Raw genomic sequence first — 56606 nt, 5'->3', positions numbered from 1 at the left:
CGACTCGGCGAACCAGCCCTACGACATGCACGAGGTCATCAACCGGGTCATCGACGACGGTGAGTTCCTCGAGGTGCACCCGCTGTTCGCGCCGAACCTGATCGTCGGCTTCGGCCGGGTGGAGGGGCGCAGCGTCGGGGTGGTGGCCAACCAGCCCACCCAGTTCGCGGGCTGCCTGGACATCGACGCCTCGGAGAAGGCGGCGCGGTTCGTGCGGACCTGCGACGCGTTCAACATCCCGGTGCTGACCTTCGTCGACGTGCCCGGCTTCCTGCCCGGCACCGACCAGGAGTTCGACGGCATCATCCGGCGCGGGGCGAAGCTGATCTACGCCTACGCCGAGGCGACCGTCCCGCTGGTCACCGTGATCACCCGCAAGGCCTTCGGCGGCGCCTACGACGTGATGGGCTCCAAGCACCTGGGCGCGGACATCAACCTGGCCTGGCCGTCGGCGCAGATCGCGGTCATGGGCGCCTCCGGGGCGTCGAACATCCTGCACCGGCGCACGCTCAAGGCGGCGATGGACGCCGGTGAGGACGTCGACGCGCTGCGCGCCAAGCTGGACCGCGAGTACGAGGACACCCTGCTCAACCCGTATCAGGCGGCCGAGCGCGGGTACGTCGACGCGGTCATCCCGCCGTCGCACACCCGGGGCAACGTGGCGCGCGCGCTGCGAATCCTGCAGGACAAGCGTGAGAGCATGCCGCCCAAGAAGCACGGCAACATCCCGCTGTAAGGAGACCGCTGTGACCGACGCAGAGAGCACCCCGCCGCAGCCGCTGCTGCACGTGGTCCGGGGCGCCCCGGACGACGTCGAGCTGGCGGCGCTGACCGCGGTGGTCGCCGCCGCGGCCGCCGCGGGCGGCGAACCGGAGCCCGAGCCGACGCCGAGCGCGTGGGCGGACAAGGCGGCTCTGGTCCGCGCCCCGCTGCGGCACGGCGCGGGTGCCTGGCGCGCTTCCGCGAAGCCCCGCTGACCGACCCACCCCGCTGCCCCCGACCCGCCAGGGTCGGGGGCAGCGGTCGTTTTGGCGCTCCGGCCGGTGCCGGGCGTACTTTCTGCGGTACTTCGGGTCGGGTTCCGGCCCGATCAACGCGTGGGCGGTCGCCTCCACCGCCGGGTGCGAGGTCCGGTGAACGCATCGGCGGCACGCGACGTCTCAGGGGGCATGGTGGGGATCGGCAGGGTGGGGATCGGCATGACGGACAGGGGCGCGGCGGGGGTCCGCGGTCCGTGGGTGGCGCTGTTCGCGCTGTGCGCGTGCTTCTTCATGGTCATGCTGGACTCGACCATCGTCACCGTCGCCATCCCGGCCGTGCTGACCGGGCTGGACGCCACCCTCAACGAGGTCATCTGGGTCAACAGCGTCTACCTGCTGGCGAACACGGTGCCGCTGCTGGTCACCGGCCGCCTCGGCGACCGGTACGGGCCCAAGCGGGTGCTGGTCGCCGGGCTGGTGCTGTTCCTCGGCGCCTCGCTGTGGTGCGGGCTGTCGACCTCGGCCGGGTCGCTGATCGCGGCGCGGGCGGTGCAGGGGCTCGGGGCGTCGGTGATGACGCCGCAGACGCTGTCGTTCATCAGCAGGCTGTTCCCGCCGCACCGGCGGGCGGCGCCGATCGCGGTGTGGGGCGGGGTCGCCGGGGTCGCCACGATCACCGGGCCGGTCCTGGGCGGGGTGCTGGTGGAGCACGTCGGCTGGCCGTCGATCTTCCTGCTGAACCTGCCGATCGGCGCGGTCGGGCTGGTGCTGGCGCTGCTCCTGCTGCCGGACTGGCGCCCGAGCACCCGGATGCGGTTCGACACGGCCGGGGCGCTGCTGGCCGCGGCCGGGCTGGGGCTGGTGGTGTTCGGGTTGCAGAACGGGCAGCACTACCGGTGGGGCGCGATCGTCGGCCCGATCGGGGTGCTGCCGGTGCTCGGGGTGGGCGTGCTGCTGCTGGGGGTGTTCGCCCTCCGGCAGCGGGTGCCCCGGCCGGACCCGCTGGTGCCGCCCGCGCTGTTCGCGGACCGCTCGTTCGGCTACGCGAACCTGGTGCACGCGGCGCTCGGCTTCGCCACCACCGGGATGTTCCTGCCGCTGGTGCTCTACGCGCAGTCCGTGCTGGGCCTGGACCCGGTGGAGTCGGCGCTGCTGTGCCTGCCGATGGCGGTGGCCGCGGGGCTGGCCGCGTTGGTCGCCGGGCGGGCCCTGGTCCGGGTCGGCGGCAAGCACCTGATCATCACCGGGCTGGCCGGGCTGGCGGCGGGGACGGCGGTGCTGGCCGTGTTCGCCGCGCCGGACGCCGACCCGGGGGCGCTGGTGCCGGGCCTGGTGGTGGCCGGGATCGGCATCGGGCTGGTGTTCTCGCCGCTGACCGCGACCGCCACCGCCGGGCTGCCGCCGGACCTGGTGGGCGCCGGGTCCGGGGTGTTCAACACGTCCCGGCAGGTCGGCGGGGTGCTGGGCAGCGCGGCGACCGGGCTGCTGCTCCAGGTGGGCTTGGGGGTGGCGATGCCGAACGCGGCCAGGGAGTACGCGCGGGTGCTGCCGCCGCGCTACGCCGACGAGTTCGTCCGCCGGATCACCGAGGCGGCCGACTCCGCCGGTCAGTTCGGCGGTGAGGGCCCGGCCGTCCCCGTTGACTGGTCGCCCAGCGTGGCCGAGAAGGTGCGCGAACTGGCCACCGACGCGTTCGCCCTCGGGTTCACCACCGCGACCCGCGCCACACTGGTGCTGCCGGTCGTGGTGCTGGTGCTGGGCGTGATCGCCGCGGCCGGGCTGCCGACCGGCAACGGGGAAAACCGCGGGCTGCCGCCCGGGCGGGGAACTCCGTAGCGTCGTGGGCATGACGATCCGGACCTCGCTGCTCACCCTGGCCGTGGTCGCCACCACCGGGCTGGTCCCGGCGACGGCGGTGCCCGAGTTCCGGGGCGTCGCGGTGCCGGTCACCGCGAGCGAACCGGTGTACTCGTACCCGGGCGCGGTCCGCGAGACGGTGTGGGTCGACACCGGGCTGACCGCGCCGGACGGGCAGCGGGTGCGGGTCGCCGCGGACGTCATCCGGCCGTCGGACGCCCCGGGCCGGGTGCCGGTGATCATGGACGCCAGCCCGTACTACCTGTCGCTGGGGCGCGGCAACGAGAGCCAGCGCAAGGCCTACGACAGCGCGGGCAGGCCGACGTCGTTCCCGCTGTTCCTGGACAACTACTTCGTGCCGCGCGGGTACGCGGTGGTGCAGGTCGACCTGGCGGGCACCGGCCGCTCGACCGGCTGCGTGGACGTCGGCGGACCCGCGGACATCACCTCGGCCAAGGCCGTCGTGGACTGGCTCAACGGCCGCGCCACCGGCTACTCGGCGGTGACCGGCGGCACGCCCGTTCCCGCGTCGTGGTCCACCGGCGCGGTCGGCATGATCGGCAAGTCCTGGGACGGCACGGTCGCCAACGGCGTCGCCGCGACCGGGGTGGCGGGGTTGAAGACCATCGTGCCCATCGCCGCCATCAGCTCCTGGTACGACTACTACCGGGCCACCGGCGCCACCTTCCCCACCGGCGACCCGGCGGGCCTGGCCCGGGTGGTGGAGAACGCGCAGGGCGCGGCGGGCTGCGCGTCGGTGAAGTCCGCCCTGACCGCGGGCGCCCCCGCCAGCGGCGACCTGACCCCGATGTGGCGGGCCCGCGACTACGTCGCCGGTGCGGCGAACGTCCGCGCGAGCGTGTTCGCGGTGCACGGCCTCAACGACCTCAACGTGAAGGCGCTGAACTTCGGCCAGTGGTGGTCGGCGCTGCCCGCGTCGGTGGAGCGCAAGGTCTGGCTGTCGCAGACCGGCCACGTCGACCCGTTCGACTTCCGCCGCGCCGCCTGGGTCGACGCCCTGCACCGCTGGTTCGACCACTACCTGCTCGGCCTGGACAACGGCGTGCAGGACGAACCCCGGTCCACGGTGGAAACCGCCCCCGACGTCTGGCGCGACGACCCCGCCTGGCCGGTGCCCACCACCCCCACCACGCTGCGCCCCACCCCCGGCACCACCGCGGGCGTCGGCACCCTCGGCACGCCCACCCCCACCCCCGGCACCACGGCGTCCCTCACCGACAACCGCAGCGACGAGTACACCTGGATCACCAACCCCACCACGACGTCCTTGGCGCGCGTCCTCTACCGCACGGCCCCGCTGGCCACCGAGTCCCGCATCTCCGGCACCCCGTCGATCACGATCACCGCCACCCCCTCCACCACGGCGGCCCGCCTCACCGCGGTCCTGGTCGACTACGGCCCCACCACCACCCGAGCCGCCCGAGACCCCGGCGAGGGCATCGCCAACCTCACCACCCGCTCCTGCTGGGGACCGTCGACCCCGTCGGACAGCTCCTGCTACCTCGACACCAGGACCACCACCACGACCAGCCAGCAGACCGTCATCGCCCGCGGCTGGGCCGACCTGGGCCACCACGCGGGCCTGGACTCCCGCCGCACCCTCACCCCAGGCACCCCGTACGCGATCACCTTCCCGCTAGCCACGACCGACCACACGCTCAAGCCCGGCCACCGCCTCGCCCTGGTCATCGGCAGCACGGACAGCCCCTACATCACCCCGGCGGGCACCAACCCCCGGCTGACGGTGGACCTGAGCAAGACCTCCCTGCGACTGCCGCTCCAGGGCGCGGTCTGATCGCACGGTCGGGTGATCTTCGCGCACGGCAATCCGATGAGCGCCCGAGAACAGATAGAGTCGAACGAGTGTTCGATCTGGAGGGAACGGAAAGGACGTCCGCCGTAGGCGAACCGCTCGACGGTGGACTGCCCATGACCGCGCGGCAGGAGCAGTTCAGCCTGGCGTTCGTCAGGATGATCGCCGCCGCATCGGGATGCTCGATCAAGAGCCATGAAACCGACTACGACGGCGTCGACATCACCATCGCATCATCGACCGAGTACAAGACGTGGTACTGCCCGGAGATCGAGATCCAGCTCAAGTGCACGACCCAACGTGACCTGCTCGGTGACGAGCACCTGGCGTGGACGCTCAAGCGCAAACCGTTCACCAAGCTCACCCACCCCCAAGCGGTACATCGAGGCGTTCCTCGGCGTACTGCTGATTCCCCGAGACGACGAACTGCTGCTCGACCTGACCGAGGAGCGCCTCACCACCGACAGCCGGATGTACTGGCAACACGCCCGCCTACTGGGTGATATGGCCGACGGAGCAGCCAGCAAGACAGTGCACCTACCGAGAAGTAACCTCTTCGATGTGGAGGGGTTGAAGGGCATCATGCAGGAAATCGGCGAAGGAGGTGAGTGGTGAGCAGCCCGTCACTCGACAGCTACCGCGAACTCGCCGAGAGCCTCAACCCCACGGCCGTTCAGCAGTACCTCGCCGCCAATGACTGGCAGCTCGAGACCCAGGTTCCGGACATCCGGCAGATCTGGCGCTTGCACGACCGGGCGCGGGTCATGCTGCCACTGGCCACCGACTACATCGACTTCGCCCAACGCTTCCGCGACACCCTGCGATCACTGGCCTCCGTCTACGACTGGGACCCCGTCCACCTGGCCGAGAAGATCGCCGCGACACGCGCCGACCTGTTCTTCGTCCGCATCGACCAGATGATGCTCGACGGCACCATCCCGTTCCGGCAGGCCGAGAAGACCCTCGAGGGCCTGTTCAAGATGGTGAAGGCCGCCGCGACCACCGCCGACGATCCGACGCACTCGCACCGCGGCAGGCGCTCCAGCACCGTGAACGACTTCCTCGACGACGATGTCCGACTCGGCCACACCAAGCGTGGCAGCTTCGTATTCACCGTGGTCACCCGCCTGGGTGATTCACAACCCGATCACGACGACGGCACCCCTGCCGCCGCCTTCCCCCGTCGTGTGATGGAGACCCTGGCCACCGGCCTGCACGCAGCACGCGACCTGTCGCTGAACTGGGATGCAGGCACCGCCGAGAACGCTGCCGAACACGGCCTGAGCGCCAGCCTGGTCGAGGCGCTGGAGGACCTGACCGAGACCGGGACGCTGCGGGAGCTGGACCTGTCGTTCGGGTGGGCAGTCACCGCACCGCCCCCGAACGTGCCGACCTCACGGATCGTGGTGGACCGGGACGCGATGGCAGGCTTGCCACGTGTACGGGAGCGGCTGGTCAGACGGGAGGAACCGCCACGGACCGAAACCCTCATCGGACAGGTCCGCTCGCTCACCAGGGAAGAGCCCGCTGAAGGCGAGCAGGAGGAGTCCACGATCATCTTGGTCGCAGAGGTGCACGGGCGGGACAGGAAGGTCCACATCCCGTTGAGTGGTGACGACTACACGTGGGCGATCTTCGCCCACACGAACAAGTTGCCCTTCACCGTCACCGGCAACCTGGTCTTCGAACGGCGCTCGTGGCGCCTTACCGACCCAATCACAGTCGACGCCAGCTTCCTGATGAACCAGCAGACCCGGTAGGGCTGCCCCTCCACGCGCTCTGGTGGGACCCGGAGCACGAGGTCTGGCCCAGCCGGAGGAAGCACACCTAGATCCCGGGCACCCGGACCGCACCGATTACCCTTCCGCCGTGCGCTTCGTGCTTGCCTCCCAGTCCCCCGCCCGGCTCGGCGTGCTCAGGGCAGCCGGGATCGACCCCGTCGTCCGGGTGTCCGGTGTGGACGAGGACGCCGTGGCGGCCGGGTTGGTGGACCCGGCTCCGGAGGCGCTGGTGGTGGCGCTGGCCGAGGCGAAGGTGCGCGCGGTGCTGGCCGACATCGCCGTCGAGCACCCGGAGGCCGTCGTGGTCGGCTGTGATTCGATGCTGCACTTCGACGGGGAGATGGTCGGCAAGCCCGGCAGCCCCGGGGTGGCCGCCGAGCGGTGGCGGCGGATGGCGGGCCGGTCCGGTGACCTGTTGACCGGGCACACCGTCGTGCGGTTGGCCGGTGGGGAGGTGGTCGGCACCGCGAGCGCCGCCGAGAGCACCACCGTCCACTTCGACTCCCCCACGCCCGCCGAGATCGACGCCTACGTGGCCACCGGGGAACCGCTCCAGGTCGCGGGTGCCTTCACCCTCGACGGCCTGGGCGGGTGGTTCGTGCGGCGGATCGAGGGCGACCCGTCCAGCGTCATCGGGATCAGCCTGCCGCTGACCCGTGCGCTGCTCACCGAGGTCGGCGTCAGCGTCACCGACCTCTGGCGCTGACCGGTCACGGGCAGGCGCGCAGGGCGGAGGCGGTGACCTCCACCGCCGGGTAGCCGGGCAGTTGCTCCGGCCGCGCGTAGGTCCGCGTGCAGTCCTGCTCGTCCCCGGCGAGGGTGAGGACCTGCACGAACACCCGCGGGCACGCCCGGTCGCACTGCACCGCCAGGACCTCCGGGGTGCCGTCGCCGTTGACGTCGCCCAGCGACAGCGACCCCGCCGCGGAGAAGAAGGCCTTGTTCACCGGGCTCCACTTGCCCGAGCGGCCCACGATGACCTGCCCCACCACCCCGCGTTCCCCGCCGCCGCGGACCAGGCAGGCGGAGATGCCCGCGGCCCGGCAGACCAGGGAGTCCGGGCCCAGGGTGACCTGCGACTCGGTCACGGTGACCTCGATGACCTGGCTGGTCGTCGGGCCGCCGATGCGCACCCGGCCGGACACCCCGCCCGGGTCGCCGATCAGGTCCAGGTAGGTGCTGCCGATGGCGGCGCGGCCCAGCACCTGGCACGCCTCGCCGGGGCGGCAGCCGTCCGGCCCGATCGCGTCGGCGGGGGTCGGTTCGACCGGCGGGGACGAGGTGGTGTCCGCGGCCGGGTGGCCCGCGGCGCGGTCGCGCAGCAGCGCGGCACCGCCCAGGGCCGCCGCGACGACCAGCGCGCACAGCACCGCCGTCAGAACCACGCCCCGGGGGACACGCCGACCCGCCAAGTTGTCACCCCCGCAGCAAAATCCGATGTCGGGGACCATTATCCGCGATTGTGGGCGTTCTCTCGGTCCCCGAACGGCCCCGTATCCGTAAACTCCCGGGCAGCCCGCGCGAATCAAGGAGGAACGGCGTGTCCGAGTCGAAGGCGCTGAGCAAGGTTCTCATCGCCAACCGGGGCGAGATCGCCGTCCGGGTCATCCGTGCCTGTCAGGACGCCGGCCTCACCAGCGTCGCCGTCTACGCCGACCCGGACCGCGACGCGCTCTTCGTCCGGCTGGCCGACGAGGCGTTCGCCCTCGGCGGCAACACCCCGGGCGAGAGCTACCTGTCGATCGACAAGGTGCTCGACGCGGCGAAGCGCGCGGGCGCGGACTCGGTCCACCCCGGCTACGGTTTCCTGTCCGAGAACGCCGAGTTCGCCCAGGCCGTCATCGACGCCGGGCTGACCTGGATCGGCCCGGACCCGCAGGCCATCCGCGACCTCGGTGACAAGGTGACCGCGCGGCACATCGCCATGCGCGCGGGCGCCCCGCTGGTGCCCGGCACCAAGGAGCCGGTCGGCGGCGCCGAGGAGATCATCGCCTTCGCCGAGGAGCACGGGCTGCCGGTGGCGATCAAGGCGGCGTTCGGCGGCGGCGGCCGCGGCCTCAAGGTCGCCCGCACCATCGAGGAGATCCCTGAGCTGTTCGACTCCGCGGTGCGCGAGGCGGTCACCGCCTTCGGCCGCGGCGAGTGCTTCGTCGAGCTGTACCTGGACAAGCCCCGGCACGTCGAGGCGCAGGTGGTGGCGGACAAGCACGGCAACGTCGTCGTGGTCGGCACCCGCGACTGCTCGCTGCAGCGCCGCCACCAGAAGCTGGTCGAGGAGGCGCCCGCGCCGTTCCTGACCGACGAGCAGCGCGCCCAGATCCACAGCTCGGCCAAGGCCATCTGCAAGGAGGCGGGCTACTCCGGCGCGGGCACCGTCGAGTACCTCGTCGGCGCCAACGGCGCGATCTCCTTCCTGGAGGTCAACACCCGGCTCCAGGTGGAGCACCCGGTCTCGGAGGAGACCGCGGGCGTCGACCTGGTGCTGGAGCAGTTCCGCATCGCCGCGGGTGAGCCGCTGCGGTTCACCGAGGACCCCACCCCGCGCGGGCACTCGATCGAGTTCCGGATCAACGGCGAGGACGCCGGTCGCGGCTTCCTGCCCGCCCCCGGCACGGTGACCACCTGGGCGGCCCCGGACGGCCCCGGCGTGCGGGTGGACTCCGGGGTGGAGTCCGGCACCGTCATCGGCGGGCAGTTCGACTCGCTGCTGGCCAAGGTCATCGTCACCGGCGCCGACCGCGACCAGGCGCTGGCCCGGTCCCGTCGCGCGCTCGACGAACTGGTCGTGGAGGGCATGGCCACGGTCGTGCCGTTCCACCGGGCGATCGTCCGCGACCCCGCCTTCATCGGCGACGGCGAGGGGTTCACCGTGCACACCCGGTGGATCGAGACCGAGTTCGACAACACCATCGAGCCGTTCACCGGGGGCGCGGAGGCCACCGAGGACGAGCCGAGGCAGAACGTGGTCGTCGAGGTCGGCGGCCGTCGGCTGGAGGTGTCGCTGCCGGGCAACCTGGCGGTGGGCACCGGCGGTGGCGGCGCGGCGGCCAAGGCCAAGCCGCGCAAGCGCGCGGGCGGCAAGGCGGGCGCGGCGGCCTCGGGTGACGCGGTGGCGGCGCCGATGCAGGGCACCATCGTCAAGATCGCCGTCGAGGACGGGCAGGCCGTCGAGGCGGGCGACCTGGTCGTGGTGCTCGAGGCGATGAAGATGGAGAACCCGGTGACCGCGCACAAGTCGGGCACCGTGACCGGCCTCGGCGTCAACCAGGGCGAGACGGTGACCACGGGTTCGGTCATCTGCGAGATCAAGGACTGATCGGCTCGTAAGATCGCCGCCATGACGGGGCAGGGCCGGGACGCGGAGATCCGGATCAGCGCCGCCGAGCGGGACGAGGCGGTGCGGATGCTGGCGACGCACCTGTCGACCGGCAGGTTGGAGTTGGCGGAGTACGAGTTCCGCCGCGTGCGCGCGGGTGCCGCGCGCACGCGGGCGGAGGTCGACTCGCTGTTCGCCGACCTGCCGGACCCGCACCCGGACCTGACCGCCGCGGTCAGCCCGGGGCGGGCGCCGCGCTCCTCGGTGCGGACCACCGCCACCAGCGGGAACGGGCTGGTGGCGACGCCGCTGAGCGAGGCGCTGAGCACGCTGTGCGCGCTGACGCTGCTGCTGGGCATCCCGGGCTCGATCGTGCTCACGGTGTTCACCGGCGCCTGGTGGACGATCGTGGTCGCGGTGCTCGTCACGATCGTCTCCGGCACGCTGGAGGAAGCGGCCAAACGCCGACCCTGAGAACGGACTCAGGTGGTCAGGCCCGCTTTTTGCGTACCATCGACCAGGTGAGCGACTTCGAGCCATCCGGGATGCGCGTCGGCAACGCCGAGCGTGAGGACGCGCTCCGCCTGCTGGGTGAGCACATGAGCGCGGGCAGGCTCGACGTCGACGAGTACGGCGAGCGCACCGCGCGGGTCACCACCGCCAAGACCCGGGGTGAACTGGTCGCCCTGTTCAGCGACCTGCCCGCCCCGAAGCCCTCCTTCCTCACCGCGCCCCCCGCGGCCATGCCGCCACCACCGCCGGTGCGCTGGGAGCGGGTTCGCCGCTCCTCTGGTGCGCTGGTGCCCGTGGTGGTGCTGGGCGTGATCGCCGCGGTCGTGCTGTCCCGGGGGATCGCCCTCCCGGTGGTGATCGTCCTGCTGGTGCTGTTCTTCCACTCGCGGCGGCCGGGTGGCCGCGGGTGGCCGCCGGACCAGCACCACCGCTTCCGGCACGACCACCGCCACCGCGGGCGCGACTGGGACGACCGCCACTGGGACGACCGCCGTGGCCGCGGCGGCCGCTGGCACTGACCGCCCCGCCGGTCGCCCCCGGGCAGTTGTCCACAGCGCGACCCGCCCCCGTACCCGAGTTGTCCACAGGTGGAACCGTTCCGGTCCCGGGTGTCGGCCCGACGCGCTAGCGTTGCCCGTGTGGAACCGGTGGAGATCAACGCGGGCAGGTACTACCTGCGCGCGCTGCGGGCGGACCGGCTGATCGACGACCGGCCCGCGCTGGTCGCGGGTCTGGCCGACCCGGAGTGCGCGCGGTGGCTGACGCACGTCTCCGTCTCGACCCTCGCCGAAGCGGGCGCCTACGTGGCCAAGCGGGCGCGCTCCTGGGCGGAGGAGACCCGGTTCTCCTGGGCGGTGGCCGAGCCGACGACCGGCGCCCTCCTGGGCGAGGTGCTGCTCAAGGACCTCGACCTGGACTCCGGGCTGGCCGAGGCGGGCTGCTGGGCGGTCCCGGAGGCCCGCGGCCGGGGGATGACCACCGAGGCGCTGGGCGCGGTGCTGCGGTTCGGCTTCGGCGCGCTGGGCCTCAGGGAGATCGCCTACAAGCACTCCCCCGGCAACACCGCTTCGCGCCGGGTGGCCGAGAAGCTGGGCTTCACCCCCGTCGCGGGAACGGCCGAGCTGAGTGAGCTGGTCCTGCGCAACCCGCGGGCGGGGTGAGGCGTTGTGCGGAACTGTGGGAAACCCGCGGGTTACGGAACTGGGCCGCGTCGGTGCACGTCTATGACATGACACAGTAATGGTCGAATCCGAGGGTGCGCACTCGCTAGAGTTGTCACCCCACAGGCAGGAAGGGGAGGCGTCGTGGCACCAGGCAACAACGGGCACGGGCAGGGCGGCCAGGGGGACCTGCACGGCAACCCGCTCGACGTGCTGAACGTGGCGCCCGAGGCGGTGCCCGGGCTGCGCGCCGCCTTCACCGCCGCGCTGTCGCGCATCGACGGCGAGCTGGGCCTCGACGACATCGGCCTGCGGGTCGAGCCGTGGGCCAAGGACCCGGTCAGCGCGGAGGCGGCCACCGCGGTCAACGGCCTCACCGCCGACGACCAGGAGCGGGCCGCGCTGCTGGCGCTGCGCACCTTCCGCGCCCAGTTGGACACGGCGGTGCACAACCTGGACAAGATCACCGAGCAGTACCGCCTGCTCGAAGAGGACAACTCCGCGACCGTCACGCAGAAGGGGTCGCAGGGTTAACCACCCGCGGCACTCGGGCGAGGGATCAGGCAGGGCGAGGGGACGGGCATGACCGAGCAGGCCACCACCACGACGGACGAAGCCAAGCGCTGGCGCGGCTTCACCCACGAAGAGCTGTACCGGATGCTGCACGACGGCCCGGGCGCCCCGGCGTCGGCCGACCCGTCGCGGCGCTGGGCGGCCATCGCCGCGGCGCTGACCGAGGTCGGTCAGGACCTGGGCGACACCCTGGGCGCCACCGGCGGCCAGTGGGTCGGTCGCGCGGCCGGTGCCGCCTACGACAAGCTCGCCCCGCTCGCGGCGTGGGCGCAGTCCAGCGCGGTCGAGGCCGGGAACATGCGCCTCGTGGTGGAGAACCAGGGCGACCACATCGCCAAGGCGCGCGCGGAGATGCCCGCCCCCGAGGACGTGCCCAGCCAGCAGCCCGACCCGACCGCCGCCCCGGCGCTGGCGGTCGTCGGCGTGCAGACCGACGCCGAGCCGATCGAGGCCGCGCAGTCCGCGGGCGAGCAGACCGCGTTCGAGGTGATGGCCGCCTACGAGCTGAACACCACCACGAACCTGGCCGCGGTCGTCGGCTTCACCAAGCCCGCCACCCTGCTCGACTCCGGCGCCCTGCACCACAACCGCGGCGAGGGGGTCAACGGCCCCACCCACTCCGCGTCGTTCTCCGGCACCCTGAACACCCCGGGCTCCGACCAGGGCACCACGCACCGCCCCGTCCACACCGGCGGCGGCCCGCACGGCGGCGGCCACGTCCAGGTGGGCGGCCACGGCCCGAGCCAGGGCACCGGCCTGTCCCACGCGGGCGGCTTCCAGCGCACCCCGTTCACCCCCCGCGCCCCGCTGAGCCCCGGCATGCAGGTGGGCACCGTCCCCACGGGTGAGGTCGGCTTCTCCACGCCGGTCACCGGTTCCACCCCCGGTGCGAAGGACCGCGAGCGCAGCCGCTCCACCAACAACGTCGGCGCGTCCACCCCCGGCGGCCCCGCCACCCACCGCGCCCCCGGCATCGGCGGCAGCGGGATGTCCGGCATGCCCGGCTTCGGCGGCGACGATTTCAACACCGCGGGCGCGGCCACCGCGGCGGGCACCGCCGCCCCCGGCGGCATGAACCCCGGCGCGGGCGCGGGCGCCCCCATGGCGGGCGGCGCGGGCGGCGTGGGCACGGGCTCCGACAACCGCACGGCCCCCCGCCGCTTCGGCACCGAGGCCCTGGGCTCCAGCCAGTGGTTCGGCGACGCGGCGGAGTCGGTGGCGAACGGCACGGGCGCCAACCCCAACGACCGCCAGGTCGGCGGCCGCAGGCGCGACCTGAGCCAGACCGAGCAGAACATCGTCGAGTCCCACGACATCGACGGCGAAGACTTCCACCTCCCGCCGGGCGTCATCGGGGGCTGACCCCCGTTGACGGCACCAACCCCCCTCTTCGTCGAGTTCGAGGGCCGACCCCCCATCACCCTGTCGGCCCTCGAATTCGACGTGCTCACCGACCACTTGGGAATCGACCCACTTCCCCTGGTCCTCAAGGTCCCCTCCCCCGGCAAGACCACCCGGGAACGCGCCACCCTGGTCGCCCAAGCCTGGCAATCCCTCTCCCACCGAGGCCTGGGTCGCCCCGTGGACGTCGACCCCCGCACCGAATCCCTCCTGCGGCTCCTGCCTCGCCCGGACCGGGAAGTCGACGCCCGCCTCTGGCACGGCGGCCCCGTCCGCGCCCTGGCAGCCGCCACCGGCGACAAGGCGGTCCTGGCCGTCCTCCGGGACAACCGGCTCACCCTCACCGAAGCCGAACCCACCGGCCTGCCCCGCCACGCCCTCTCCGTCCTCCCACCCCACCCCCCGGGCCCCGGCCACTCCGTGACCCTCCCCGCCCCGGCCCTGGAAGCGGCCGCCAAGGCCCCCCACCCCGAGTTCGCCAAAGCCCTGCGCGCCCAAGGCCTCCGCCCCGCAGACGCCACCACCCTGGCCGAAATGATCACCGAGGTCACCGCCCACGGCCGCCTCGGCACAGCGGTCCGAGACCGCTGGGGCAAGCGCCACCGCACCCCCACGGTCATCAGCTACTTCGACACCCCCCAGGGCCGCTACCTCCAAACCCGCCGCCCCTCCCCCGACGGCACCCCCTGGGCCACGATCTCCCCAGCCACTCCAAGGAACCTCCTCCACCAGGTCACCGAACTCCTGCACCAGAACCAGGAGTGACCAGAGTGGACTTACCCAGCCCCTGAAACCCCGGCCCGGGTGGGTGGAAGTGCTTGCTCAGCCGACCGCCCCGAAAACTGCCGGCCCGGCGAGCCAACTGCCCGGGTGGGTGGATGTGTTTGGCCGGGGGTGGCGATCATGTGACAGCCTGCCTGGGCGGTGGGGCATCTTTTCAGCCCCACCCGGTCACACTGGAGCACATGATCGCCATAGGGGCCCCGGCCAAACACATCCACCCAGCCGGGCACCACAACGACAAACGACCGCGGCTTGAAGAAACGACCGGGCACACCAAGATCCTGGGCTCGAAAACACCGCCACGAGGACCCACCGCCCCGGACCCAAAGCCCAGGCCAGAGCAGACCCGCCGCGATCCCCGCAGCCCGCTAGATCACCGGCTCCAGCAGGTACGGCCGGGACTCGGGCGCGGCAGACCGGGTCGCATCCGCGGCCTCATCCCCCGGCAGCGTCTGCGAATCCCGCTCAGCCTCCACCCGAGCCAGGTAGATCTCCACTTCCCGCTTCCGCTCAGCCTCGTCCCACCCGAGCACCCCGCCCATCAACCCGGCCACCTGCTCCGCGCAGGCAATCCCCCGGTGCGGGTACTCGATGGAGATCCGCGTCCGCCGAGCCAACGCGTCCTCCAGGTGCAGCGCCCCCTCGTGGCTGGCCGCGTAGACGATCTCAGCCCGCAGGTAGTCGGGCGCCTCCTCCACCGGCTTCAGCAGGTCCGGGTCGGACTCGGCGAGCGCCAGCACCTCGTGCACCAGCGACCCGTACCGGTCCAGCAGGTGCCGCACCCGGTACGGGTGCACCCCGTGCCGGGCGGCCAGCAGGTCCGCCTGGTTGACCAGCGCGTGGTACCCGTCGGCGCCCAGCAGCGGAACCTGGTCGGTGATCGAGGGTCGCAGCCGCCCGGGCAGGTCGACCGCTGCGGCGTCGACCGCGTCGGCGGCCATGACCCGGTAGGTCGTGTACTTGCCCCCGGCGATGGCGACCAGGCCGGGGGCTACCCGGGCCACGGCGTGCTCGCGGGAGAGCTTGGAACTCTCCTCGCTCTCCCCGGCCAGCAGCGGCCGCAGGCCCGCGTACACGCCTTCGATGTCGTCGTGCGTCAGTGGCGTGGCCAGCACCGAGTTGACGTGGTCGAGGATGTAGTCGATGTCCTTCTTCGTCGCCGCCGGGTGGGCCAGGTCGAGGTTCCAGTCCGTGTCGGTCGTGCCCACGATCCAGTGGTTGCGCCACGGGATGACGAACAGCACCGACTTCTCCGTGCGCAGGATGAGCCCGGTGTCCTCGGCGACGATCCGGTCCCGGGGCACGACGATGTGCACGCCCTTGCTCGCCCGGACCCGGAACCGCCCGCGCGACCCGGAGGCGCGCTGCAACTCGTCGGTCCACACGCCGGTGCAGTTGATGACCACCCCGGCCCGCACGTCGACCGACTCGCCGCCCTCGGCGTCGCGCACCCGGACCCCGGTGACCCGGTCGGCCTCGTGCAGGAAGTCGACCACCTGGGTGGAGGTGCGGACCACGGCGCCGTAGTGCGCGGCCGTGCGCGCGACCGTCATCGTGTGCCGGGCGTCGTCGGCCTGCGCGTCGTAGTAGCGGATGCCGCCGATCAGGGCGTCCCGCTTGAGCGACGGGATCAGCCGCAGCGCGCCCGCGCGGGTGAGGTGCTTCTGCCCGGGCACCGAGCGGGCGCCGCCCATGGAGTCGTAGAGGAACAGCCCGGCGGCGGTGTACGGGCGCTCCCACACCCGGTGGCGCAGCGGGTACAGGAAGCTCACCGGCTTCACCAGGTGCGGGGCGAGCCGGGTCAGCATCAGCTCCCGCTCCCGCAGCGCCTCGCGGACCAACCCGAACTCCAGTTGCTCCAGGTAGCGCAGTCCGCCGTGGAACAGCTTGCTGGAGCGGCTGGACGTGCCGGAGGCGAGGTCGCGGGCCTCGACCAGGGCCACCCGCAGACCGCGGGTCGCGGCGTCGAGCGCGGCACCGGCGCCGACGACGCCACCGCCGACCACCACCACGTCGAAGGTCTCCGAACCCAGCCTGCGCCACGCCTCGGCGCGGTCGGCGGGGCCGAGGCCACCGGCGTCGGTGTCCGGTGTGGACCGGCTGGTCGGCTCGTCGGCCATGGTCTGGCTCCTGCTCTCCCGCCATCGGAATCGGACATCGCCAACGCTACCCGCGACACGCGCACCCCGCGCGCAATCCTCCTGGCGAAAGCAGTGCAGAGCGCCACACGTGCCATGGACAGCGGCCCGTACTTGGCGGTAACGTCCGGTCTCGCTCAGGGTAGGCACCGCGGCCGGCCCGACCGGTTTGGCATGTGGGCCGCCCCCGTCGAGGGGAGTCCGGTCGGTGGGTTTCGGGGAGATCGTCCTCTGGGAGTTGATGGGCACCGCCGCGCTGACGCTGCTCGGCTGCGGTGTCGTCGCCAACACGGTGCTGCGCAAGTCGCTCGGGTTCCAGGGCGGCTGGCTGCTGGTCAACATGGGCTGGGGCATGGCCGTGTTCATCGGTGCCAGCATCGCCGCGCCCACCGGGGCGCACCTGAACCCGGCGGTCACCGTCGGACTGCTCAGCGCGGGCAAGCTGCCCTGGGGCGACGTCCCGGCGTACCTGATCGGTGAACTGGTGGGCGCCTTCCTCGGCGCCGTGCTGTGCTGGCTGACCTACAAGCTCCAGTTCGACGACCACGACGAGCCGGAGGGCACCCTGGGCATCTTCGCCACCGGGCCCACCGTGCGGAACCTGCCGTGGAACGTGCTCACCGAGGTCATCGGCACCTTCGTGCTGGTCCTGTGGGTCCTGACCTCCCCGGCGGCCAAGGCCGGGGAGGGTGGCGTGCCCGCCTTCGGCAACGGCGCGCTGGGCTACGCGGCGGTGATGTTCGTGGTCATCGGCATCGGCAACTCCCTCGGCGGCCCCACCGGCTACGCCATCAACCCGGCGCGCGACCTCGGCCCGCGCCTGGCCTACGCGGTGCTGCCGATCAAGGGCAAGGGCAGCGCCGACTGGGGGTACTCCTGGGTGCCGGTGGTGGGGCCGCTCGTCGGCGCGGTGCTGGCGGGCCTGCTGTTCCAGGTCTTGCCCCAGGCCGCCTGACCGAGAGACCGTCCTCCTCCTGAGCGACTGAAAGGCTGATCCAGCAGATGACCACGTACGTCGCCGCGATCGACCAGGGCACCACCTCCACCCGCTGCATGATCTTCAGCCACGCGGGCGAGGTGGTCGCGGTCGACCAGCGCGAACACGAGCAGATCTTCCCCAGGGCGGGGTGGGTCGAGCACAACCCGGCCGAGGTGTGGGAGAACACCAGGGCGGTGGCCGCGGGCGCGCTGGCCAAGGCCGACCTGACCGCGGCCGACATCGCCGCGGTGGGCATCACCAACCAGCGCGAGACCGCGGTGGTGTGGGACCGCAAGACCGGCGAGCCGGTCCACAACGCCATCGTCTGGCAGGACACCCGCACCGACCGGATCGCCACCGAACTGGGCAACCTGGGCGGCGGCCAGGAGCGCTACCGGCAGAAGACGGGGCTGCCGCTGGCCACCTACTTCTCCGGCCCCAAGGTCAAGTGGATTCTCGACAACGTCGAGGGCGCCCGGGAGCGGGCCGAGGCGGGCGAGCTGCTGTTCGGCAACATGGACACCTGGGTGCTGTGGAACATGACCGGCGGCGTCGACGGCGGCCTGCACGTCACCGACCCCACCAACGCCTCCCGCACGCTGCTGATGGACCTGTCCACCCTGTCCTGGGACGCCGACATCGCCGCGGAGATGGGCATCCCGCTGTCGATGCTGCCGGAGATCCGCTCCTCCTCGGAGGTCTACGGCAAGGTGCGCGAGCGCGGCGCGCTGGCGGGCGTGCCCATCGCGGGCATCCTGGGCGACCAGCAGGCGGCCACCTTCGGCCAGGCCTGCCTGTCGCCGGGCGAGGCCAAGAACACCTACGGCACCGGCAACTTCGTGCTGCTCAACACCGGAACCGAGCAGGTGATGAGCGAGAACGGCCTGCTCACCACGGTCTGCTACAAGATCGGCGACAACGCCCCGGTGTACGCGCTGGAGGGCTCGATCGCGGTCACCGGCTCCCTGGTGCAGTGGATTCGCGACAACCTGGGCATGATCGGCAGCGCCGCCGAGATCGAGGACCACGCCCGCTCGGTGGACGACAACGGCGGCTGCTACTTCGTCCCCGCCTTCTCCGGGCTGTTCGCCCCCTACTGGCGCTCGGACGCGCGCGGCGCGATCGTCGGCCTCACCCGCTACATCAACAAGGGCCACCTGGCCCGCGCGGTCCTGGAGGCCACGGCCTACCAGAGCCGCGAGGTGATCGAGGCGATGAACGCCGACTCCGGCGTCCCCCTCAAGTCGCTGAAGGTCGACGGCGGGATGGTGGTCAACGAGCTGCTGATGCAGTTCCAGGCCGACATCCTGGGCGTGCCGGTCATCCGCCCGGTGGTTGCGGAGACCACCGCCCTCGGCGCCGCCTACGCCGCGGGCCTCGCGGTCGGCTTCTGGGCGGGCGAGGACGACATCCGCAACAACTGGGCCAAGGACAAGGAGTGGACCCCGTCGCTGGACGAGGCGGAGCGGGAGAAGACCTTCACGAAGTGGAAGAAGGCCGTCACCCGCACCTTCGACTGGGTCGAGGACGACGACTGACCGTCAGCGCAGGACCGCCTCGACGACGCTCAGGGCGATGAGGGCCAGGGTCAGCACGATGCTCACGACGAGGGCCGCGGTGGCCGAGGCCCGGTCGCCCATCGCGCCCTTCCTGGCCTTCACCACACCGATGATCGAAAACACCAGGCCCGCGATCCAGCACAGCGAGCCCAGCGCGGACAAGGTGTCACCGAGGCGGATCACCAGGCCCAGCAGCACCAGGAGCGCGCTCGCACCGGAGAGCCCGAGCGAGGTGAAAGCGTGGGTGTTGCGCGGCAGCGGCACCGGCGGCCCGCCCGGGTACTGGCCGTGGGGCTGCGGCGAGCCACCCGGGTGCCTGCCGTGGAACTGCGGCGGGCCGTACTGCTGCGGCGGGTACCCGGGCGGCGGCTGCTGCTGCGGGTGACCGCCCGGCGGCGGGTGGCCGGGCGGCGGGAATCCGGGCTGCGGCTGACCACCGGGCTGCTGCGGGAAACCCGGCTGCGGGAAGCCACCCGACTGCGGGTACCCAGGCGGCGGGTGGCCACCCTGTTGGGGTGGTCCCTGGGGGTGGCCCGGCTGGGGGAAGATCCCGGCTGGTGGGACACCCGGGTACTGGCCGGGGTGGGGCTGGTTCACAGGTTCGCTCTCCGGTGCCGTGGGGCTTTCACCGGATGATCGCGCACCGTGGTGGGAACGTGAGGGGCGGGACGCGAACCGGACCTAGAGGCGCACGAGAACGTTCACCAGGATCAGGACCAGGATCACCAGCACGGCCAGGATGCTCACGGCGAAGGCGGCGATGGCCAGCGTCTTGTTGCCCATGGCGCCCTTGTTCGCCTTCACCAGGCCGATGCTGGAGAACACCACGCCCACGGGCAGGAGGGCGAGGGTGAAGACCGTCGAGACCGGCAGGAGGAGCAGGAACACCATCCCCAGCCCGGTGCACCCGAGCCCGACGAACGCGTGGACGTTGACCGGGGCGGGCATCGGACCACCCGGGTACCGGCCGTACTGCTGCGGGTGGCCGGGCCCCCACTGCGGCGGGTACTGCGGCCCGCCCTGGGGGAAGTGACCGGGCTGCGGCGGGTACCCGGGCTGCGGCTGGCCACCGGGCTGCTGCGGGAAACCCGGCTGCGGGAAGCCGCCCGACTGCGGGTACCCCGGCGGCGGCGGATACCCCGGCGGTGGGTAGGCGCCCTGCGGGGGCGGCCCCTGCGGGTGGCCCGGCTGGGGGAAGGGGCCCGACTGGGGTGGGACACCCGGGTACTGGCCGGGGTGGGGCTGGTTCACAGGTTCGCTCTCCGGTGCCGTGGGGCTTTCACCGGATGATCGCGCACCGTGGCGGGAACGTGAGGGGTGGGTGTCGGGGCGGCGGGAGGGCCGCCGCCCCGGACGGCGCCCGGGTGGGCCGCCTAGACGGAGGCGAACACCGAGGCGACCGCGATGATCACGATGACGTCGATGGCGAGGCCGATGACGCCGCAGACCAGGCCCGCGACGGCGAGGCCCTTGTTGGTCGCCTGGCCCTTGTTGGCCTTGGAGATGCCGACGCCGGACAGGGAGACGCCGATGATGCACAGGATGAGGCCGACGATGCCGAGCCAACTGAAGAGCAGGCCGAGCAGGCCGGTGACGAAGCCCGCGGTGCCGATGCCGTTCTGCGGCGGCACCATCTGGTGGTAGCCCATCATCGGGGCGGCCATCTGCGGCGGGGCCTGCGGGTAGGCCTGCGCCGGGAAGGGCTCGGAGTAGGCCTGCACGGGGTGGGGCTCCGCGTACGGCTGCGCGGGGAACGGCTCCGAGTGGGCTTGGGCCGGGAACGGCTCCGAGTGGGCTTGGGCCGGGAACGGCTCCGAGTGGGGCTGGGCGGGGGTCGAGTCCGGGTGCGGGTGGCTCATGGTGGGCGCCTCTCTGCTGGTGGTTCGCTACCATCAGTCGCGAGAGTGGCGCCCTGCGTTACGGCGCTGCTCCGGTCGGGTGGCGGTGATCGTCCACTTCATCGGCATCCGGGGCGCAGCGTTTCACGCTCAGACACGCTCTTCGGGACCTGGCCGATCCCCCCACAGCGCGGGCAGAAATCGCGGCGGTTCGGGGCGAGGCCCGATCCCAGGCACTCCGGGCACTCCGACCGAGCAGACATGGTGGCCTCCAGCACGACCTGTGGCGCAACAGGACCACTATGAGTACCGCTTCCATCCGGTGGTGACCAGACTAGTCGATCTCTTTCACCCGATCTTGCTAAAAATGGCAACTCTCGGCGACGGTCAGCCGATCCACAACAACACAGTGTCGCCCCCGGCCGCCGCCGCGGTGAACAGCTCAACCAGTCCCCGGTAGGCGCCGCCGAGGTAGGCGAGGTCCTCTTCCGGGTCCTCCCAGGCCATCGGGTAGACGCCCGCACCGGTGAGTTCCGCCGGGTCGAAGTGGGCGGCGAGCAGGTCGAACGGCGTCGCCGACAGGTGCGCGGCGATGGCCGCGACTCGGGTGGGCGGGAACTGCAGCACCGCTTCCTCCGGTGCGGTCCCGGGCGGTCCCGCCAGTTCCGCGCCGCCGAACACCGGGTCCACCGGCGCACCCGAGCGCTCCAGCAGGAACTGGACGCCGTGCCAGGCCTTGTCCGTGTCGAGGACCCGGTCGGCGTACGCCGGGTCGTGGAACAGGCCGAGCACCCAGCCGCGGTCGGACCGGGCGCGGTCGACGTCCGGCGCGGGCAGGCGGACGTAGTGGCCGATCATCCCCATGGGTCAGTCCAGGTCGTCGTGGCGCATGAGCTGGCGGCCCGCCTCGGTGATCGACCCCGACAGCGACGGGTAGACCGAGAAGGTCAGCGCCAGGTCGTCCACCGTCAACTGGTTCTGCACGGCCAGCGCGATGGGCAGGATCAGCTCGCTCGCCCGCGGCGCCACGATCACCCCGCCGATGACCACCCCGGTGGCCGGGCGGCAGAACAGCTTCACGAAGCCGCGGCGCAGGCCCTCCATCTTGGCCCTGGCGTTGGTGGCCAGCGGCAGCATGACGGTGCGCGCGGGGACCGTGCCCGCGTCGATGGCCTGCTGGTTGATGCCGACGGTGGCGATCTCCGGGTGGGTGAACACGTTCGCCGCGACGGTCTTGAGCTTGATCGGGGCCACCCCCTCGCCGAGCGCGTGCCACATGGCGATGCGGCCCTGCATGGCCGCGACGGACGCCAGCATGAGCACGCCGGTGCAGTCGCCCGCCGCGTAGACGCCGGGGACGCCGGTCCGCGAGACCCGGTCGACCTTGAGGAAGCCGCCGTCGCCCGGGGCGAGGCCGATCTTGTCCAGGCCGATGTCGTCGGTGTTGGGGATGGACCCGACGGTCATCAGCGCGTGGCTGCCCCGCACGACCTCGCCGCCCTTGAGGTGCACGGTGACCCCGGTGCCGTCGCGGTCGATGCGCTCCGCGCGGGCGTGCTTGACCAGGGTGGTGCCGCGCTCGGCGAACACGTCCTCCAGCACCGCGGCGGCGTCGGCGTCCTCGTGCGGCAGCACCCGGTCGCGGCTGGAGATGACGGTGACCTTCACGCCCATCTCGATGAACGCGGAGGCGAACTCGGCGCCGGTGACCCCGGAGCCGACCACCACCAGGTGCTCGGGCAGTTCCTCCAGGTCGTAGATCTGGCGCCAGTCCAGCACCCGCTTGCCGTCCGGCTCCGCGCCGGGGATGACCCGGGGGGTGGCCCCGGTGGCGACCAGCACCACGTCGGCCTCGACCACCTCGGACTCGCCGCGGGACTCGATGCGCACCCGGTGGCTGGCCATGCCGGTGTGCGGGTCGCAGAAGCGGGCCTCCCCGTGCACCACCCGCACGCCCTCGCGCTGCACCCGGTTGCGGACGTCGGCGGACTGCGCCAGCGCCAGGCCGCGGACCCGGCCGCGGACGACCGGCAGGTGCACGGTGGAGTCCACGTCGTCCACGCCGATGCCGAGTTCGTCGGCGCCGCGGAAGGCGACCCGGGCGCTGGCGGAGGCGATGAAGGTCTTCGACGGCACGCAGTCGTAGAGCACGCAGGCGCCGCCGAGGCCCTCGCGCTCGACCACGGTGACCTCTGCCCCGTGCTGCGCGGCGACCAAGGCGGCCTCATAACCGGCCGGACCCCCACCCATGATCACGATCCGGGTCACCAGGTCCTCCTTCGCACGTGCTGACAAAAACGGCGCTGACGTCCGCGAACACCATATGCGGGCGGTCGCGGGGCCGCGGCGGGTGGCCGCGAAATGGTGATCCACCGCGCGGCTGCCTGGCGTTCGGCGCCATCGTCGCTAGGCTGTCGGCGTGCCGCTCTACGCCGCCTACGGGTCGAACATGGACCCGGGCCAGATGATGGAACGTGCCCCGCACTCGCCGATGGCGGGCACCGGCTGGCTGGTGGGCTGGCGGCTGACCTTCGGCGGTGAGGACATCGGCTGGGAGGGCGCGCTGGCCACCATCGTCGAGGACCCGGACTCGCAGGTGTTCGTCGTGCTCTACGACGTCACCGACGACGAGCAGGACCTGGACCGGTGGGAGGGCTCCGAGCTGGGGCTGCACTCCAAGATCCGGTTGCGGGTGCAGACGTTGGAGGGGTCGGTGCTGGCCTGGCTGTACGTGCTGGCCGCCTACGAGGGCGGTCTGCCCTCGGCCCGCTACCTGGGCGTGATGGCCGACGCGGCGGAGGCCGCCGGGGCGCCCGCGGACTACGTGGCCGACCTGCGCATCCGACCGTGCAGCGGGATCGGTCCCGCCACGAGCTGACACAACCCAGGGCGAGGGTCGCACGTCTTGTCGGGTATGAGACGAAACGCCTTCCGCATCGCCCTGGTGGCCGCGACCGCCGCCGCCGCCGCGCTCTTACCCGCCACCACCGCCACCGCGGCGACCCCGTACTGCGGGATCACCTGGGGTTCCGGGCCGAAGGACGCCCCGGCCACCGCGTACGGGCCGCTGACCGGTGTCCGCGCGGGCACCCAGCCGTGCTTCGACCGCCTGGTGCTCGACGTGAGCGCCACCAGCGGCTACCACGTCAGGTACGTGCCGGAGGTCTTCGAGGACCCCACCGGCAACCCGGTCCCCCTGCGCGGTGGCGCCTTCCTCCAGGTCGTCGCGGAGAACCCGGCGTACGACGACGCCGGGAACCCCACCTACCTCCCGGCGAACCGAGCCGAGCTGGTGGACGCGACCGGCCTGCCGACGCTGCGGCAGGTGGCGTGGGCGGGCTCGTTCGAGGGCCAGACCGGCCTCGGCGTGGGTGTCCGCGCGCGGCTGCCGTTCCGGGTGCTGGTGCTCAGCGACCCGCCTCGGCTCGTGGTGGACGTCGCCCACCAGTGGTGACCGCCCGGGCGGAACGGCTCAGGCGAGCGCCGCCAGCGCGGTGTGCGTCATCACCCGCACGCCGGTGAGCAGGGCGCGCTCGTCGAGCTGGAACGTGGGCTGGTGCAGGTCGCGCATCGGGCCCTCGCCCGGCCAGACGCCCAGGCGCATGAACGAGCCCGCACGGTGCTGCAGGTACCAGCCGAAGTCCTCGCCGCCGCTGGACTGGTTGGTGGTGGTGAGCGCCCCCTCGCCGAGGGCGGCGACGACGGCGTTGTCCAGGATCTCGGTGCTGTCCGCGTCGTTGAGCACCGGCGGGACGCCGCGGCGGTGGTGCAGGTCGTAGCCGACGCCGGTGGGCACCAGCAGCGACTGCACCAGGCCCGCGACCAGCGGTTCCAGCTCGGCCCAGATCGAGTGGTCGCCGGTGCGCAGGGTGCCGCGCAGCAGGCCCTCGCGCGGGACGGCGTTGGGCGCCTCGCCGGCGTGCACCGCGCCCCACACCAGGACGGTGCCGGAGCGGGGGTCGACGCGGCGCGACAGCAGCGCGGGCAGGCCGGTGATGACCGTGCCGAGGGCGTGCACCAGGTCGGCGGTGAGGTGCGGGCGGGAGGTGTGGCCGCCGGGGGAGGTGAGGTGCAGCTCCAGCAGGTCCGTCGCGGAGGTGATGGCGCCGACCCGGGTGCCGACCCTGCCGACCTCCAGCCTCGGGTCGCAGTGCAGGCCGAAGATCCGGTCGACGCCGTCGAGGCCGCCCGCGTCGATGACCTCCAGGGCGCCGCCGGGCATGACCTCCTCGGCGGGCTGGAAGATCAGCCGGATGCGGCCGGGCAGCTCCGGCGCGCTCGCCAGCGCCAGCGCGGTGGCCAGCAGGATCGTGGTGTGCGCGTCGTGGCCGCAGGCGTGGCAGGCGCCGGGCTCGGTGGCCGCGTGCGGCAGGCCGGTGGCCTCGGTCATCGGCAGCGCGTCCATGTCGGCGCGCAGCGCGACGCAGCGCCCGCCGGTGCCGATGTCGCAGACCAGGCCGGTGCCGCCGGGCAGGACCTGCGGTTGCAGGCCCGCCGACTTGAGCAGGCCCGCGACCAGTTCGGTGGTGGCGAACTCCTGCCGGGACAGCTCCGGGTTGGCGTGCAGGTGGCGGAACCAGGCGAGCACGTCGCCGGAGTTGGCGGCCAGCCACCCGTCGAGCCAGTCGGGGCCGCGGCCCGCTCCGAGATCCTCCACAGGGGGCATACTGACCCCACTCGGGGAGATCAGCACAGCGGGATCACCTCCCGGTGTCCCGGAGTCGTCGTCCGCGGGCAGGTCGGGGCGCGAGTACAGCACGGTCACGCGATCCCTCCGACGGTGTACTGGGCTTGGGCTGCGGTGTCCATCGGGGACGATCCTGCCCCATCCGGTCCGGGCACCGTGTCCTCGCCCACCCCGGCGCGGTCCGCGGTCCGCGCGCTGCGCCGAGCGGGCGACCGGCTTCGGTGAGACCGAATTCGATGATCAAGTCGACCGGGCGTCCGCTGAGCCGAACCGCCGCTACTTCTTCTTGGCCCGCTTCCGGTTGCCGTAGATGACGATGCCGAGCAGCACCACCGCGACCGCGCCGATGATCAGGTTGTTGCGGGTCTTGGCCGTGTCGGCCTCGCTGGGCGCGTCGATCACCGGTCCGGCCGGGGCGGTCGTCGTCGTCGGCGGCTGGGCGAGGGCGCTCGCACCGGCGGGCGCGGCGCCGAGCAGGAACACGACGAACACCGCGAGCAGCAGCTTGGTCGCGCGGACGGCCATGGGGGCCTGCCTCCAGGGTCGGGAGCGTAACGGGACGACCACCAGGTTAGTCGGACCGCTCACGCTCCGCGAAGGCCGAAAGGATCTTCTGCGCGGCCAGGGTGGCGGTCAGTTCGCCGTCGCGCACCCGCCGTTCGACCGACGGGGTGAGCGCGCGGACCGCCGGGTGCTCACGCAGCCGCGACAGCAGGGTGTCGTGGACCATCGACCAGGTCCAGTCGACCTGCTGGGTGCGCCGCTTCTCGGCCAGCTCACCGGACCCGTCGAGGACCTCGTGGTGCTGCTCGACCTGCTCCCACAGCGTGTCCAGCCCCAGGTTCTCCTGGCCGCTGCACGTCAGCACCGGCGGTGTCCAGGTGGCCTCCGGCGAGCGCAGCAGCCGCAGCGCCCCGGCCAGCTCGCGGGCCGCCTTCTGCGCGTCGCGGGCGTGCTCGCCGTCGGCCTTGTTGACCGCGATGACGTCGGCCAGCTCCAGCACGCCCTTCTTGATGCCCTGGAGCTGGTCGCCGGTGCGGGCGAGGGTGAGGAACAGGAAGCAGTCGACCATGTTGGCCACGGTCGTCTCCGACTGCCCGACGCCGACGGTCTCCACCAGCACGGTGTCGAAGCCCGCCGCCTCCATCAGCACGATGGTCTCGCGGGTGGCCTGGGCGACGCCGCCGAGCGTGCCGGAGGTGGGCGAGGGGCGGACGAAGGCGGCCGGGTCCACCGCCAGCCGCTGCATCCTGGTCTTGTCGCCCAGGATGCTGCCGCCGGTCCGGGTCGAGGACGGGTCGACGGCCAGCACCGCGACCCGCCTGCCCGCGCCGGTCAGGTTGGTGCCGAGCGCGTCGATGAAGGTCGACTTGCCGACGCCGGGGACCCCGGTGATGCCGACCCGGTGCGCGCCGCCCGCGTGCGGGAGCAGCTCGACGAGCAGCTCCTGGGCGAGCGCGCGGTGGTCGGCCCGCCGGGACTCCACCAGGGTGATGGCCCGCGACAGCAGGGCCCTGTCCCCGGCCAGCACGCCCTTGACCAGCGAATCCAGGTTGGGCAGCCTAGCCAAGCTCGTACCCGTGCTGATCGCCGAGCTTGCGCAGCAGCTCGGCGGCGGCGTCGGCGATCACGGTGCCCGGCGGGAAGATCGCCGCCGCGCCCGCGGCCCGCAGCTCGTCGAAGTCCTGCGGCGGGATGACCCCGCCGACGACGATCATGATGTCGTCGCGGCCCAGCCCGGCCAGCTCCTCGCGCAGCGCGGGCACCAGCGTCAGGTGCCCGGCGGCGAGGGAGTTGACCCCGACGATGTGCACGTCGGCCTCGACGGCCTGGCGCGCGACCTCGCCGGGGGTGGAGAACAGCGGGCCCACGTCGACGTCGAAGCCGAGGTCGGCGAACGCGGTGGCGATCACCTTCTGGCCGCGGTCGTGCCCGTCCTGGCCCATCTTGGCGACCAGGATGCGCGGGCGGCGCCCCTCGGCCTCGGCGAACGCGTCCACGACCGCCCGCGCACCGTCCACGTTGGACACCCCGGCTCCCACCTCGTCCCGGTAGACGCCGGAGATCGTGCGGATCTGCGCGGCGTGGCGGCCCCAGACCTTGCCCAGCGCCTCGGAGATCTCCCCGACGGTGGCCTTGGCGCGGGCCGCGTCGATGGCCAGCTCCAGCAGGTTGCCGTCGGCGTCGGCGGCCCGGGTGAGCGCGTCGAGCCTGCCCTGCACCGCGTCGTTGTCGCGCTCCTCGCGCAGCCGCCGCAGCTTCTCGAGCTGCTGGGCGCGCACCCCGGCGTTGTCCACCTTGAGCACGTCGATCTGCTCGTCTTCGTCCACGCGGTACTTGTTGACGCCGATGACCGGCTGGCGACCGGAGTCGATGCGCGCCTGGGTGCGCGCGGCGGCCTCCTCGATCCGCAGCTTGGGGATGCCCGCGTCGATGGCCTGCGCCATGCCGCCCGCGGCCTCCACCTCGCTGATGTGGCCCCACGCCTTGCGGGCCAGGTCGTAGGTCAGCCGCTCGACGAACGAGCTGCCGCCCCACGGGTCGATCACCCGGGTGGTGCCGGACTCCTGCTGCAGCAGGAGCTGGGTGTTGCGGGCGATGCGCGCGGAGAAGTCCGTCGGCAGCGCCAGCGCCTCGTCGAGGGCGTTGGTGTGCAGCGACTGGGTGTGCCCCTGGGTGGCGGCCATGGCCTCGACGCAGGTGCGGATGACGTTGTTGTAGACGTCCTGGGCGGTCAGCGACCAGCCGGAGGTCTGGCAGTGCGTGCGCAGGCTCAGCGACTTCGACGACTTCGGCTCGAACTGCTTGACCAGCTTGGCCCACAGCAGCCGGGCCGCGCGCATCTTGGCGACCTCCATGAAGAAGTTCATGCCGATCGCCCAGAAGAACGACAGCCGCGGCGCGAACCGGTCCACGTCCAGCCCGGCCTCGCGACCCGCCCGGATGTACTCCACGCCGTCGGCCAGGGTGTAGGCCAGCTCCAGGTCGGCGGTCGCCCCGGCCTCCTGCATGTGGTAGCCGGAGATGGAGATGGAGTTGTACTTCGGCATGTGCTGGGAGGTGAAGGAGAAGATGTCGGAGATGATCCGCATCGACGGCCGCGGCGGGTAGATGTAGGTGTTGCGGACCATGAACTCCTTGAGGATGTCGTTCTGGATGGTCCCCGCGAGCTTGTCCGGCGTCACCCCCTGCTCCTCGGCCGCGACGACGTAGAGCGCCAGCACCGGCAGCACCGCGCCGTTCATGGTCATCGAAACGGACATCTTGTCCAGCGGGATGCCGTCGAAGAGCTGGCGCATGTCGTAGATGGAGTCGATGGCCACGCCCGCCATGCCCACGTCGCCGGCCACCCGGGGGTGGTCGGAGTCGTAGCCGCGGTGGGTGGCCAGGTCGAAGGCAACCGACAGCCCCTTCTGACCGGCGGCGAGGTTGCGCCGGTAGAAGGCGTTGGACTCCTCGGCGGTGGAGAACCCGGCGTACTGGCGGATGGTCCACGGCTGGTTGACGTACATCGTCGGGTACGGCCCGCGCAGGTACGGGGCGATGCCCGGGTAGGTGCCCAGGAAGTCCAGGCCCGCGGTGTCCTCGGCGGTGTAGACCGGCTTGACGCCGATGCCCTCCGGGGTCTCCCAGGCCAGGGCGTCGGCGCCCTTGCCGGTGGACTCGTCGAGCGCCTTCTGCCAGTCGGCCGGGGTCGGGGAGACCGGCTCGCCGAGGTCGACGGCGGAGAAATCGGGGATGCTCATGCGGGGACTCCCAACGTCTCCAGCGTGGTGCGCAGCACCGTCAGCGCGTCGCAGCCGGTGAACACGAAATCGTCCACACCGGAGCGCAGGTGCTCGTCGGACGGCTTGCCCGCCAGCAGCAACCGGGTGGCGTCGCCGCGCAGCGCCTCGATCACCGGGCCTGCCAGCTCGGTGTAGGACCTGTCTGATCCGCAGAGGCAGGCGATGGTGGCGCCGCTCTCGGCGAAGCGGGCGGCGGCGGTCTCCGCGTCGGAGATCACCCCGCCGGTCACGGTCTCGACGCCGCCCGCCTGGAACAGGTTGGCGGCGAACCCGGCGCGCGCGTTGTGCGCGGCGACCGGGCCGAGCGTGGCGAGGAAGACCCTGGGGCGGGCGCCGGTCTCGGCGAGGACCCGGTCGGAGCGGTCGCGCAGCTCCTCGTAGGCCTCGGCGTAGCGGACCGCGGGCAGGCCGCCGCCGGGCTCGGCCGGTTCCGGGGTGCGGACCACGGCCTTCTCGGCGAGGTTCGGGAACTCGCTGACCCCGGTGATCGCGTCCGCCCGGGTGGCCAGGTTGGCCGAGCGGGCCGCCCAGGTGGCCGCGAGCCGGTCGCCGACCAGGCCGGAGTCCAGGGCGGCGACGATCCCGCCCGCGCGCTCGATCTCGGTGAACCAGGACCACGCGGCCTTGGCCAGCTCGTCGGAGAGCCGCTCCACGTACCAGGAGCCGCCCGCCGGGTCGATCACACCGGCCAGTTTGGACTCCTCCAGCAGCACCGACTGGGTGTTGCGGGCGATGCGCCTGGCGAAGGCGTCGGGCAGGCCGAGCGCGGCGTCGAACGGGAGCACGGTGACCGCGTCCGCGCCGCCGACCCCCGCGCCGAAGCAGGCCAGCGTGCTGCGCAGCATGTTCACCCACGGGTCGCGGCGGGTCTGCATGGCCGGGCTGCCGACCGCGTGCTGGCGCTGCGCGGCCGCTCCCGCCGAGATGCCGCTGACCTCGGCGACCCTGGCCCACAACCGGCGCGCGGCGCGCAGCTTGGCGATGGTGAGGAACTGGTCGGCGGTGGCGGCGTAGCGGAACTCCAGCCGGGCCGCGGCGGTGTCGACGTCGAGCCCGGCCTCGGTCAGCGCCCGCAGGTAGGCGACGCCGGAGGCGAGCGCGGCGCCGAGTTCCTCCGCGTCCGACCCGCCCGCGCGGTGGTACGGGGTGCCGTCGACGGTGATGGCCCGCAGCAGCGGGTGCCGGGCGGTGTCGGCGGCCAGCGCGGCGGCGTCGCCGAGCAGGTCGGCGCCGGAGCCGGTGCGCGCGTGCAGGCCGATCGGGTCGGCGCCGAGGTTGCCCTTGACCTCGCTGGCCGGGATGCCCTTGTCGGTGTGCACCCGCAGCAGTTCCCCGGCGGCGGCGCGGAAGTCCGCCCCCGCCTCCAGGGTGACCGGGGCCAGGTCCAGGTAGACCTCGGAGAGCACGTCGCCGAGGGAGGCGATCGGCAGGCCGGACCCGCCGAGCACCAGCCACAGCGAGGTGACGCCGTTCTCCAGGTCCGACAGCACGGCCTTCGCGGTGGCCGCCGGGTCCGGGTCGGCGTGCCGCTGGCGCACGTCCCACCCGCCCGCGACGTTCCCCTCCGGACGGCCGCCGCGGGTGAACGGCGGCAGACCGGGGAACCCGGCGGGCGGAGCGGTGTCCTCGGCGGTGTAGAGCGGGGCGAGCGTCACACCGTCGTAGGTGCGGGTGGACAGCAGCGACTCGACCGACTCGTCGAAGCCCTCCGGCACCGCGTTCGACTTGCGCAGGACGCCCGCGACGAGCTCCTGCCACTGCTCTCGGGCGGCCTCGGCGAACTCACCGGCCAGCGTCAGCTCGTCCGGCTCGGCCCGCGGCGCGGAGGGGGGTGTCATGACCCGCAATGCTACGGAAACCGGTGCTCAACACCAGGTGGCAACGCTGTGAACCTGGTCGCGGTTGACAAACGCCTGGTGTGGTGCGGTTCGTGAGCACCCCTTTGTCACGGGCGCACACTTCCCGCCCCGGCCGGGCGCCGGGTGCTCCACAATGGGCCGCGTGGCGGAGAACGAGGGTGAGCGGCTGATCGCGGGCCGCTACCGGCTGGGCGGCCTGCTCGGCCAAGGGTCGATGGGCACGGTGTGGGCGGCCTACGACGAGTTCCTCCGCCGCAACGTGGCCGTCAAGGAGGTGCGGCTGCCGCCGGGGATGCCCGCCCGCGAGGCCGACGAGCTGCGCGAGCGGACCCTGCGCGAGGCGCGGGCCATCGCCGTGGTGTCGCACCCGAACGTGGTCACCCTGCACGACGTCGCCCAGGAGGACGGCGAGCCGTTCGTGGTGATGGAGTACGTGCCCTCGGTCAGCCTGGCCGAGCTGCTGCGCGACCACGGCCCGATGGGCACCGCGCGGGCCGCGGTGGTCGGCGACGCGGTCGCCGCCGGGTTGCAGGCCGCGCACGAGGCCGGGATCACCCACCGCGACGTCAAGCCGGGCAACGTCCTGGTCGGACCGGACGGGCGGGTCAAGCTCACCGACTTCGGCATCGCCCGCAACGTCTCCGAGCGCACGCTGACCAAGTCCGGGGTGATGCTCGGCTCACCGGCCTACATCGCCCCGGAGATCGCCGCGGGCGGGAACGTCACCCCGCGCGCGGACCTGTGGGGGCTGGGCGCCACCCTGTTCGCCGCGGTCGACGGGCACGCCCCGTACGACCCGGACGGGCAGGTCGTGGCCACCCTGGCCGCGGTGGTCGACGGCGAGGTGCCGCAACCGGAGTACGACGGCCCGCTGCGCGAGGTGATCACCGGGCTGATGGTGAAGGACCCGGCCGCCCGGCTGCCGCTGGACCGGGTCCGCGAGCTGCTGCACCCGCTGCTGCCCGGCCCCGGCGACCGGGTGTTCGACGAGCTGGCCATCCCGGTGCGGGAGCTGGAGCGGCCCACGGTGGTCACCGAGCCGGTCGGGGCGCCGACCCCGCAGAGCGAGGTGAGCGCCCCGCTGGCGGCGGTGCCGGGCCCGCTGCCGTTCGAGGGCACCCCGAGGCGCGGGCACCGGGGGTTGGCCGCGACGGTCGCGCTCGGCGCGGTCGCGGCGGTGCTGTTCGCGGCGGCGGCGACGGGCGGGTTCACCCTGGTCCGGGTGGCGGGCGGGGCCCCGCTCGCGCCACCGGTGACGACCACCTCGACGGTGCCCGCGCCCACGGCGCCGGTCCGGCAGCTCGTGCCGCGCGCCGCCGACGCCTCACCGCTGGCGGGCACCCAGGGCGCGGCGTTCTCCGTGCCGGTGCCGGAGGGCTGGGTCAAGTTCGTCGAACCGCGCCGCACCACCGGACTGCCGGACAGCACCCGGGTGCACTGGGTCTCCCCCGACGGCGGGTCCCAGGTGACGGTGGAGCGCTACGCGGGCTTCTCCGGCGAGAGCACGCTGCCGGAGTACCTGCGGGCACTGGCCGGGCAGAGCCCCGGCTATCAGCTCGTCGGCGGACCGCAACCGGACGGGGAGGGCCCGCGGCAGGTCACCTACCGCACCGCCGACAGCGCCCAGGGCACCCGGACCGCGCCGAGCGCGGCACCGCTGATCCGGTCGAACTTCGCCTCCCTGGTCACGGTCGGCGCGGACCTGTGGGTGGTCGGCGTGTCGGTGCCGATCGAGCAGGAGGACTCGGGTCAGCGGATGCTGTTCACCCAGGTCGCCCCGGGCTTCAAGGTCACCGGCTGAACCGCGGTTCCCGCCACCGCGGGCGGCGGCCCACCTCAGACCAGGGCACCCACGCCCGCTCCCAGCACCTCGTCCGCTTCCGCCGACCGGTGCCAGTGCGCTCCCGGGTCGTCGAACGCGTCCTGGTAGTCCGGGCCCGCGATGGGCCGGGCGGCGAGCAGTTCCTCCGGCAGGTCGAAGGCGTCGACCATGGTCCGGGCGGGTCCGACGAGGTCGGCGATGGCGTCCTCGACCAGGTCGGGCAGGGTGTGGACCTGCTCGGGGTCCAGGTCGCCCGCGGCGAGCAGGGTTCCGCTGTGCGCCTGGAGGCGGCGCAGGCTGAACAGCCGGTGCGCCGAGTGCAGCACGCGGGCGGCGGTCGGGTCGGCGGCGCGCTGGGCCCACCCCAGCAGGGCGGCGGCTGCGAGGCGCTCGGCGCGCGCGGTCACCGCCGCGAGGGCGTGCGGCGCGGCGGCGTTCCAGCGGCGCAGGCCGCCCGCGGTCGCACCGCGCAGCCGCGTGCGACCGGTGGCGAGCAGGCGGCGCTCGACCGCGTGCAGCAACCACCCGAGGTGGTCGGGGTCGTCGAGGTGGCGGGCGCCCGCCGGGCGGGGCGGGTCGGCGGCCGCGAGCAGGAGTTCGGCGCCCGCCTTGGCCCACAGGGCGGTGTTGTCGCCCTCGGCGGTGATCGCGCCGTCCAGGTCGGCGGCGAGGGCGCTGAGGCCGTTGACCGGCAGCAGCCCCTGCGCCCCGCAGCGCTCGCGGCACTCGGTGGCCACGGCGCGGGCCTGCCAGGTCGTCCAGCCCTTGGTGATGGCGACCAGCCGCTCGGCGTCGGCGGTGTCCTCGGCGTCGGCCGGGTCGTGGTCCGCCCACCGCAGCACGGCGGTCCGGTGCAGCGCGGTCATGGCGTAGCAGGTGACCAGGGCCTCGACCAGCGGGCCGTGGTGGCTGCGGTGCTCCCAGACCGGCGTGCGGGTGCCCGCGCGGGCACCCGCGACGTGGCGGTGCCCGCTGTAGCGGATGGCGACGGTCACCGCCGTGCGGGCCGTGCCGAGCGCGCAGGCGCTCATGCACAGCTTGCCGGTGGTGACCCGGCCGATGCTCGCGAGGAAGCGCTTGCGGCTGCTGCCCAGGGAGCTGGTGAACCGGCCGCGGGCGTCCAGCCTGCCGTGCGCGCCGGTCAGCAGGGCGGAGCCCGGCAGCCGGACCCGGTCGAACGAGGTCAGGCAGTGGTCGACCGGGCTGCCGGGGCGCGCGGGCAGGGGGCGGACGGTGACGCCGGGCAGCGTGCCCCCGGCGTCGCTCAGCGGGACCAGGAACAGGAAGACGCCGCGGTCCTCGCCGCCCGCCAGCAGGCGGGCCGCGACGACCGCGCTCTTGGGGCCGCCCGCGGGACCGGTGTTGGGCATGAACTTCTGCGCGGCGGCGCCGGGGGTGTGCAGGGTGAACGCGCCGGTGTCCGCGTCGTGGGTGGCGGTGGTCTCCAACCGGGCGGCGTCGTTGCCGTGGCCCAGTTCGGTGCACAGGAAGGTGCCGATCCGCTCCATCGGGGCGAACTCGTGCGGCGACCGCCGCTCGTGCCGGTCGTGGTCGAGCAGGCTGCCCAGGAACAGGTTGTAATGGATGCCCGCGACGACGGTCAGCGGCCCGTTCGCTGCGGCGATCCACTCGTGCATGGCGGCCAGCCCGCGCGGGTTCCCCGCCAGCGCGACCGGGTCGACCTCGCGGTTGAGCAGGCGGAGCTGGTCGTAGGTCGCCGCGGTCTGCTCGGCCGCGGTGCCCCGGCGGTCCTGGTGCAGGCGCGGGTCGGCCACGAGGCGGCGCCAGAACCCGTGCTCCGCCCCCGCGTCCCCATCGAACAACAGGCGCGTCAGCTCACGGCGGTGGCGGTCCATGCCGTGGTCCCCTTCCCCGTGGGCCGGTCGCGCCGCTGATCCGGCGCGGTGTGGACCGGTCGTCCTGGACGATCATCGGCGGAGCGCGCACGACGTTGCGCGATCGGCATGAAGATCACCCGAAGGTGCGGTTTCACGGGCGGGGCGACGGAGCCGCCGGGACCGGTGGCCGGGCGCGGCTAGGGCTCGGGGTAGCGCTTGAGGGCCTCGTTGACCTGGGCCAGGCGGCGCAGGGCGGCGAGGGCGGAGTCGCCGAGGACGATGCCGACGACCACGCTCTCCAGCCGCTCGTCGAGGCTGGCGGCGCCGTCGAGGTAGTCCAGGTCGGACTCGGCGACCGCGGCGCAGGCGGCGGCGTAGCGGGGCAGCACCTCGACCAGCCGCTCGTGGCCCAGTGATCCGGCGGTGACCAGCACGCCCACCAGGGCCTGGGCCGCCGGGTGGTCGGGTGGGCAGTTCCAGCCGAGGGTGTCGATCAGGGTGGCCACCGCTTCCTCGGCGGCGGCGCGGGCGGGGTCGTCGGTGGGTGGTGGGGACCGGAAGACCGCGAGCTGCACGGTGCCGAGGGTCTTGCCGACGGCGGGGTCCGGGGCGTCGACGGTCTCCAGCACGTCGCGCACCGCGGCGATCGACAGGCCGCCCACGTCGACCAGGGCGCGCACCAGGCGCAGCCGGTGCACGTGGGTGTCGTCGTAGCTGGCCTGGTTGGGACTGGTGCGCTCGCCGGGGGGCAGCACGCCTTCGCGCAGGTAGTACTTGATCGTCGCCACGGCGACCCCGCTGCGCCTGCTCAGTTCCGCGATCCGCACGTCTCTCCGCTCCGGTTGCCCCTTGACACGGATAGTGTACTTATCGATAGTAGCGAGTACCGCTATCCATTCTGGTTCTGAGGGGGACCGCGATGACCTTGCCCGCGCGAGGAGTACGGATCAGGCACCGGCACCGACCACTGCTGGTGTTCACCGGGGTGATGGCCGCCCTGGCGGTGGTCGCCGTGCTGGGGCTCGTGGTCGACGACCGCGTCCTGTTCGGGGCGCCGATCTGGCTCAAACCGCTCAAGTTCGCCCTGTCGTTCGTCGCCTACAGCCTGACCTGGGCGTGGCTGCTGTCGCTGCACCCGAACCCGCCGCGCGCGCTGGGCCGGGTCGGGACGGTCCTGGTCGGCGCGTCGGCCGTGGAGATGGTGATCATCGTGGCGGCGGCCGTCCGCGGCGTGGGCAGCCACTTCAACGTCTCGACCCCGCTGAACGCCGCCCTGTTCAACGTGATGGGGGTGACCGTCGTCGTGCTGTGGGTGGGCACCCTGTTCCTGTCGCTGAAGGTCGGCGCGCAGCGGTTGGCGCCCGCCCCGGAACTCCTGGCGATCCGGCTCGGCATGGCGATCGCGCTGGTCGGGATGCTCGTGGGCGTGTTGATGCTGGTGCAGCCCTCCGGTGTCGACGGGATCTCCGGGGCGCACACCGTCGGCGCGCCGGACGGCGGCCCGGGGATGGCGCTGACCGGGTGGAGCACCGTCGCGGGTGACCTGCGCGTCGGGCACTTCGTCGGGATGCACGCCCTGCAAGCGCTGCCGCTGGTCGCCTACCTCACCCGCCGCCTCGCCACGCCGGTCCGGCTGCGGCTGGTGGCCACCGCGGGCGCGGGCGCGCTCGGCCTGACCGTCCTGGTGACCTGGCAGGCGTTGCGCGGGCAGGCACTGCTCGACCCGGACGCCCTGACCGTGGGCGCCTACGTGTTGTTGATCGTCGGTGTGGCGGCGAGCGCGCTGCCCCGCAGGGAAGCGGTGTGCGCATGACCTCGTTGCTGTTCGACCTGTCGTTCTACCTGGCCGCGCCGTTCTGGCTGCTGATGATCGCCGCGCCGCGCTGGGGGTGGACGCGGAGGATCGTCGCCTCACCGCTGATCGTGCTGCCGGTGCTGGTGGTGTGGCTGTTCCTGGCCGTGCCGGTCTTCCCGGACCTGGTGTCGCTGGTGCTGCGGCCCACGCTCGACGGGCTGGTGGAGTTCGTCCGGGACGACCGCGGCCTGGCCGCCCTGTGGGCGCAGATCATCGCCTGGGACCTGTTCCTCGGCCGGTGGGTGTACCTCGACTCGCGGGAGCGGGACGCGCACCCGCTGATCATGGCGCCGCTGCTGGTGCTCACCGTGCTGCTGTCCCCGATCGGGCTGCCGCTCTACCTCGCGTCACGCCGGTGGCTGGGCGGGCGATCCGCGTAGGCTGCCGCGCGTGACCGAGATCGATGCTGACCCGCAGGGCTTCGCCGAACAGGCCGCGAAGGCACTCGCCGAGCGCACCGGGCACGACCGCCACGACCTGGCCGTCGTCCTGGGCTCCGGCTGGCGGCCCGCCGCCGACGAACTGGGCACCGCCGACGCCGAGGTGCCGGTGGCCGAGCTGCCCGGCTTCCTGGCGCCGACCGCGGTCGGCCACGGCGGCACCATCCGCTCGGTCGCCGTCGGGGACAAGCGGGTGCTGGTCGTCCTCGGTCGCACGCACGTCTACGAGGGCTTCGGCATCGCCAGGGCCGTGCACGCGATCCGCACCGCCGCCGCGGCGGGCGTGCGGTCGGTGCTGCTGACCAACGCCGCGGGCTGCCTCAAGGAGGGCATCGCGGTCGGCCAGCCGGTGCTGATCAGCGACCACCTCAACCTGACCGCGTCGTCGCCGCTGGTGGGGGCGAACTTCGTCGACCTGACCGACCTGTACTCGCCCCGGCTGCGCGCCCTGGCCCGCGAGATCGACCCGACCCTGGTCGAGGGCGTCTACGCCGGGCTGCCCGGCCCGCACTTCGAGACGCCAGCGGAGATCGGCATGCTCCGCGTGCTGGGCGCCGACCTGGTCGGCATGTCGACGGTCCTGGAGGCCATCGCCGCCCGCGCGCTGGGCGTGGAGGTCTTCGGGCTGTCGCTGGTGACGAACCTCGCCGCGGGCATCACCGGGGAGCCGCTCAACCACCTGGAGGTGCTGGAGGCGGGTCGCGCCGCGGCCAGTCGGATGGGCGGGCTGCTGCGCGAGCTGGTCGCCCGCTCGTGACCCGCCTCGGCCCGGACCTGCGCGACCGCGCCTACCGCTGGCTCGCCGACGACCCCGACCCGGACAGCAAGCTGGAGCTGCAAAAGGTCCTGGCCTCGGCCATGGGCGGCAGCGCGGAGGCGGTCGACGAACTGGCCGACCGCCTCTCCGGTCCGCTGACCTTCGGCACGGCGGGCCTGCGCGGGCCGGTGCGCGCGGGCCCGAACGGCATGAACCGCGCCGTGGTCATCCGCACCACCGCGGGCCTCGCCGCCTGGCTGACCGCGGGCGGCCACGGCGGCGGGGTCGTCGTGGTCGGCCGGGACGCCCGGCACGGCTCGGAGTCCTTCTGCGCCGACACCGCCGGGGTGCTGGCCGCGGCCGGGTTCGACGTGCGGGTGCTGCCGCAGCCGCTGCCCACCCCGGTCCTGGCCTACGCCGTCCGCTCCCTGGGCGCGGTCGCGGGCGTGCAGATCACCGCGTCGCACAACCCGCCCGCCGACAACGGCTACAAGCTCTACCTCGACGCGGGCGCGCAACTGGTGCCCCCCGCCGACCGCGAGATCGAGGCGGCCATCGCCGCCGCCCCCGCCGCGGTGTCCGTCCCCCGCTCCCCCGACTGGACCTCCCTCGGCGACGAGGTGCTGGAGTCCTACCTGGACCGGGCCGCGGCGCTGCCGCGCGGCACCGCCCGCGAACTCCGGGTCGCCGCGACCGCCCTGCACGGGGTGGGCGCGGGGCCGCTGGCCCTGGCGCTGAACCGGGCGGGCTTCGTCGACGTCAGCGTGGTCGCCGAGCAGGCCCGGCCCGACCCCGACTTCCCCACCGTCGGCTTCCCCAACCCGGAGGAGCCGGGGGCCACCGACCTGCTCCTGGCCAAGGCCGCCGAGGTCGGCGCCGACCTGGCCATCGCCCTCGACCCCGACGCCGACCGCTGCGCCGTCGGCGTCCCCACCGCCGACGGCTGGCGGATGCTCACCGGCGACGAGACCGGTGTCCTGCTGGGCTCCCACGTCCTCGCCACGCTGCCCCCCGAGGCCCGCGCGGCGGACCCGCTGGTGGCCACCACGATCGTCTCCTCCTCCCAGCTCGCCTCGATCGCCGCCGCCCACGGCGCCCGCCACGACGCCACCCTCACCGGCTTCAAGTGGCTCGTCCGGGCGGGCGACGGCCACGGCACCGGCCTGGTCTTCGCCTACGAGGAGGCCCTGGGCCTGTGCGTCGACCCGGACACCGTCCGGGACAAGGACGGCATCTCCGCCGCGGTCCTCGCCTGCGACCTCACCGCCACCCTCCGCGCCGCGGGCCGGACGCCCCTCGACGCCCTGGACGACCTGGCGGTGGCGCACGGCGTCCACCTGACCCGCCAGCTCTCGGTGCGGGTGACCGACCTCAACCGGATCGCGGAGCTGATGGCGTCCCTGCGCGCCACCCCGCCCACGGCCTTCGCGGGCACACCGGTCACCGCCGAGGACCTCCGGCCCCGGGCCGACGTCCTGCGCTACACCGGCCCCGGTACCCGGGTGATCGTCCGCCCCTCCGGCACCGAACCGAAGATCAAGGCGTACCTGGAAGTCGTGGCCCCGGTCCCGTCGCCCGACGCCCTCCCCGACGCCAGGGCGTCGGCCACCCGCACCCTCGACGCCCTGGCGGCGGAGGTCTCCGCGCTCCTGGCCTGAGACCAGGCTCGCGTTGCCGCGCCACGGGAAGGTCGGCAGCCTGGACCGGTGCCCAGGCTGCTGATCGTCCACCACACCCCGTCCCCCGCGCTGCACGCGATGTTCGAGGCCGTCGTGTCCGGGGCGAACGACCCGGAACTGACCGAGGTCGAGGTCGTCAAGCGCCCGGCCCTGTCCGCGACCGCGTCGGACGTCCTGTCAGCGGACGGGTTGGTCCTCGGCACCCCCGCGAACATCGGCTACATGTCCGGTGCCCTCAAGCACTTCTTCGACACCGTGTACTACCCGGTGCTGGATTCGGCCAAGGGGACGCCGTTCGGGTTCTACGTGCACGGCAACCAGGGCACCGAGGGCGCGGTGCGCTCGGTCGAGTCGATCGCCAAGGGTCTCGGGTGGACACCCGTCGCCGAGGGGGTCGTGGTGCGCGGGGAGCCGGACAAGCAGGCGTTGCGGCGGTGCTGGGAGTTGGGTGCGACGACGGCGGCGACCCTGCTCGGCTGAGCCTGGACCGCCCGGCCGGGTCACTGTCCGAATCGGACGGGACACGGAGCGAACAGCCCGGCGAACAGGCGAAACAGGACCGCCGCGGAATGCGATGCGCTGGGCAGAGGCGATCGTTGAGCCGTCACAGACCCGGCTCGGGGGGTGTGGACGGTGTTCCTTCGCGGTGATGCCCCCACCGCGGAGGAACCCGCCACACCGGGTCCGGTCAGATCCCCAGTTGTCCCATGGCGGCCTCCGGGTAGCGGGTCCCGGCCGCGGCCGGGACGGCCGCCTCGATGGCGGCCAAGTCCTCGGCCGACAGTTCGATCGACGCCGCCGCCACGTTCTCCGCCAGGTACGCGCGCCGCTTGGTCCCCGGGATCGGGACCACGTCCTCGCCCCGCGACTGCACCCACGCCAGCGCCAGTTGACCCGCGGTGACCCCGCGTTCGGCGGCCAGCGAGCGCAGCGCCGCCACGATCGCCTGGTTCTTCTCCAGGTTCTCCCCGGTGAACCTCGGGTGCGTCCCGCGCGTGTCGCCCTCGGCGACGTCGGCGGCGGTGGCGAACCGGCCCGCCAGGAACCCGCGGCCGAGCGGGGAGTAGGGCACGACGCCGACGCCGAGTTCGCGGCAGGTGCCGAGGATCTCGTCCTCGATCTCGCGCGACCACAGCGACCACTCGGTCTGCAGCGCGGCGATCGGGTGCACCGCGACCGCCCGGCGGATGGTCCCCGCGCCCGCCTCGGACAGCCCCAGGTGGCGCACCTTGCCCGCGGCCACCAGCTCGGCCATGGCGCCCACGGTCTCCTCGATCGGCACCGACGGGTCGACCCGGTGCTGGTAGTACAGGTCGATGTGGTCGACGCCGAGCCGGGTCAGCGACGCCTCGCACGCCTCCCGGACGTAGGCCGCGTCGCCGCGGACGCGGCGCTTCGACGGGTCGTCCGGGTCGCGCGAGATGCCGAACTTCGTGGCCAGCACGACCTCGTCGCGGCGGCCCGCGACGGCCTTGCCGACCAGCACCTCGTTGGTGTGCGGGCCGTACATGTCCGAGGTGTCGAGCAGGGTGACCCCGGCGTCGAGGGCGGCGTGGATGGTCGCGGTCGACTCGGTGTCGTCTCCGCCGCCGTAGAAGTCGCTCATGCCCATGCAGCCCAGGCCCTGCGCGGAGACCTCCAGCGCGCCGAGGTGCCGCTTCTCGGGTGTGCTCACTGCTGTCCTCCTGATCAGTGCCCGACGGCGTTCTGCATCGCGGCGGTGTAGCGCTCGCCCGCGACCGCGTCGGCCGGGGCGGCGGCCTCGATGGCGGCGACGTCGTCGGTGGAGAGTTCGAGGGTGGCGGCCGCGACGTTCTCGGCCAGGTAGGTGCGGCGCTTGGTGCCCGGGATCGGCACCACGTCCTCGCCGCGCGACTGCACCCAGGCCAGCGCCAACTGCCCGGCGGTCACCCCGCGCTCCCGCGCCAGCTCCTCCAGGGCGCGCACGATGGCCAGGTTGCGGTCGAAGTTCTCGCCGGTGAAGCGGGGCAGCGCGGCGCGCATGTCGCCAGCGCCGTACTCGGCCCTGGTGACCCGGCCGGTGAGGAAGCCGCGGCCGAGCGGGGAGAACGGGACGACGCCGATGCCCAGCTCGCGGCAGGTGCCGAGCACCTCATCCTCGATGCCGCGGGTCCACAGCGACCACTCGCTCTGCAGCGCGGCGATCGGGTGCACCGCGGCGGCCCGGCGGATCGTGGCCGCACCGGCCTCGGACATGCCCAGGTGGCGCACCTTGCCCTCGGCCACCAGCTCGGCCATGGCGCCGATGGTGTCCTCGATCGGCACTTCGGGATCGACCCGGTGCTGGTAGTACAGGTCGATGTGGTCGACGCCGAGCCTGCGCAGCGAGGCCTCGCAGCACGCGCGCACGTGGTCGCGGTCGCCGCGCACCGCGAGGCCCTTGGCCGCGTCGGTGGAGACGATGCCGAACTTCGTCGCCAGGACCACCTGGTCGCGGCGGCCCTCGACGGCCTTGCCGACCAGTTCCTCGTTGACGCCGTTGGCGTAGGCGTCCGCGGTGTCGAGCAGGGTCACCCCCGCGTCGAGGGCGGCGTGGATGGTGGCGGTCGACTCGACGTCGTCGCCCCCGCCGTAGCCGTGGCTCATGCCCATGCAGCCCAGGCCCTGCGCGGAGACCTCCAGCGCGCCGAGGTGTCGGGTGGGGAGGGTCATGCGGTGGCCTCTCTCAGCTCGGTCGTCTCCGCGGCGCACATGCGCTCGTAGTTGTCGATCTTGTAGTCGAGTACGTCCAGGCAGGACCTCAGGTCGGCCAGCCGGGCCAGCACGTCCTCGCGGTGCCGCTCGAGGATTCGCTTGCGCGGTGCGGCGCTGGCGACGCCCTGGTGGCGCAGCCGGGCGTACTCGCGCATCAGCTTGATGGGCATGCCGGTGGTGCGCAGCCGGGTGAGGAACGCCAGCCAGTTGAGGTCGTCGTCGGAGTAGGCCCGCCTGCCGCCGGAATCGCGGGCGGGCGGGTCGATCAGTTCGATGCGTTCGTAGTACCTGAGTGTGTCGATCGACAGCCCACTGCGGTGGGCCGCCTCGGCGATCGCGTAGGTCACGGTGTCGACGGTAGAAGCTGGAGTGCACTCCAGGTCAACTCGGGCGGCGGTGCCCACCCCGTTCGGGCGGCGCGCGCGGTCGACCTCGCGCACCGGGTCGGCGGTGCCGCCCGGCCCCGGCGGCGACGGGAACCGGCCGGTCCCGGCGTCGAGGTGGCGGGGGTCACCCCGGACCCGGGTACGCTCCCGGGGTGCCGCGACCGAAGACCCACGACGACGCTCTCCGTGTCCGGCTGCTCGACCGCGCCGGTGAGCTGCTGTCCAGCGAGGGCGCCTCCGCCCTCAGCCTCCGCCGCCTCGCCGCCGACGCCGACACGTCGACGACCGCGGTGTACTCCCTCTTCGGCGGCAAGCCCGCGCTGGTCCGCGAGCTGTACGTCGAGGCGTTCCGCCGCCTCGGCACCCGTCTGCGCGCCGTCGACACCGCGGGCGACCCCGCCGAGGCGCTCAACCGCCTGGGCACCGCCTACCGGCAGAGCGCGCTGGCCGACCCGCACCTGTACGGGGTCATGTTCGGCGGCGTCATCCCCGGTTTCGAGCCGGACGCGGAGGCCACCGCGGAGGCCCTCGCCGCGCTGGCCCCGCTGCTGGAGGTGATCACCAACGGCATCGGCTCCGGGGTGTTCACCGCCGAGCGCCCCGAGGACATGGCCATGGCCTGCTGGGGGATCGTGCACGGGCTGGTGTCGCTGGAACTCGGCGGCACCCTCCCGCCGGACCTCGACAGCGCCAAGACCTACGAGCTGGCCGTGCGCGTCAACACCGAGGGCTGGAGCCGCCGCGGCTGAGGCTCAGACCGCGCCGTACTGGCGGTCGCCCGCGTCGCCGAGGCCGGGGACGATGAAGCCGGAGTCGTTGAGCCGCTCGTCTACGCTGGCGGTGACCAGGCGGACCGGCAGGCCCGCGCCGCCGAGGAACTCGATGCCCTCCGGGGCGGCCAGCACGCAGATCGCGGTGACGTCGGTGGCGCCGCGCTCCACCAGCAACCGGATCGTGTGCGCCATCGAGCCGCCGGTGGCCAGCATCGGGTCGAGCACGAACACCGGGCGGCCGGAGAGGTCCTGCGGCAGCGACTCCATGTAGGGGGTCGGCTGCAACGTGGTCTCGTCCCTGGCCAGGCCGACGAAGCCCATCTGGGCGTCCGGGATGAGCTTGTGCGCCTGGTCGGCCATGCCCAGCCCGGCCCGCAGCACCGGCACCAGCAGCGGCGGGTCGGCCAGCCAGTACCCGTCGGTGCGCGCGACCGGGGTGTGAATCCGCTCGACCCGCACCGCCGCGCCGCGCATCGCCTCGTAGGTGAGCATGACGGTCAGCTCCTGCAGCGCGGCGCGGAAGGTGGCCGCGTCGGTGCGCGCGTCGCGCAGCACGGTGAGCCGGGCCTTCGCCAGCGGGTGGTCCACGGTGAGGACGTCCATGGGCGGACACGGTAGCGGCTGACCTCGGCCGAGATCCGCGACACCGCGAACGGGCGGCCTCCCACCCGCTACCCTCGATCGTGTGACAGAGCAGCCGAGCATCCCCGGTCCGGACGAGATGCGCGCCTCGAACGCCGATCGCGAGCGGTTCGCCAAGGTGCTGCACGACGCGATGGCCGAGGGCAGGCTGACGGTCACCGAGATGGAGGAGCGGCTGGACCGGGTCTACGCCGCGAAGACCTTCGGCGAGTTGCAGCCGGTGCTGCGCGACCTGCCGAACCAGGTCGTGCCCGCGCAGCAGCACCACGTCGTCCAGCCGCAGCCGCAGCCGGGCGCCCCGAGCCGGATCGGCGGGCGGGGCACCTCGGCCACCGCGGTGGCCATCATGTCCGGCGCCCAGCGCACGGGGGTGTGGACCGTGCCGCCGACGTTCAACGCGGTCGCGGTGATGGGCGGGGTGGAGCTCGACCTGACCCACGCGCGGTTCGAGGACCGGGAGACCACCATCCAGGCGTTCGCGCTGATGGGCGGGGTCGAGATCATCGTGCCGCCGGACATCACCGTGCACGTCGACGGCGCCGGGTTCATGGGCGGCTTCGGCGGTGGCCGGGTGTCCAACCAGGTCGGCCCGCCCGGTGCGCCGGTCCTGCGGATCACCGGTTTCGCCCTGATGGGCGGGGTCGACGTCCGCGCCCCGAAGAAGTCCCGGCGCGACCGCGACCGGATTTCGGAGTGAACCTCATCTCTTCCGCCGCCCCGCGTGTCACGCCGGGCGGGTGATCGACGATAGGGGGGCATCCCGCCGTCCCCCGCCGGAGGTTCCGCGCATGTGGCTGTTCACCCGCAAGAGATCCACGGCCACGCTCGTCGCGCCCCCACCGATCCCGGACGACCGGCTCGCGCTGCCCGACCACGGCCGCGTCCCGGTGCTCGGCGCCGATGACCACCAGGCCGAACTCGCGGTCGCCGCCGACGGCGGTCCGCACCCGACCACCACGGCGGCGCTGGTGCCCGAACCGGGCGCGGCGGTGCGGGTCGACGTCCTCGTCGGCGACCGCAACCTGACCGTGGGCGCGCTGCCGGAGGCGATCGGCGCCGAGTACCGCGACGCCCTGGCGCGGATCGGCGAGCGCGGGCAGGTCGGCACCTGCCCGGCGCGCATCACCGGCGGCGGCGACACCCCGTTCGGCGTGTACCTGCTGCTGGCGCCGCCGCGCGACGTCGAGGTCGTCACCGGGGCGCGTGACCCGATGGTGGCCGCCGAGACCGGTGGCCGGGTGCGGCTGTGGGGCGAGCGCACCTGCTCGGTCACCCGCGAGGAGGACCACCAGGACGCGCTGGCACCGCACGCCCCGCCCGCGGGCCGCGACACCCACCAGGTGCACGCCACGCTCGGGTTCTGCGACATCGACAGCGGTCGCTACCAGGGGGAACAGGCCATAGAGGTCCTCCTCGGTGGTCGGCGGGTCGGGCAGCTCACCTACGCCATGAGCGTCCGCTACGCCCAGCCGGTGCGCAAACTGCTGTCCACAGGCGTCGAGGTGACCTGCGCCGCGGTGACCAGGCGCGCCCACGACGGCGTACGGGTGGACCTGCTGCTGCCGCAGCTCAGCGACTGACCCCACCGGGTCGGCGGGGCGGCAACCCAGCCGCAACGCCGCGGTGACGGCGGCACAACACCGGGGGCGCCCAATGGGCGCATGAGCGACGGTGTGAGCGCGGTGCCCCGGTCCCGCGGCGCGACGGCGGACCTCGACCACGTCGGCCTGCGGTTCCGCACCGTCCACGGCTACCGCCGGGCGTTCCGGATGGCGGGCAGCGGCCCGGCGGTCCTGCTGGTGCACGGCATCAGCGACAACTCCGGCACCTGGCTGCGGGTGCTGTCGCGGCTCGCCCGCGACCACACCGTCATCGCCCCCGACCTGCTCGGGCACGGCGAGTCCGACAAGCCGCGCGCGGACTACGCGGTGGCGGCCTACGCCTGCGGCCTGCGCGACCTGCTCGGCGTGCTCGACGTCGACCGGGTGACCGTGGTCGGCCACTCCCTCGGCGGCGGGGTGGCCATGCAGTTCGCCTACCAGTTCCCCGAGCGCTGCGAGCGGCTGGTGCTGGTGGGCAGCGGCGGCGTCGGCCGCGAGGTGCACCCGGTGCTGCGGCTGGCCGCGATGCCGGGCGCGGAGCTGGCGATGCCGTTCGTCGCCTCGGCGCCGATGCGGTCGCTGGTCGCCGGGGTGCTGCCCGCGCTGTCGCGCTTCACCGGCCTGGACTTCGGCCCGGACCTGTCCTACGCGCTGGAGCGCTACGCCGCGCTGCGCGACCCGATGGCGCGCACCGCGTTCCTGCGCACGCTGCGCTCGGTGGTCGACGTGCGCGGCCAGGTCGTCACCATGCTCGACCGCTGCTACCTCACCCGCGGCATCCCGACCCTGCTGGTGTGGGGCGCCGAGGACCGGATCATCCCGGTCGCGCACGCCGAGCTGGCGCACGCGGCGATGCCGGGCAGCAGGCTGGCGGTGTTCGACCGCTCCGGGCACTTCCCGCACCAGAGCGAGCCGCACCGGTTCCTGGAGGTGCTGGGCGGGTTCATCCGCGAGACCGCGCCCGCCGAGTACGACCCGCGGGTGTGGCGGGCGATCCTGCGCGACGGCCGCGACCCCGAGCGGGCCACCGACCCGGTGGTCGCCGCGCGGGTCGACCGGGCCACCGTGTCCTCCGGCTCCTGAGAGTTGTCCACAGGCTGATCGGGGCGCCGCAACCGGAGTTGTCCACAGGTCTGACGCGGAGGGCCGACGTGGGCGTTCCCTCGCCCTAGACTCGGTCCCATGCCAGAGACAGACACGGCGGCACAGCCGTCGACCCCCGCGGCGGGCGGGACCGGGTCACCCCCCGCGTTCGCCGACGCCGTGCGGGACGAGACGTCCCTGCGGCGGTTCCTGCACGGGTTGCCCGGGGTCGACGCCGTGGGCCTGGAGCAGCGCGCGGCCGGTCTCGCGACCCGCAGCATCAAGAAGGACAGCAAGCTGTGGGCGATCGACACCGCGATCTCCATGGTCGACCTGACCACGCTGGAGGGCGCCGACACCGAGGGCAAGGTGCGCACCCTGTGCGCCAAGGGCCGCAGGCCGGACCCGGAGCACCCGGACGTCCCCCGGGTCGCGGCGATCTGCGTGTACCCGGACATGGTGGCGACCGCCGTCGCCGCGCTCGGCGACAGCGGGGTCGGGGTGGCCAGCGTGGCCACCGCGTTCCCTTCCGGGCGCTCCAGCCTGCGGGTCAAGCTGGCCGACACCGCGTACGCGGTCGAGGCGGGCGCCACCGAGATCGACATGGTGATCGACCGGGGCGCGTTCCTCTCCGGCCGCTACGGGCAGGTCTTCGACGAGATCCGCCAGGTCAAGGCGGCCTGCGGCACCGCGCACCTCAAGGTCATCCTGGAGACCGGCGAGCTGGCCACCCCCGACAACGTGCGCCGCGCCTCCTGGCTCGGCCTGCTCGCGGGCGGCGACTTCATCAAGACCTCCACCGGCAAGGTCTCCCCCGCCGCGACGCTGCCGGTGACCCACGTGATGCTCCAGGCGGTGCACGACTGGCACGCCGCCACCGGCGAGCTGCGCGGGGTCAAGCCCGCGGGCGGCATCCGCACGACCAAGGACGCGATCCGCTACCTGGTGGCCGTGCACGAGGTCGCCGGGCCGGCCTGGCTCGACCCGCACCTGTTCCGGTTCGGCGCCTCCAGCCTGCTCAACGACCTGCTGATGCAGCGCCGAACCCAGCTCCAGGGCCACTACAGCGGCCCCGACTACGTGACGGTGGACTGATGACGACCTGGGAATACGCCCCCGCGCCCGAGTCGCGCGACATCGCCAACCTCAAGCCCAGCTACCGGATGTTCCTCGACGGCGAGTTCGTCGAGGGCGGCGGCGAGCCGCTGAAGTCGATCAACCCGGCGACCGAGGAGGTGCTGGCCGAGGTCTCCACCGCCGACCGCGACGACGTCGACCGCGCGGTCAAGGCCGCGGGCCGGGCGCAGGAGCGGGTGTGGGGCCCGATGCCCGGCGCCGAGCGGGCCAAGTACGTCTACCGGATCGCGCGGCTGATCGCCGAGCGGGCCCGCGAGCTTGCCGTGCTGGAGTCGCTGGACAACGGCAAGCCGATCCGGGAGTCCCGCGACGTCGACGTGCCGACCGCCTCGGCGCACTTCTTCCACCACGCGGGCTGGGCCGACAAGCTCGACTTCGCCGGGTACGGCCCGGACCCGAGGCCGCTGGGCGTGGCCGGTCAGGTCATCCCGTGGAACTTCCCGCTGCTGATGGCCGCGTGGAAGATCGCCCCGGCGCTGGCCTGCGGCAACACCGTCGTGCTCAAGCCCGCGGAGACCACCCCGCTCACCGCCCTGGTGCTCGCCGAGATCATCCAGCAGGCCGAGCTGCCGCCGGGGGTGGTCAACGTCCTGCCCGGCGCGGGTGACGTCGGCGCCGCCGTCGTCGGCCACCCCGGCGTGCACAAGGTCGCCTTCACCGGCTCGACCGACGTGGGCAAGTCGATCCAGCGCTCGCTGGCCGGTTCGGGCAAGAAGCTCACCCTGGAGCTGGGCGGCAAGGCGGCCAACGTCGTCTTCGACGACGCCCCGCTCGACCAGGCCGTCGAGGGCATCGTCAACGGCATCTTCTTCAACCAGGGCCACGTCTGCTGCGCGGGCTCGCGGCTGCTGGTGCAGGAGTCGGTGGCCGAGGAGGTGCTGGAGAAGCTGCACAAGCGGGTGGCCACCCTGCGCGTGGGCGACCCGCTGGACAAGAACACCGACGTGGGGGCGATCAACTCGCGCGAGCAGCTCACCAAGATCCAGGAGCTGGTCGCCTCCGGCGAGTCCGAGGGCGCCGAGCGCTGGACCAGCCCGTGCCCGGTACCGGACAAGGGCTTCTTCTTCGCCCCCACCGTGTTCGCGGGCGTCAGCCAGGCCATGCGCATCGCCCGGGAGGAGATCTTCGGCCCGGTGCTGTCCGTGCTGACCTTCCGCACCCCGGACGAGGCCGTGGCCAAGGCCAACAACACCCCCTACGGCCTGTCCGCGGGGGTCTGGACCGAGAAGGGGTCCCGCATCCTGTGGATGGCCGACCGGCTGCGCGCTGGCGTGGTCTGGGCCAACACCTTCAACCGCTTCGACCCCACCGCCCCCTTCGGCGGCTACCGGGAGTCCGGCTTCGGCCGCGAGGGCGGCCGAGCGGGCTTGGAGGCCTACCTCGATGTCTGATCGCATCTCCGTCGCCAAGACGTACAAGCTCTACCTGGGTGGGGCGTTCCCGCGCTCGGAGTCGGGGCGTACCTACCCGGTCACCGACGCCGGGGGGAAGTTCCTCGCCAACGCCGCGCACGCGTCCCGCAAGGACCTGCGCGAGGCGGTCGGCGCGGCCCGCACCGCCTTCGGGAAGTGGTCGGGCGCGACCGCCTACAACCGCGGCCAGGTGCTCTACCGGGTGGCCGAGGTGCTGGAGGGCAGGCGCGAGCAGTTCACCGCCGAGGTCGCCGCCTCCGAGGGGGTCGCGGTCGAGCAGGCGCGGACCCTGGTGGACGCCGCCGTCGACCGGTGGGTCTGGTACGCGGGCTGGACCGACAAGCTGGCCACCGTGCTCGGGGCGGCCAACCCGGTCGCGGGCCCGTACTTCTCCTTCTCCGTGCCGGAACCGACCGGCGTGGTCGGGGTGCTGGCGCCGCAGCGGTCCTCGCTGCTCGGGCTGGTGAGCGTGCTGGCCCCGGTGCTGGCCACCGGCAGCACGGCCGTCGTGGTCTCCAGCCGGGAGCGACCGCTGCCCGCCATCACCCTGGCGGAGGTGCTGGCCACCTCGGACGTGCCGGGCGGGGTGGTCAACCTGCTGACCGGGTCCGCCGCCGAGCTGGGGCCGTGGCTGGCCGCGCACGGCGACGTCAACGCCCTCGACCTCACCGGCGCCCCCGCGGAACTGCGCGCGGAGCTGGAGGCCGCCGCGGCGGGCACGGTCAAGCGGGTGCCGCGGGTGCCGCCGACCGAGCCGGACTGGACCGAGCCGCCGGGCATCACCCGGCTGCGGTCGATCATGGAGCTGAAGACCGTCTGGCACCCGATGGGCGCCTGAGGACCCGCCGGGCACCCGGGTTCCGGGTGCCCGGCACACACGAAATCGACAGGATGCGGGAGCCGATCGGCGCCGGGGGGCGTCCCAGTCGGCGAATGGGGAGGGGGAGCACCATGACCACACCACCGAACACCTCCGACGTGGGCGGCTACCACGGCGAGGAGGACGCGTTCTCGGCCTACACCGCCGCCGTGCGGCCGCTCGCCGAGCGGCTGCGCGGCGCGGCCGAGGAAGACCTGCGCGGGCAGGCGGAGTTCGGCGAGCACGCGTTCTCCAAGATCGGCAGCGAGGTCGGGCTCAGCGCGGCGCTGCGGGCGGCGAACCAGCGCCAGCACGCCGGGGTCACGGGCCTGGCCGAGTCGCTGGGCGGCACGGTCCAGGCGGTCCGCAACACCTGGACCAACATCGAGGGCACCGAGCAGGACGCCGAGTCCGCGCTGCGCCGGGCGGCGGGTGAGCTCGCGTGAGCGCCCCCACCCAGCCGGTGCACCAACTGCTGGAGCCGATGATCCAGCCCGCGGCCACCGCCCAGCGCCACCTGGCCACCGACGACGACGCCATCGACCGCGTCGGCCGGGCGCACGCCGGGCTGGCCACCACGCTGTCCACCGTCGACGAGGACGCCACCCGGCACGCGAGCAGCCTGCGCTCCGGCTGGACCGGGCAGGGCGCGGTCCGCCACGAGCGCGACGTCGCCGCCCAGCAGGCCACCGGGGCCGAGCTGAGCACCTACAGCGCCGAGGTGCAGGAGGCGGTCCGGCAGGCGGGCGAAATCCTCAAGGTCGGCCAGCGGGTCAACCAGGACCAGATCGACGCCTTCAACCGCAAGGCCGCCGAGCTGCTGCAGACCGCGGCCGCGCTGCGCCAGGCGGGTGACACCGCGGGCGCGCAGCAGAAGCTCACCGAGCTGGCCCGCTACGCCGCCCAGCTCACCGGCGACACCTCCACCAACCTCGACGACGTGATGACCAAGCTCGGCACGGTCGTCACCACGCTCACCGGGGGCGGCAACGGCAGCACCTCGGCCGCGTCGGCCACCGCGACCGCCCCACCACCCCCTTCCGCCTACAACGACCGTCAGAGCAGTGGCGGAGGCGGCGGTGGGGGCGGCGGAGGAGGAGGCGGGGGTGGCGGCGGGGGCGCGGTCACCAAGCGCAGGCTGCCGGTGGCCATCCCGCCGCAGCCGGGCACCGGCGTCGCGGTGAACCTGCCCGACGGCAGCACCGTGATGGCGCCGAACGAGACGGCGGCCAAGGCCGTCCGCGCCGCCCTGGGCCAGCTCGGCGTGCCCTACGTGTGGGGCGGCACCGCGCCCGGGGTCGGCCTCGACTGCTCCGGCCTGACCCAGTACGCCTACGGCGAGGGCGGCCTGGAGATCCCGCGCACCTCCCGCGAGCAGGACATCGGCGCCGAGGTCCCCTCCGCCGACCAGCTCCTCCCCGGCGACCTGGTCTGCTGGGAGGGGCACGTGGCCATGTACATCGGCAACGGGCAGATCGTCGAGGCGGGCGACCCGGTGCAGGTCGGACCGCTGCGCACGACGAACAGCGGGATGCCCTTCGTCGGCTTCTACCGGCCCACCGGCTGAACCGCTGCGGCACACTGTCCGCTGGAGGTGGGGGCGTGGAGATGGACATCAACCGGGAGCTGGACTCGGTGGCGCACCGGGTCGAGCAGACCAGGGCGGCCGCCGAGCGGCGGGGGATCGGTCCGGTCACCGGGCAGGCGAGCAGCGGTGACGGCGGGGTGCAGGTCACCGTGCGGCCGGGCGGGCTGCTGGCGGAGGTGGTGCTCACGCCGGGGGCGCTGCGGGTCGGCGCGGAGGCGCTGGCCGCGCAGATCACCGCGCTGGCGGGCCTGGCCACCCGGCGGGCGGGGGCGACCATGCACGCGACGCTGTCGCCCGTGCTCGGGCCCGGGGGCGAGCAGCAACTGGCGTCGCTGGGCTACCAGCCGATCGACGACGACGAGGACGAGGCGTACGACAGCCCGCTGGGTGCGCGCGAGCAGCGGAGGCTCCGGTGACCGGGCAGTGGTCGGGCGCCGGGCGCGAACCGGTCGAGCGCAGCACCCGGCAGCTCATCGAGGACGGCCGGGCCCGGCAGCAGGCGCTGGCGGGCGTGGACACCGTGCTGGAGCAGGTGCGCGGCACCGCGACCGACAACCACCAGAGCGTGCGGGTCACCGTCGACGGCCGGGGCAGGCTGGTCGAGCTGTGGCTGCGCCAGGACGCCGTGCGCTGGGGCGCCGACCAGCTCGGCAGGCTGATCGTGCTGGTCGCCGAGGCGGCGGTGGACCAGGCCACCCAGGCCGCCTACAACCGGCTGGCCCCGATCCTGGGCGACGACCTGACCTACGCCGTCGAGCAGCTCTCCGGCCGCCCCGCGCCCGCCCGGCGCGACACCGGGGGCATCACCGCCGAGGAGTTCCAGCGCAGGCGCGACGAGCGGCTGCGCCGGGCCGACGGCGAGGTCTCCCGCCGCGGGCCGGTTGTCGACGACGGCTTCGACCCGGACGACCCGCTCTCGTTCGACCTGTCCACGCTCCGGTCGGACCGGTGAACCCGCCCTGACCAGCGGCTGGACCCGGATTCGCCCGCGGCCGCGGCGGCCGGGGGCGGGCGGCGGCCCAGGTGGGCGGGCGGTTTCGCGGCCCGGAACCGGCGGTGTTCCGACCGCTGGGTGCCTGCGGAAGATCCGGACCCCGTAGGCTGCCGACCGGCGTGCGCGCGCGGGCACGCCGGCTGATGGCTTTGCGACCAGGAGGACCTCCAATGGCCCAGGACATCGTCCCGATCGAGCTGGGGTTGCCACAGGGTGACGTGGTCACGCTGTGGGCTCCGCGCTGGCGGGAAGACGGCGAGGAGTGGGAGGCGTTCCTCGGCCACGAGGACGACCTCTACGCCTTCCCCGACGCAGCGCACCTGGCCGCGTTCGTGCGGACCACCGAGGAGCACGACCTGTCCGACCACCCGGCCTGGCACCTGGTGCCCGCGCTGTCGGTGGCCGAGCTGATGCCCGACGAGGCGCACCAGTACGACCTGGTCGGCGTGCCGGAGCTGGTGGCGGAGGAGCCCGACACCTGGACGATCGGCGAGCTGGCCGACATCGTGGCGATCGTGCGCTCGCTGGCCGACGTGTGCGAGCTGGACGAGGTGCACGAGGTCCTCGGCGCCGCCGACGGCTTCGCCGTGCTCGACCAGGGCACGTTCCCGTTCACCGGGCGCGACGGCGAGCGGCTGTGGACCGACCTCGCCGAGACGATCTCCGAGCGCTGGGACGAGGTCCTCGACGCCCTCGACGCGGTGGTGGCGGTGCCGGAGGTCGACGGGTCCGCGCTGGAGAAGAGCGCCGAGGAACTGGTCGCCTTCCACGCGGACGCAGCCGAGGCCGCCGCCAAGGCCGCGGGCGACGACGACACCGACGAGGTGGACACCGACGACGAGGTCGCCGAGGCGGACACCGAGGAGGCCGGGGAGGACGTGCCGGTCGGCTTCTGGGCCGAGGTCGGCATCGACCCGATCAAGATCATCGCCGCCGGTTCGGAGTACTACACGCTGCGCTGCTACCTCGACGACGAGCCGGTCTTCCTGGGCAGCGACGGCAAGATCGACGTGGCCACCTCGCCGCGCGGGCTGGCCAAGTTCCTGGCCACCGAGGACCTGACCGACAACGACCTGACCGAGGTCTCCACCTGGGACGAGGTGGCCACCAAGGCCACCGACGGCAGCCTGGACCTCGAGGTCGACAGCGAGAACACCTACGTGCTCGCGGGCCTCGGCGAGGACCTGGGCGAGGGCGTCGACGCGGTGGACCCGGTGCAGCTCGACCTCGCCGTGGAACTGCTCACCGACGCCGCCGACTGGGCGGGCGACGACTCGGTGGGCGAGGCGCTCGGCCAGTCCGAGAGCCTGGGCTGGCTGGTCAGCTTCATCCTCGCCCCGGACCCGACCCGGATGGCGCCGAGCGCGCCCTTCGACGCCGAGTCCGCCGCCTGGAACAAGCTGGTCGAGACCTTCGAGGACCGCCTGACAGTCCACTAGCCACCAGCGGACGAGTGGCCCCGGTCGACGGACCGGGGCCACTGCCGTCTCCGGGGCCTACGGCGCCATCAGCGCGGCGTAGCCGGGCTTGACCACGTCCTCGATGATCGCCAGCCGCTCGTCGAAGCCGATGAACGCCGACTTCATCGCGTTGACCGTGAAGCGCTGCAGGTCAGCCCAGCCGAAGTCGAACTCGTCCACCAGCGCCCGCATCTCCGAGGTCATCGAGCAGCCGCTCATCAGCCGGTTGTCGGTGTTGACCGTCACCCGGAACCGCAGCCGCGCCAACAGCCCGATCGGGTGCTCCCCGATCGAGGGGGCGGCCCCGGTCTGCACGTTCGACGACGGGCACATCTCCAGCGGGATGCGCCGGTCGCGCACGTAGCTCGCCAGCCGCCCGAGCTGCACCGTGCCGTCCTCGGCCACCTTGATGTCGTCGACGATCCGCACCCCGTGCCCGAGCCGCTCGGCCCCGCAGTGCTGCAGCGCCTCCCAGATCGAGGGCAGCCCGAACGCCTCCCCGGCGTGGATGGTGAAGTGCGCGTTCTGCTGCCGCAGGTACTCGAACGCGTCGAGGTTGCGGGTGGGCGGGAACCCGGCCTCCGGGCCCGCGATGTCGAACCCGACGACCCCGCTGTCGCGGTAGCGCACGGCCAGCTCGGCGATCTCCAGCGACCGGGCGTTCTGCCGCATGGCGCACAGCAGCGTCCCGATCCGGATCGTCCGACCGGCCGCCGCGGCGCGGGCCTCCCCCTCGCGGAACCCGGCCTGCACCGCCTCCACGATGGCGTCGAGCCCGAGCCCCTTCTCGGTGCACAGCTCCGGCGCGTAGCGGACCTCGGCGTAGACCACGCCGTCGGCGGCGAGGTCCTCGGCGCACTCGGCGGCCACGCGCACGAGCGCGGCCTCGTCCTGGAGCACGCCGCAGGTGTGGGCGAACGTCTCCAGGTAGCGGACGAGGGAGCCGGAGTCGGCGGACTCCCGGAACCACGCGCCGAGCGCATCGGCGTCGGTGGTGGGGAGGTCGCGGTAGCCGGAGGCTTCGGCCAGGTCGATGACCGTGGCCGGGCGCAGACCGCCGTCGAGGTGGTCGTGCAGGAGGACCTTGGGTGCGCGGAGGAGGGCTTCCGGGGTCACCGGTGCCACGAGGGAGGTCGACATGGCCGTACGGTACTCGGCGGGGCGGGCCACCCGTTGGAGTAGCCGATCCGTCACGTAAGGTACGCCGGGGTCGCCGCATCCGCCGGCAGACTGTACGCCGAACGGTCCAACCACGCGTGTCTGGACCGACGAACCAGCGACGGGTGGTGTATGGACGCCTTCTGGGACTGGCTAGGCTCCCCAGGGTCTCCACAACATTCCCTCCCCAGGACGAAGGTCACCTCCGTGAACGAAAACAACCCCACGGTGTCGTTCGACCGGATGCGCAACATGCTCACGCGCGCGGCCGAGATCCGTGAGAGCGAACAGCAGCAGATCTTCGACGCCCTGGACGAGATCCACGCCAGGCTGTCGCCCCTGGAGTCGATCGGGTCGGTGCGCAAGCGCCTGTCCGAGATGCCCGACCGCACCGAGGTCAGCGTGCTGGCGGAGCGGCTGGACGAGGCGATGTCGAAGCTGGAGGCGCAGGACACGGCGATCGCGGCGATCGGGCGGGCCGTGGAGAGCATCGTGGACAAGCTGGCGACGCCGTTCGCGCAGCTCGACGGTCGGCTCGACGGGGTCGCGGGCCGCTTCGAGGGCGTGGCGGGCCGGATGGACGGCCTGGAGGACAAGCTCGCCAGCATCCACCGCCGCATCGACGAGCTGGACCACCACCTGGACAAGCAGGACGGCAAGATCGACCAGGTCCCCGGTTCGGTGCACGGCCCGGTCCGCGAGCGGATCGAGATCCTGGAGACCGCCCTGCGCGGCCGCATCGACGAGGTCGACGAGGGCGTGCACGAGCACCTCGACGGCACCAAGGACGCCCTGGCCCGCACGGTCACCGAGGCGGCGGACGCGGTCGTGGGCAAGGTCGACCTCACCACCGGCCGGGTCGACGCGGTGCACGGCAAGGTCACCGACTCCACCAACGCCCTGCACGGCCGCTTCACCGAGACCTCGGACTCGCTGCACGGCAAGCTGGACGCGGTCGCCACCGGCCTCGACGCCACCCGCGACGCCCTCGACACCTCTGTCGGCGAGTCCCGCGACGCGCTGCACGGCAAGCTCGACGAGGCCACCGGCGCCCTGCGCGAGGCGCTGCGCGAGACCAGGGAGACCGTCGACGCGAGCGAGCGCCTGGAGTCCCTGGCGCAGCGGCTGGAGACCGTCACCGCCCGGCTGGACGAGATGGCCACCCGCCTGGACACGGTGGAGGACGGCTTCACCGCGAAGCTGGGCGACCTCGGCGGCTCGATCGAGCGCGGCCTGACCAAGGTCGAGGGCACCCTGTCGCACCGCCCCGACTCCGACTTGGTGGAGTCCCTGGTGCGGCGCAGCAACGACGAGTCGGTCCGCCGCATCGGCGGCCACCTGGACGAGGCCATGGCCACCTT

The 56606-nt window shown here is 73.3% G+C and carries 57 protein-coding genes (2 of these 57 running past the window's edge); 38 read left to right on the top strand and 19 right to left on the bottom strand.

The window, feature by feature from the left end; genetic code table 11:
* The 7 genes from DFQ13_RS09925 to DFQ13_RS09895 all read left to right on the top strand — a co-directional run.
* Window positions 1–736, top strand: partial view of an acyl-CoA carboxylase subunit beta gene (locus DFQ13_RS09925; RefSeq protein WP_035287464.1) — the 3' portion only. 902 nt of this gene lie to the left of the window's left edge; 736 of the gene's 1638 nt are visible here — the last part of the coding sequence; its start codon lies off the left edge, out of view; its stop codon occupies window positions 734–736.
* A gap of 10 nt (window positions 737–746) precedes the next feature.
* Window positions 747–977, top strand: coding sequence for an acyl-CoA carboxylase subunit epsilon (locus tag DFQ13_RS09920; RefSeq protein ID WP_035287462.1), 231 nt, complete (start codon window positions 747–749; stop codon window positions 975–977).
* 222 nt (window positions 978–1199) lie between these two features.
* Window positions 1200–2816 (top strand): MFS transporter, encoded by a 1617-nt coding sequence (locus tag DFQ13_RS09915; RefSeq protein ID WP_110079727.1) that lies wholly within the window; start codon window positions 1200–1202, stop codon window positions 2814–2816.
* Window positions 2817–2826: 10 nt separating this feature from the next.
* Window positions 2827–4653, top strand: a complete 1827-nt coding sequence (locus DFQ13_RS09910; RefSeq protein ID WP_110079726.1) for a Xaa-Pro dipeptidyl-peptidase — start codon at window positions 2827–2829, stop codon at window positions 4651–4653.
* 68 nt (window positions 4654–4721) lie between these two features.
* The gene (locus DFQ13_RS09905; RefSeq protein ID WP_219994347.1) at window positions 4722–5174 is read left to right on the top strand and encodes a DUF4365 domain-containing protein; all 453 of its coding nucleotides are present in this window, start codon (window positions 4722–4724) and stop codon (window positions 5172–5174) included.
* Between the two features lie 108 nt (window positions 5175–5282).
* Window positions 5283–6431 carry a hypothetical protein gene (locus DFQ13_RS09900; RefSeq protein ID WP_110079558.1) on the top strand — a complete coding sequence of 383 codons (1149 nt, stop codon included), beginning with the start codon at window positions 5283–5285 and terminating at the stop codon, window positions 6429–6431.
* A 109-nt stretch (window positions 6432–6540) separates the two neighbouring features.
* The gene (locus DFQ13_RS09895; RefSeq protein WP_110079557.1) at window positions 6541–7158 is read left to right on the top strand and encodes a Maf family protein; all 618 of its coding nucleotides are present in this window, start codon (window positions 6541–6543) and stop codon (window positions 7156–7158) included.
* A 4-nt stretch (window positions 7159–7162) separates the two neighbouring features.
* Here DFQ13_RS09895 and DFQ13_RS09890 read toward each other — a convergent pair whose 3' ends face one another.
* Complete coding sequence (locus DFQ13_RS09890) at window positions 7163–7837, bottom strand: hypothetical protein (protein ID WP_110079556.1); 675 nt, start codon at window positions 7835–7837, stop codon at window positions 7163–7165.
* Window positions 7838–7992: 155 nt separating this feature from the next.
* On the opposite strand from DFQ13_RS09890, the gene DFQ13_RS09885 reads away from it, so the two are divergent.
* The 7 genes from DFQ13_RS09885 (at window position 7993) to DFQ13_RS09855 (ending at window position 14180) form a co-directional block, all read left to right on the top strand.
* Window positions 7993–9768, top strand: a complete 1776-nt coding sequence (locus DFQ13_RS09885; protein WP_110079555.1) for an acetyl/propionyl/methylcrotonyl-CoA carboxylase subunit alpha — start codon at window positions 7993–7995, stop codon at window positions 9766–9768.
* A 21-nt stretch (window positions 9769–9789) separates the two neighbouring features.
* Window positions 9790–10242 carry a DUF1707 SHOCT-like domain-containing protein gene (locus tag DFQ13_RS09880; RefSeq protein ID WP_110079554.1) on the top strand — a complete coding sequence of 151 codons (453 nt, stop codon included), beginning with the start codon at window positions 9790–9792 and terminating at the stop codon, window positions 10240–10242.
* A gap of 47 nt (window positions 10243–10289) precedes the next feature.
* Window positions 10290–10799 (top strand): DUF1707 SHOCT-like domain-containing protein, encoded by a 510-nt coding sequence (locus DFQ13_RS34385; RefSeq protein ID WP_233438335.1) that lies wholly within the window; start codon window positions 10290–10292, stop codon window positions 10797–10799.
* 120 nt (window positions 10800–10919) lie between these two features.
* On the top strand, window positions 10920–11441 hold the full coding sequence (locus DFQ13_RS09870) for a GNAT family N-acetyltransferase (RefSeq protein WP_035287443.1): 522 nt from the start codon (window positions 10920–10922) through the stop codon (window positions 11439–11441).
* A gap of 144 nt (window positions 11442–11585) precedes the next feature.
* On the top strand, window positions 11586–11975 hold the full coding sequence (locus tag DFQ13_RS09865) for a hypothetical protein (RefSeq protein ID WP_052021781.1): 390 nt from the start codon (window positions 11586–11588) through the stop codon (window positions 11973–11975).
* A 48-nt stretch (window positions 11976–12023) separates the two neighbouring features.
* Window positions 12024–13376, top strand: a complete 1353-nt coding sequence (locus tag DFQ13_RS09860) for a PPE domain-containing protein (protein ID WP_110079553.1) — start codon at window positions 12024–12026, stop codon at window positions 13374–13376.
* 6 nt (window positions 13377–13382) lie between these two features.
* Window positions 13383–14180, top strand: a complete 798-nt coding sequence (locus DFQ13_RS09855; protein WP_181399906.1) for an ESX secretion-associated protein EspG — start codon at window positions 13383–13385, stop codon at window positions 14178–14180.
* A gap of 386 nt (window positions 14181–14566) precedes the next feature.
* Here the strand turns inward: DFQ13_RS09855 and DFQ13_RS09850 are convergent, their stop codons facing one another.
* Window positions 14567–16318, bottom strand: a complete 1752-nt coding sequence (locus DFQ13_RS09850) for a glycerol-3-phosphate dehydrogenase/oxidase (RefSeq protein WP_035284751.1) — start codon at window positions 16316–16318, stop codon at window positions 14567–14569.
* A 226-nt stretch (window positions 16319–16544) separates the two neighbouring features.
* Here DFQ13_RS09850 and DFQ13_RS09845 point away from each other — a divergent pair, with 226 nt between their 5' ends.
* Both DFQ13_RS09845 and glpK read left to right on the top strand, forming a co-directional pair.
* A complete protein-coding gene (locus DFQ13_RS09845) occupies window positions 16545–17291 on the top strand; it encodes an MIP/aquaporin family protein (RefSeq protein WP_084175906.1) in 747 nt (248 codons plus the stop codon).
* A gap of 47 nt (window positions 17292–17338) precedes the next feature.
* Window positions 17339–18853, top strand: coding sequence for a glycerol kinase GlpK (gene glpK / locus DFQ13_RS09840; protein ID WP_035284750.1), 1515 nt, complete (start codon window positions 17339–17341; stop codon window positions 18851–18853).
* Between the two features lie 3 nt (window positions 18854–18856).
* Here glpK and DFQ13_RS09835 read toward each other — a convergent pair whose 3' ends face one another.
* Window positions 18857–19138, bottom strand: coding sequence for a hypothetical protein (locus tag DFQ13_RS09835; RefSeq protein WP_110079552.1), 282 nt, complete (start codon window positions 19136–19138; stop codon window positions 18857–18859).
* Between the two features lie 24 nt (window positions 19139–19162).
* Between DFQ13_RS09835 and DFQ13_RS09830 the strand changes: the two genes are divergently transcribed.
* On the top strand, window positions 19163–19510 hold the full coding sequence (locus tag DFQ13_RS09830; RefSeq protein ID WP_146241184.1) for a hypothetical protein: 348 nt from the start codon (window positions 19163–19165) through the stop codon (window positions 19508–19510).
* 45 nt (window positions 19511–19555) lie between these two features.
* Here DFQ13_RS09830 and DFQ13_RS33690 read toward each other — a convergent pair whose 3' ends face one another.
* The 4 genes from DFQ13_RS33690 to DFQ13_RS09810 all read right to left on the bottom strand — a co-directional run bounded on the left by DFQ13_RS33690 (window position 19556) and on the right by DFQ13_RS09810 (window position 22980).
* Window positions 19556–20125 (bottom strand): hypothetical protein, encoded by a 570-nt coding sequence (locus DFQ13_RS33690; protein ID WP_110079550.1) that lies wholly within the window; start codon window positions 20123–20125, stop codon window positions 19556–19558.
* A 122-nt stretch (window positions 20126–20247) separates the two neighbouring features.
* Window positions 20248–20733, bottom strand: coding sequence for a DUF4190 domain-containing protein (locus DFQ13_RS09820; RefSeq protein WP_110079549.1), 486 nt, complete (start codon window positions 20731–20733; stop codon window positions 20248–20250).
* A 366-nt stretch (window positions 20734–21099) separates the two neighbouring features.
* Entirely contained in the window at window positions 21100–21576 is a 477-nt protein-coding gene (locus DFQ13_RS09815; RefSeq protein WP_110079548.1) for a YfbM family protein, read from the bottom strand.
* Between the two features lie 3 nt (window positions 21577–21579).
* Window positions 21580–22980, bottom strand: coding sequence for an NAD(P)H-quinone dehydrogenase (locus tag DFQ13_RS09810; RefSeq protein ID WP_110079547.1), 1401 nt, complete (start codon window positions 22978–22980; stop codon window positions 21580–21582).
* A gap of 151 nt (window positions 22981–23131) precedes the next feature.
* On the opposite strand from DFQ13_RS09810, the gene DFQ13_RS09805 reads away from it, so the two are divergent.
* Together DFQ13_RS09805 and DFQ13_RS09800 are read left to right on the top strand one after the other, a co-directional pair.
* On the top strand, window positions 23132–23590 hold the full coding sequence (locus DFQ13_RS09805) for a gamma-glutamylcyclotransferase (RefSeq protein WP_035284736.1): 459 nt from the start codon (window positions 23132–23134) through the stop codon (window positions 23588–23590).
* A 36-nt stretch (window positions 23591–23626) separates the two neighbouring features.
* Complete coding sequence (locus DFQ13_RS09800; protein ID WP_219994345.1) at window positions 23627–24166, top strand: AMIN-like domain-containing (lipo)protein; 540 nt, start codon at window positions 23627–23629, stop codon at window positions 24164–24166.
* An 18-nt stretch (window positions 24167–24184) separates the two neighbouring features.
* Here DFQ13_RS09800 and DFQ13_RS09795 read toward each other — a convergent pair whose 3' ends face one another.
* The 5 genes from DFQ13_RS09795 to DFQ13_RS09775 all read right to left on the bottom strand — a co-directional run bounded on the left by DFQ13_RS09795 (window position 24185) and on the right by DFQ13_RS09775 (window position 31025).
* Window positions 24185–25477, bottom strand: a complete 1293-nt coding sequence (locus tag DFQ13_RS09795) for an amidohydrolase (protein WP_181399905.1) — start codon at window positions 25475–25477, stop codon at window positions 24185–24187.
* 198 nt (window positions 25478–25675) lie between these two features.
* Window positions 25676–25924: a hypothetical protein gene (locus DFQ13_RS09790; RefSeq protein ID WP_035284729.1), complete on the bottom strand. Its 249-nt coding sequence runs from the start codon at window positions 25922–25924 to the stop codon at window positions 25676–25678.
* 46 nt (window positions 25925–25970) lie between these two features.
* A complete protein-coding gene (gene meaB, locus DFQ13_RS09785; RefSeq protein ID WP_110079546.1) occupies window positions 25971–26969 on the bottom strand; it encodes a methylmalonyl Co-A mutase-associated GTPase MeaB in 999 nt (332 codons plus the stop codon).
* Window positions 26962–29145, bottom strand: a complete 2184-nt coding sequence (gene scpA, locus DFQ13_RS09780; protein WP_110079545.1) for a methylmalonyl-CoA mutase — start codon at window positions 29143–29145, stop codon at window positions 26962–26964. Before scpA ends, meaB begins: the two co-directional genes overlap by 8 nt.
* Window positions 29142–31025, bottom strand: coding sequence for a methylmalonyl-CoA mutase family protein (locus DFQ13_RS09775; RefSeq protein WP_110079544.1), 1884 nt, complete (start codon window positions 31023–31025; stop codon window positions 29142–29144). Before DFQ13_RS09775 ends, scpA begins: the two co-directional genes overlap by 4 nt.
* A gap of 154 nt (window positions 31026–31179) precedes the next feature.
* Between DFQ13_RS09775 and DFQ13_RS09770 the strand changes: the two genes are divergently transcribed.
* Window positions 31180–32847 carry a serine/threonine-protein kinase gene (locus tag DFQ13_RS09770; RefSeq protein ID WP_110079543.1) on the top strand — a complete coding sequence of 556 codons (1668 nt, stop codon included), beginning with the start codon at window positions 31180–31182 and terminating at the stop codon, window positions 32845–32847.
* Between the two features lie 35 nt (window positions 32848–32882).
* Here the strand turns inward: DFQ13_RS09770 and DFQ13_RS09765 are convergent, their stop codons facing one another.
* On the bottom strand, window positions 32883–34724 hold the full coding sequence (locus tag DFQ13_RS09765; RefSeq protein ID WP_110079542.1) for an acyl-CoA dehydrogenase family protein: 1842 nt from the start codon (window positions 34722–34724) through the stop codon (window positions 32883–32885).
* Window positions 34725–34903: 179 nt separating this feature from the next.
* The gene (locus DFQ13_RS09760; RefSeq protein ID WP_110079541.1) at window positions 34904–35533 is read right to left on the bottom strand and encodes a MerR family transcriptional regulator; all 630 of its coding nucleotides are present in this window, start codon (window positions 35531–35533) and stop codon (window positions 34904–34906) included.
* A gap of 92 nt (window positions 35534–35625) precedes the next feature.
* Between DFQ13_RS09760 and DFQ13_RS09755 the strand changes: the two genes are divergently transcribed.
* Genes DFQ13_RS09755 through DFQ13_RS09735 form a run of 5 tightly spaced genes read left to right on the top strand, consistent with a single transcriptional unit; the run spans window position 35626 to window position 39917 of the window.
* The gene (locus DFQ13_RS09755) at window positions 35626–36519 is read left to right on the top strand and encodes a hypothetical protein (RefSeq protein ID WP_110079540.1); all 894 of its coding nucleotides are present in this window, start codon (window positions 35626–35628) and stop codon (window positions 36517–36519) included.
* Window positions 36516–36941: an ABA4-like family protein gene (locus DFQ13_RS09750; RefSeq protein ID WP_035284723.1), complete on the top strand. Its 426-nt coding sequence runs from the start codon at window positions 36516–36518 to the stop codon at window positions 36939–36941. Before DFQ13_RS09755 ends, DFQ13_RS09750 begins: the two co-directional genes overlap by 4 nt.
* 10 nt (window positions 36942–36951) lie before the next feature.
* Window positions 36952–37758 (top strand): purine-nucleoside phosphorylase, encoded by an 807-nt coding sequence (locus tag DFQ13_RS09745; RefSeq protein WP_052021380.1) that lies wholly within the window; start codon window positions 36952–36954, stop codon window positions 37756–37758.
* Window positions 37755–39416, top strand: a complete 1662-nt coding sequence (locus tag DFQ13_RS09740) for a phospho-sugar mutase (RefSeq protein WP_110079539.1) — start codon at window positions 37755–37757, stop codon at window positions 39414–39416. The genes DFQ13_RS09745 and DFQ13_RS09740 overlap by 4 nt, the downstream gene beginning before the upstream one ends.
* Before the next feature lie 48 nt (window positions 39417–39464).
* A complete protein-coding gene (locus tag DFQ13_RS09735; protein ID WP_110079538.1) occupies window positions 39465–39917 on the top strand; it encodes a flavodoxin family protein in 453 nt (150 codons plus the stop codon).
* Window positions 39918–40125: 208 nt separating this feature from the next.
* Here the strand turns inward: DFQ13_RS09735 and DFQ13_RS09730 are convergent, their stop codons facing one another.
* From DFQ13_RS09730 to DFQ13_RS09720, 3 genes are all read right to left on the bottom strand, one after another.
* Window positions 40126–41049, bottom strand: a complete 924-nt coding sequence (locus tag DFQ13_RS09730) for an aldo/keto reductase (RefSeq protein WP_110079721.1) — start codon at window positions 41047–41049, stop codon at window positions 40126–40128.
* Between the two features lie 77 nt (window positions 41050–41126).
* The gene (locus tag DFQ13_RS09725) at window positions 41127–42110 is read right to left on the bottom strand and encodes an aldo/keto reductase (RefSeq protein ID WP_110079537.1); all 984 of its coding nucleotides are present in this window, start codon (window positions 42108–42110) and stop codon (window positions 41127–41129) included.
* The gene (locus DFQ13_RS09720) at window positions 42107–42499 is read right to left on the bottom strand and encodes a MerR family transcriptional regulator (protein ID WP_035284715.1); all 393 of its coding nucleotides are present in this window, start codon (window positions 42497–42499) and stop codon (window positions 42107–42109) included. The genes DFQ13_RS09725 and DFQ13_RS09720 overlap by 4 nt, the downstream gene beginning before the upstream one ends.
* Window positions 42500–42690: 191 nt before the next feature.
* Between DFQ13_RS09720 and DFQ13_RS09715 the strand changes: the two genes are divergently transcribed.
* A complete protein-coding gene (locus tag DFQ13_RS09715; protein WP_035284713.1) occupies window positions 42691–43287 on the top strand; it encodes a TetR/AcrR family transcriptional regulator in 597 nt (198 codons plus the stop codon).
* A 3-nt stretch (window positions 43288–43290) separates the two neighbouring features.
* Here DFQ13_RS09715 and upp read toward each other — a convergent pair whose 3' ends face one another.
* The gene (gene upp / locus DFQ13_RS09710) at window positions 43291–43914 is read right to left on the bottom strand and encodes a uracil phosphoribosyltransferase (RefSeq protein ID WP_035284711.1); all 624 of its coding nucleotides are present in this window, start codon (window positions 43912–43914) and stop codon (window positions 43291–43293) included.
* Window positions 43915–43996: 82 nt separating this feature from the next.
* Between upp and DFQ13_RS09705 the strand changes: the two genes are divergently transcribed.
* The 11 genes from DFQ13_RS09705 to DFQ13_RS09655 all read left to right on the top strand — a co-directional run bounded on the left by DFQ13_RS09705 (window position 43997) and on the right by DFQ13_RS09655 (window position 54066).
* On the top strand, window positions 43997–44650 hold the full coding sequence (locus tag DFQ13_RS09705) for a DUF1707 SHOCT-like domain-containing protein (RefSeq protein ID WP_110079536.1): 654 nt from the start codon (window positions 43997–43999) through the stop codon (window positions 44648–44650).
* A gap of 91 nt (window positions 44651–44741) precedes the next feature.
* Window positions 44742–45533 carry a hypothetical protein gene (locus DFQ13_RS09700; RefSeq protein ID WP_110079535.1) on the top strand — a complete coding sequence of 264 codons (792 nt, stop codon included), beginning with the start codon at window positions 44742–44744 and terminating at the stop codon, window positions 45531–45533.
* A gap of 189 nt (window positions 45534–45722) precedes the next feature.
* Window positions 45723–46637, top strand: coding sequence for an alpha/beta fold hydrolase (locus tag DFQ13_RS09695; RefSeq protein WP_233427757.1), 915 nt, complete (start codon window positions 45723–45725; stop codon window positions 46635–46637).
* Window positions 46638–46736: 99 nt separating this feature from the next.
* Entirely contained in the window at window positions 46737–47732 is a 996-nt protein-coding gene (gene deoC / locus DFQ13_RS09690; RefSeq protein ID WP_110079534.1) for a deoxyribose-phosphate aldolase, read from the top strand.
* The gene (locus DFQ13_RS09685) at window positions 47732–49165 is read left to right on the top strand and encodes an aldehyde dehydrogenase family protein (RefSeq protein ID WP_110079533.1); all 1434 of its coding nucleotides are present in this window, start codon (window positions 47732–47734) and stop codon (window positions 49163–49165) included. The genes deoC and DFQ13_RS09685 overlap by 1 nt, the downstream gene beginning before the upstream one ends.
* Window positions 49158–50024, top strand: a complete 867-nt coding sequence (locus DFQ13_RS09680) for an aldehyde dehydrogenase family protein (protein ID WP_110079532.1) — start codon at window positions 49158–49160, stop codon at window positions 50022–50024. The genes DFQ13_RS09685 and DFQ13_RS09680 overlap by 8 nt, the downstream gene beginning before the upstream one ends.
* A 113-nt stretch (window positions 50025–50137) precedes the next feature.
* Window positions 50138–50491 carry a hypothetical protein gene (locus tag DFQ13_RS09675; protein ID WP_035284700.1) on the top strand — a complete coding sequence of 118 codons (354 nt, stop codon included), beginning with the start codon at window positions 50138–50140 and terminating at the stop codon, window positions 50489–50491.
* Window positions 50488–51612 (top strand): C40 family peptidase, encoded by a 1125-nt coding sequence (locus DFQ13_RS09670; protein WP_233438334.1) that lies wholly within the window; start codon window positions 50488–50490, stop codon window positions 51610–51612. The genes DFQ13_RS09675 and DFQ13_RS09670 overlap by 4 nt, the downstream gene beginning before the upstream one ends.
* A 41-nt stretch (window positions 51613–51653) precedes the next feature.
* A complete protein-coding gene (locus DFQ13_RS09665) occupies window positions 51654–52049 on the top strand; it encodes a YbaB/EbfC family DNA-binding protein (protein ID WP_324608976.1) in 396 nt (131 codons plus the stop codon).
* Complete coding sequence (locus tag DFQ13_RS09660; RefSeq protein WP_052021378.1) at window positions 52046–52585, top strand: YbaB/EbfC family nucleoid-associated protein; 540 nt, start codon at window positions 52046–52048, stop codon at window positions 52583–52585. The genes DFQ13_RS09665 and DFQ13_RS09660 overlap by 4 nt, the downstream gene beginning before the upstream one ends.
* 212 nt (window positions 52586–52797) lie before the next feature.
* On the top strand, window positions 52798–54066 hold the full coding sequence (locus DFQ13_RS09655; protein WP_110079531.1) for a primosomal protein: 1269 nt from the start codon (window positions 52798–52800) through the stop codon (window positions 54064–54066).
* Window positions 54067–54123: 57 nt separating this feature from the next.
* Here DFQ13_RS09655 and DFQ13_RS09650 read toward each other — a convergent pair whose 3' ends face one another.
* Window positions 54124–55227 carry an adenosine deaminase gene (locus DFQ13_RS09650; RefSeq protein WP_035284695.1) on the bottom strand — a complete coding sequence of 368 codons (1104 nt, stop codon included), beginning with the start codon at window positions 55225–55227 and terminating at the stop codon, window positions 54124–54126.
* A 261-nt stretch (window positions 55228–55488) separates the two neighbouring features.
* Between DFQ13_RS09650 and DFQ13_RS09645 the strand changes: the two genes are divergently transcribed.
* Window positions 55489–56606, top strand: partial view of an apolipoprotein A1/A4/E domain-containing protein gene (locus DFQ13_RS09645; protein WP_110079719.1) — the 5' portion only. It continues 160 nt past the right edge of the window; only the first 1118 of its 1278 coding nucleotides appear in the window; the start codon lies at window positions 55489–55491; its stop codon lies beyond the right edge, outside the window.

The sequence above is a fragment of the Actinokineospora spheciospongiae genome (assembly GCF_003182415.1).
GTDB classification, from domain to species: domain Bacteria; phylum Actinomycetota; class Actinomycetes; order Mycobacteriales; family Pseudonocardiaceae; genus Actinokineospora; species Actinokineospora spheciospongiae.
This window is presented reverse-complemented; position numbering and strand designations above follow the sequence as displayed.

Bases quoted from the DNA above. Each gene is read 5' to 3' on its own strand.
- DFQ13_RS09860 (WP_110079553.1), top strand. From the start codon at position 12,024: ATGACCGAGCAGGCCACCACCACGACGGACGAAGCCAAGCGCTGGCGC.
- deoC (WP_110079534.1), top strand. From the start codon at position 46,737: ATGCCAGAGACAGACACGGCGGCACAGCCGTCGACCCCCGCGGCGGGC.
- DFQ13_RS09820 (WP_110079549.1), bottom strand. From the start codon at position 20,733: ATGAGCCACCCGCACCCGGACTCGACCCCCGCCCAGCCCCACTCGGAG.
- DFQ13_RS09730 (WP_110079721.1), bottom strand. From the start codon at position 41,049: ATGGGCATGAGCGACTTCTACGGCGGCGGAGACGACACCGAGTCGACC.
- DFQ13_RS09700 (WP_110079535.1), top strand. From the start codon at position 44,742: ATGTGGCTGTTCACCCGCAAGAGATCCACGGCCACGCTCGTCGCGCCC.
- DFQ13_RS09770 (WP_110079543.1), top strand. From the start codon at position 31,180: ATGGGCCGCGTGGCGGAGAACGAGGGTGAGCGGCTGATCGCGGGCCGC.
- DFQ13_RS09725 (WP_110079537.1), bottom strand. From the start codon at position 42,110: ATGACCCTCCCCACCCGACACCTCGGCGCGCTGGAGGTCTCCGCGCAG.
- DFQ13_RS09800 (WP_219994345.1), top strand. From the start codon at position 23,627: ATGAGACGAAACGCCTTCCGCATCGCCCTGGTGGCCGCGACCGCCGCC.
- DFQ13_RS09850 (WP_035284751.1), bottom strand. From the start codon at position 16,318: ATGGCCGACGAGCCGACCAGCCGGTCCACACCGGACACCGACGCCGGT.
- upp (WP_035284711.1), bottom strand. From the start codon at position 43,914: ATGGACGTCCTCACCGTGGACCACCCGCTGGCGAAGGCCCGGCTCACC.
- DFQ13_RS09765 (WP_110079542.1), bottom strand. From the start codon at position 34,724: ATGGACCGCCACCGCCGTGAGCTGACGCGCCTGTTGTTCGATGGGGAC.
- DFQ13_RS09790 (WP_035284729.1), bottom strand. From the start codon at position 25,924: ATGGCCGTCCGCGCGACCAAGCTGCTGCTCGCGGTGTTCGTCGTGTTC.
- DFQ13_RS09910 (WP_110079726.1), top strand. From the start codon at position 2,827: ATGACGATCCGGACCTCGCTGCTCACCCTGGCCGTGGTCGCCACCACC.
- DFQ13_RS09880 (WP_110079554.1), top strand. From the start codon at position 9,790: ATGACGGGGCAGGGCCGGGACGCGGAGATCCGGATCAGCGCCGCCGAG.
- DFQ13_RS09915 (WP_110079727.1), top strand. From the start codon at position 1,200: ATGACGGACAGGGGCGCGGCGGGGGTCCGCGGTCCGTGGGTGGCGCTG.
- DFQ13_RS09815 (WP_110079548.1), bottom strand. From the start codon at position 21,576: ATGGGGATGATCGGCCACTACGTCCGCCTGCCCGCGCCGGACGTCGAC.
- DFQ13_RS09755 (WP_110079540.1), top strand. From the start codon at position 35,626: ATGACCTTGCCCGCGCGAGGAGTACGGATCAGGCACCGGCACCGACCA.
- DFQ13_RS09675 (WP_035284700.1), top strand. From the start codon at position 50,138: ATGACCACACCACCGAACACCTCCGACGTGGGCGGCTACCACGGCGAG.
- DFQ13_RS09680 (WP_110079532.1), top strand. From the start codon at position 49,158: ATGTCTGATCGCATCTCCGTCGCCAAGACGTACAAGCTCTACCTGGGT.
- DFQ13_RS09655 (WP_110079531.1), top strand. From the start codon at position 52,798: ATGGCCCAGGACATCGTCCCGATCGAGCTGGGGTTGCCACAGGGTGAC.
- DFQ13_RS09695 (WP_233427757.1), top strand. From the start codon at position 45,723: ATGGCGGGCAGCGGCCCGGCGGTCCTGCTGGTGCACGGCATCAGCGAC.
- DFQ13_RS09665 (WP_324608976.1), top strand. From the start codon at position 51,654: ATGGACATCAACCGGGAGCTGGACTCGGTGGCGCACCGGGTCGAGCAG.
- DFQ13_RS09650 (WP_035284695.1), bottom strand. From the start codon at position 55,227: ATGTCGACCTCCCTCGTGGCACCGGTGACCCCGGAAGCCCTCCTCCGC.
- DFQ13_RS09750 (WP_035284723.1), top strand. From the start codon at position 36,516: ATGACCTCGTTGCTGTTCGACCTGTCGTTCTACCTGGCCGCGCCGTTC.
- DFQ13_RS09775 (WP_110079544.1), bottom strand. From the start codon at position 31,025: ATGACACCCCCCTCCGCGCCGCGGGCCGAGCCGGACGAGCTGACGCTG.
- scpA (WP_110079545.1), bottom strand. From the start codon at position 29,145: ATGAGCATCCCCGATTTCTCCGCCGTCGACCTCGGCGAGCCGGTCTCC.
- glpK (WP_035284750.1), top strand. From the start codon at position 17,339: ATGACCACGTACGTCGCCGCGATCGACCAGGGCACCACCTCCACCCGC.
- DFQ13_RS09685 (WP_110079533.1), top strand. From the start codon at position 47,732: ATGACGACCTGGGAATACGCCCCCGCGCCCGAGTCGCGCGACATCGCC.